The sequence below is a fragment of the Sphingomonas larreae genome, from assembly GCF_051400595.1.
Classification (GTDB): Bacteria; Pseudomonadota; Alphaproteobacteria; order Sphingomonadales; family Sphingomonadaceae; genus Sphingomonas.
In genome coordinates this window covers 1-57,671 of sequence record NZ_JBLFFI010000010.1, presented here as the reverse complement: position 1 = coordinate 57,671, position 57,671 = coordinate 1, and the positions used below count along the sequence as shown (strand labels likewise).

43 protein-coding genes (1 of these 43 running past the window's edge) are annotated in these 57,671 nt (G+C 70.0%); 21 read left to right on the top strand and 22 right to left on the bottom strand.

What is annotated here, in order from left to right:
* From xylB to ACMGDM_RS19875, 4 genes are all read right to left on the bottom strand, one after another.
* On the bottom strand, positions 1-247 hold the beginning of the coding sequence (gene xylB, locus ACMGDM_RS19890) for a xylulokinase (RefSeq protein WP_436805876.1). The gene continues 1,202 nt to the left of window position 1, outside the view; the window shows 247 of its 1,449 coding nt (coding positions 1-247); its start codon is at positions 245-247; its stop codon lies off the left edge, out of view.
* Between the two features lie 184 nt (positions 248-431).
* Positions 432-1,592 (bottom strand): glycoside hydrolase family 43 protein, encoded by a 1,161-nt coding sequence (locus ACMGDM_RS19885; protein ID WP_436805875.1) that lies wholly within the window; start codon positions 1,590-1,592, stop codon positions 432-434.
* A gap of 229 nt (positions 1,593-1,821) precedes the next feature.
* Positions 1,822-3,189 carry an FAD/NAD(P)-binding protein gene (locus ACMGDM_RS19880; protein ID WP_436805874.1) on the bottom strand — a complete coding sequence of 456 codons (1,368 nt, stop codon included), beginning with the start codon at positions 3,187-3,189 and terminating at the stop codon, positions 1,822-1,824.
* On the bottom strand, positions 3,186-4,274 hold the full coding sequence (locus ACMGDM_RS19875; RefSeq protein ID WP_436805873.1) for a Gfo/Idh/MocA family protein: 1,089 nt from the start codon (positions 4,272-4,274) through the stop codon (positions 3,186-3,188). The genes ACMGDM_RS19880 and ACMGDM_RS19875 overlap by 4 nt, the downstream gene beginning before the upstream one ends.
* A gap of 30 nt (positions 4,275-4,304) precedes the next feature.
* On the opposite strand from ACMGDM_RS19875, the gene ACMGDM_RS19870 reads away from it, so the two are divergent.
* The 12 genes from ACMGDM_RS19870 to ACMGDM_RS19815 all read left to right on the top strand — a co-directional run bounded on the left by ACMGDM_RS19870 (position 4,305) and on the right by ACMGDM_RS19815 (position 18,293).
* A complete protein-coding gene (locus ACMGDM_RS19870; RefSeq protein ID WP_436805872.1) occupies positions 4,305-5,201 on the top strand; it encodes an aldo/keto reductase in 897 nt (298 codons plus the stop codon).
* On the top strand, positions 5,198-6,262 hold the full coding sequence (locus ACMGDM_RS19865) for an LLM class flavin-dependent oxidoreductase (protein WP_436805871.1): 1,065 nt from the start codon (positions 5,198-5,200) through the stop codon (positions 6,260-6,262). The genes ACMGDM_RS19870 and ACMGDM_RS19865 overlap by 4 nt, the downstream gene beginning before the upstream one ends.
* A 199-nt stretch (positions 6,263-6,461) precedes the next feature.
* Positions 6,462-7,697, top strand: coding sequence for an MFS transporter (locus tag ACMGDM_RS19860; RefSeq protein ID WP_436805870.1), 1,236 nt, complete (start codon positions 6,462-6,464; stop codon positions 7,695-7,697).
* A gap of 198 nt (positions 7,698-7,895) precedes the next feature.
* On the top strand, positions 7,896-8,762 hold the full coding sequence (locus tag ACMGDM_RS19855; RefSeq protein WP_436805869.1) for a TorF family putative porin: 867 nt from the start codon (positions 7,896-7,898) through the stop codon (positions 8,760-8,762).
* A 110-nt stretch (positions 8,763-8,872) separates the two neighbouring features.
* Positions 8,873-8,962, top strand: coding sequence for a K(+)-transporting ATPase subunit F (kdpF, locus tag ACMGDM_RS19850; protein ID WP_132911068.1), 90 nt, complete (start codon positions 8,873-8,875; stop codon positions 8,960-8,962).
* A 13-nt stretch (positions 8,963-8,975) separates the two neighbouring features.
* The gene (kdpA, locus tag ACMGDM_RS19845; protein WP_436805868.1) at positions 8,976-10,679 is read left to right on the top strand and encodes a potassium-transporting ATPase subunit KdpA; all 1,704 of its coding nucleotides are present in this window, start codon (positions 8,976-8,978) and stop codon (positions 10,677-10,679) included.
* Between the two features lie 13 nt (positions 10,680-10,692).
* Positions 10,693-12,726 (top strand): potassium-transporting ATPase subunit KdpB, encoded by a 2,034-nt coding sequence (gene kdpB, locus ACMGDM_RS19840; RefSeq protein WP_436805867.1) that lies wholly within the window; start codon positions 10,693-10,695, stop codon positions 12,724-12,726.
* A gap of 11 nt (positions 12,727-12,737) precedes the next feature.
* Complete coding sequence (kdpC, locus tag ACMGDM_RS19835) at positions 12,738-13,337, top strand: potassium-transporting ATPase subunit KdpC (RefSeq protein ID WP_436805866.1); 600 nt, start codon at positions 12,738-12,740, stop codon at positions 13,335-13,337.
* Positions 13,337-16,015 (top strand): DUF4118 domain-containing protein, encoded by a 2,679-nt coding sequence (locus ACMGDM_RS19830; protein ID WP_436805865.1) that lies wholly within the window; start codon positions 13,337-13,339, stop codon positions 16,013-16,015. Before kdpC ends, ACMGDM_RS19830 begins: the two co-directional genes overlap by 1 nt.
* A 1-nt stretch (position 16,016) precedes the next feature.
* Complete coding sequence (locus ACMGDM_RS19825) at positions 16,017-16,703, top strand: response regulator (RefSeq protein ID WP_436805864.1); 687 nt, start codon at positions 16,017-16,019, stop codon at positions 16,701-16,703.
* A gap of 124 nt (positions 16,704-16,827) precedes the next feature.
* Positions 16,828-17,241, top strand: a complete 414-nt coding sequence (locus tag ACMGDM_RS19820; protein ID WP_436805863.1) for an acyl-CoA thioesterase — start codon at positions 16,828-16,830, stop codon at positions 17,239-17,241.
* Positions 17,242-17,294: 53 nt separating this feature from the next.
* The gene (locus ACMGDM_RS19815; RefSeq protein WP_436805862.1) at positions 17,295-18,293 is read left to right on the top strand and encodes a sugar kinase; all 999 of its coding nucleotides are present in this window, start codon (positions 17,295-17,297) and stop codon (positions 18,291-18,293) included.
* A 258-nt stretch (positions 18,294-18,551) separates the two neighbouring features.
* Here the strand turns inward: ACMGDM_RS19815 and ACMGDM_RS19810 are convergent, their stop codons facing one another.
* Positions 18,552-19,139, bottom strand: a complete 588-nt coding sequence (locus ACMGDM_RS19810; RefSeq protein ID WP_436805861.1) for an alpha/beta hydrolase — start codon at positions 19,137-19,139, stop codon at positions 18,552-18,554.
* Between the two features lie 180 nt (positions 19,140-19,319).
* On the opposite strand from ACMGDM_RS19810, the gene ACMGDM_RS19805 reads away from it, so the two are divergent.
* The 3 genes from ACMGDM_RS19805 to ACMGDM_RS19795 all read left to right on the top strand — a co-directional run bounded on the left by ACMGDM_RS19805 (position 19,320) and on the right by ACMGDM_RS19795 (position 24,332).
* Positions 19,320-20,456, top strand: a complete 1,137-nt coding sequence (locus ACMGDM_RS19805) for a thiolase family protein (protein ID WP_436805860.1) — start codon at positions 19,320-19,322, stop codon at positions 20,454-20,456.
* A 1-nt stretch (position 20,457) separates the two neighbouring features.
* Positions 20,458-22,785, top strand: a complete 2,328-nt coding sequence (locus tag ACMGDM_RS19800; protein WP_436805859.1) for a 3-hydroxyacyl-CoA dehydrogenase/enoyl-CoA hydratase family protein — start codon at positions 20,458-20,460, stop codon at positions 22,783-22,785.
* 245 nt (positions 22,786-23,030) lie between these two features.
* Positions 23,031-24,332: an OmpP1/FadL family transporter gene (locus ACMGDM_RS19795; protein ID WP_436805858.1), complete on the top strand. Its 1,302-nt coding sequence runs from the start codon at positions 23,031-23,033 to the stop codon at positions 24,330-24,332.
* A gap of 333 nt (positions 24,333-24,665) precedes the next feature.
* On the opposite strand, the gene ACMGDM_RS19790 is transcribed toward ACMGDM_RS19795, so the two are convergent.
* Positions 24,666-27,911, bottom strand: coding sequence for a helicase-related protein (locus ACMGDM_RS19790; RefSeq protein ID WP_436805857.1), 3,246 nt, complete (start codon positions 27,909-27,911; stop codon positions 24,666-24,668).
* Positions 27,912-28,004: 93 nt separating this feature from the next.
* On the opposite strand from ACMGDM_RS19790, the gene ACMGDM_RS19785 reads away from it, so the two are divergent.
* Together ACMGDM_RS19785 and ACMGDM_RS19780 are read left to right on the top strand one after the other, a co-directional pair.
* The gene (locus tag ACMGDM_RS19785) at positions 28,005-28,406 is read left to right on the top strand and encodes a hypothetical protein (RefSeq protein WP_436805856.1); all 402 of its coding nucleotides are present in this window, start codon (positions 28,005-28,007) and stop codon (positions 28,404-28,406) included.
* A 133-nt stretch (positions 28,407-28,539) separates the two neighbouring features.
* Positions 28,540-29,367, top strand: coding sequence for a glycosyltransferase family 32 protein (locus ACMGDM_RS19780; protein ID WP_436805855.1), 828 nt, complete (start codon positions 28,540-28,542; stop codon positions 29,365-29,367).
* A gap of 26 nt (positions 29,368-29,393) precedes the next feature.
* Here ACMGDM_RS19780 and ACMGDM_RS19775 read toward each other — a convergent pair whose 3' ends face one another.
* Complete coding sequence (locus ACMGDM_RS19775; RefSeq protein ID WP_436805854.1) at positions 29,394-30,182, bottom strand: DeoR/GlpR family DNA-binding transcription regulator; 789 nt, start codon at positions 30,180-30,182, stop codon at positions 29,394-29,396.
* Complete coding sequence (locus ACMGDM_RS19770) at positions 30,179-31,711, bottom strand: glycerol-3-phosphate dehydrogenase (protein WP_436805853.1); 1,533 nt, start codon at positions 31,709-31,711, stop codon at positions 30,179-30,181. The genes ACMGDM_RS19775 and ACMGDM_RS19770 overlap by 4 nt, the downstream gene beginning before the upstream one ends.
* A 108-nt stretch (positions 31,712-31,819) precedes the next feature.
* Here ACMGDM_RS19770 and ACMGDM_RS19765 point away from each other — a divergent pair, with 108 nt between their 5' ends.
* Together ACMGDM_RS19765 and glpK are read left to right on the top strand one after the other, a co-directional pair.
* Positions 31,820-32,623, top strand: coding sequence for an MIP/aquaporin family protein (locus ACMGDM_RS19765; protein ID WP_436805852.1), 804 nt, complete (start codon positions 31,820-31,822; stop codon positions 32,621-32,623).
* A gap of 11 nt (positions 32,624-32,634) precedes the next feature.
* Positions 32,635-34,146, top strand: a complete 1,512-nt coding sequence (glpK, locus tag ACMGDM_RS19760; protein ID WP_436805851.1) for a glycerol kinase GlpK — start codon at positions 32,635-32,637, stop codon at positions 34,144-34,146.
* A gap of 161 nt (positions 34,147-34,307) precedes the next feature.
* Here glpK and ACMGDM_RS19755 read toward each other — a convergent pair whose 3' ends face one another.
* Both ACMGDM_RS19755 and ACMGDM_RS19750 read right to left on the bottom strand, forming a co-directional pair.
* Entirely contained in the window at positions 34,308-35,321 is a 1,014-nt protein-coding gene (locus ACMGDM_RS19755; protein WP_436805850.1) for an inorganic phosphate transporter, read from the bottom strand.
* Between the two features lie 9 nt (positions 35,322-35,330).
* Positions 35,331-35,975, bottom strand: coding sequence for a DUF47 domain-containing protein (locus ACMGDM_RS19750; protein ID WP_436805849.1), 645 nt, complete (start codon positions 35,973-35,975; stop codon positions 35,331-35,333).
* A 227-nt stretch (positions 35,976-36,202) separates the two neighbouring features.
* Here ACMGDM_RS19750 and ACMGDM_RS19745 point away from each other — a divergent pair, with 227 nt between their 5' ends.
* Positions 36,203-36,724 carry a ferritin-like domain-containing protein gene (locus ACMGDM_RS19745; protein ID WP_436805848.1) on the top strand — a complete coding sequence of 174 codons (522 nt, stop codon included), beginning with the start codon at positions 36,203-36,205 and terminating at the stop codon, positions 36,722-36,724.
* Between the two features lie 413 nt (positions 36,725-37,137).
* Here ACMGDM_RS19745 and treY read toward each other — a convergent pair whose 3' ends face one another.
* The 8 genes from treY to ACMGDM_RS19705 form a co-directional block, all read right to left on the bottom strand.
* Positions 37,138-39,468 carry a malto-oligosyltrehalose synthase gene (treY, locus tag ACMGDM_RS19740; protein WP_436805847.1) on the bottom strand — a complete coding sequence of 777 codons (2,331 nt, stop codon included), beginning with the start codon at positions 39,466-39,468 and terminating at the stop codon, positions 37,138-37,140.
* Positions 39,465-41,351 (bottom strand): 4-alpha-glucanotransferase, encoded by a 1,887-nt coding sequence (malQ, locus tag ACMGDM_RS19735; protein ID WP_436805846.1) that lies wholly within the window; start codon positions 41,349-41,351, stop codon positions 39,465-39,467. The genes treY and malQ overlap by 4 nt, the downstream gene beginning before the upstream one ends.
* Before the next feature lie 325 nt (positions 41,352-41,676).
* Positions 41,677-43,365: a malto-oligosyltrehalose trehalohydrolase gene (gene treZ, locus ACMGDM_RS19730; RefSeq protein ID WP_436805845.1), complete on the bottom strand. Its 1,689-nt coding sequence runs from the start codon at positions 43,363-43,365 to the stop codon at positions 41,677-41,679.
* Entirely contained in the window at positions 43,362-45,512 is a 2,151-nt protein-coding gene (gene glgX / locus ACMGDM_RS19725; RefSeq protein ID WP_436805844.1) for a glycogen debranching protein GlgX, read from the bottom strand. Before glgX ends, treZ begins: the two co-directional genes overlap by 4 nt.
* Positions 45,513-45,551: 39 nt before the next feature.
* The gene (locus ACMGDM_RS19720; RefSeq protein WP_436805843.1) at positions 45,552-45,956 is read right to left on the bottom strand and encodes a DUF2934 domain-containing protein; all 405 of its coding nucleotides are present in this window, start codon (positions 45,954-45,956) and stop codon (positions 45,552-45,554) included.
* Positions 45,957-46,194: 238 nt separating this feature from the next.
* Positions 46,195-47,253 (bottom strand): NAD(P)-dependent alcohol dehydrogenase, encoded by a 1,059-nt coding sequence (locus ACMGDM_RS19715; RefSeq protein WP_436805842.1) that lies wholly within the window; start codon positions 47,251-47,253, stop codon positions 46,195-46,197.
* A 130-nt stretch (positions 47,254-47,383) separates the two neighbouring features.
* Positions 47,384-48,289 carry a LysR family transcriptional regulator gene (locus ACMGDM_RS19710; RefSeq protein ID WP_436805841.1) on the bottom strand — a complete coding sequence of 302 codons (906 nt, stop codon included), beginning with the start codon at positions 48,287-48,289 and terminating at the stop codon, positions 47,384-47,386.
* 56 nt (positions 48,290-48,345) lie between these two features.
* Positions 48,346-49,545 carry an MFS transporter gene (locus ACMGDM_RS19705; RefSeq protein WP_436805840.1) on the bottom strand — a complete coding sequence of 400 codons (1,200 nt, stop codon included), beginning with the start codon at positions 49,543-49,545 and terminating at the stop codon, positions 48,346-48,348.
* Between the two features lie 122 nt (positions 49,546-49,667).
* On the opposite strand from ACMGDM_RS19705, the gene ACMGDM_RS19700 reads away from it, so the two are divergent.
* On the top strand, positions 49,668-50,720 hold the full coding sequence (locus tag ACMGDM_RS19700) for a LacI family DNA-binding transcriptional regulator (protein WP_436805839.1): 1,053 nt from the start codon (positions 49,668-49,670) through the stop codon (positions 50,718-50,720).
* A gap of 140 nt (positions 50,721-50,860) precedes the next feature.
* Here ACMGDM_RS19700 and ACMGDM_RS19695 read toward each other — a convergent pair whose 3' ends face one another.
* From ACMGDM_RS19695 to ACMGDM_RS19680, 4 genes are all read right to left on the bottom strand, one after another.
* Positions 50,861-52,804, bottom strand: coding sequence for a putative bifunctional diguanylate cyclase/phosphodiesterase (locus ACMGDM_RS19695; RefSeq protein WP_436805838.1), 1,944 nt, complete (start codon positions 52,802-52,804; stop codon positions 50,861-50,863).
* Between the two features lie 68 nt (positions 52,805-52,872).
* Positions 52,873-55,236 carry a DUF3772 domain-containing protein gene (locus ACMGDM_RS19690; protein ID WP_436805837.1) on the bottom strand — a complete coding sequence of 788 codons (2,364 nt, stop codon included), beginning with the start codon at positions 55,234-55,236 and terminating at the stop codon, positions 52,873-52,875.
* Between the two features lie 217 nt (positions 55,237-55,453).
* Positions 55,454-56,320 (bottom strand): manganese catalase family protein, encoded by an 867-nt coding sequence (locus ACMGDM_RS19685; protein WP_436805836.1) that lies wholly within the window; start codon positions 56,318-56,320, stop codon positions 55,454-55,456.
* A gap of 154 nt (positions 56,321-56,474) precedes the next feature.
* A complete protein-coding gene (locus ACMGDM_RS19680) occupies positions 56,475-57,332 on the bottom strand; it encodes a glucose 1-dehydrogenase (protein ID WP_436805835.1) in 858 nt (285 codons plus the stop codon).
* Positions 57,333-57,671 lie beyond the last annotated feature (339 nt).

Genomic DNA, 57,671 nt, shown 5'->3' with positions numbered 1-57,671 from the left:
CGAGCAGCGTCGCGCCGTGCATCTGGCCGGCGAGCCCGATGCCGCGCACCGAGCGGCGCACCTCGGCAGGCAGCGCGCGCACTGCCGCCTCAGTCGCCTGCCACCACGCCTCGGGATCCTGCTCGGACCAGAGCGGGTGCGGGCGCTGCACGGTGAGCGCTGCGGTGCCCTGGGCGACGATCGCGCCCGCGGGGTCGATGACCACCGCCTTCACGCCCGAGGTGCCGATGTCGATGCCGAGGAACATGGTCAGGATCTCGTCTGGATAAGCGTGGCGTGTCGTAGTGGATATTCGGGCGCACGCTCCCCCTCCGTCACCCCGGCCGTGTTCCGGGGTCCACCGTGCCACAACTTCCACGCTCGTGGCGCATGCGGACGGGGGGATCCCGGAACACGTCCGGGATGACGGCAGGAGAGCGTCGAGTCGTCGATCACTTCACAAACGGGTCGATCGTCGGGATCGTGCCGTCCGGGTTGAACTTCAATTCGGTCATCTTCACGTTGCGCAGGTGGTTCTTCCCCGACAGCTGGGTGTCGGCGTAGAACAGCCACCATTTGCCCTTCCACTCGACGATCGAGTGGTGCGTGGTCCAGCCCTGCACCGGCTTGAGGATGTGACCCTTGTAGGTGAACGGCCCATACGGCGTCTTGCCGATGGCGTAGTTCAGGAAGTGCGTGTCGCCGCTCGAGTAGGTGTAATAATATTGGCCGCCGCGCTTGAAGACCCAAGACGCCTCGAAGAAGCGCTTCTCATGGTCGCCGCCGAGCACGGGCTTGCCCTTCTCATCGAGGATTACCGCGTCGCGCGGCGTCTCGGTGAAGCTCTTCATATCGGCGTTGAGCTTGGCGACCTTGCCTGAGAGCGCAGGCTGATCGTCCTGCTTGAGGTCGGTATCGCTGCCGTTTGGATCGTACTTGCCGTCCTTCCAGCGCTGGAGCTGGCCGCCCCAGATGCCGCCGAAATACATGTACGAGGTGCCGTCGGCGTCGGTGAATACCGCCGGATCCATCGAGTAGCTGCCCTTGATCGCCTCGGGCTCGGCCTTGAACGGGCCCATCGGATTGTTCGAGGTGGCGACCCCGATGCGGAAGGCGCCTAGGCCGTTACGGTCCTTCGTGCGGTCGCGCGCGGGGAAATAGAGGTAATAGGTGCCGTTCTTATAGGCCGCGTCCGGCGCCCACATCTGCTGCGAGGCCCAGGGCACGTCCTTCACGTCGAGCGCGACCGGGCCGACCGTCACCTTGCCGCCGGGTTCGTCGAGCCGGAGCACGCGATAGTCGCGCATCGCATATTGATTGCCGAGATCGTCGTCCTTGGTCTCGGTCGGGATGTCATGGCTCGGATAGACGTACAGCTTGCCGTCAGGCCAGACGTGCGCCGACGGGTCGGCGGTGTAGAGGTCGCGCACCAGCGGCTGCGACAGGTATGACCGGCCGTCGGGCGCGCGCTCCTGGTTCCAGCCGGCGCTCTCGGCGCTCGCGTTGTTGCTCGCGGCAGCGGAGCTGCTCTCCTGCGACGAGCAGGCGATCAGCGGCAGCGACGCTAGCGTGGCGAGCAGCAGCGGGCGGGCACTGGATCGGGGGTGGCGCATACGGCTATCTCCTCTCATGGCGGCGGGTCTTTGCCCGTGTTGTTGCGTGAGTTAGCGCTACCATTCAGCCAACGCAACTGGTTTGATCGATAGGCTATTCGGGCGAAGTGGCGCAATCCGGGAACAACGACAGATCCCGTTGCAGCCGTCAAATTGGACGCATGATGGGGCAGAGGACGACTGGAGCAGGCGGGCCCCCGGCCTCACCGCGTCTTGGCCGTCCTAGCTCTTATAGTCCCTCGCCGCCGACCCATTGCGCGTTCGCGAGGCGGCGTGCGAGCGTCCAGTTCTGCTGCCGGATGTCGGGCACCGCCACCACCTCCCACAGCTCGCCGCGCGTCATCGGGCCGATGCAATAGAGTCGCTCGTTGATCCCGCCGTCAGCGGCGACGACGCGCGACTGGCGATCGACGTCGAGCCCGATCCGCAGCTCGTCAGGGCGGATCATGCCCGCCGCCAGTAATTGGCGGATCAGCGGCTCGCGCGAGCGCGGCAGATCGCCTTGCGGACCGGTGCAGTTGACGATCCGCGCCGCGCGCGTCGTCGTCACCGCCTCGCCGCCGCGCGCGCGCCAGCTGAGCAGCGCCTGCTGCCCATCCGCTACTGCGCCGATCAGTTTGCCAGCGGCGAACCATAGGCGACCGGCGTCGACCAGCGCGTCGATTCGTCCCGCGACCGCAGGGGCGAGACGATGGCGGTGGACGTCCCAATAGGGTCGCACATGGCGCAGGAAGCGTGCGCGCGTCGTCGCGTCGGCGCTGCCCCACATCATCTGGGTCACGGGGCGCAGCTCATCGACCGCGGCGCGCCAGCCGATCGCCGCCGCGCGGTCGCGCACCGCACGGACGAGTGCGGAGAGTGTCGCGGCGGGCCGCTCGTTCAGTCCGGCGCGCGGCGCGCCATCGGCGTGTCGGCGCGGCACCAGCCCGCGCCGCGACAGCGCGAGGATACGGCCGCGGAACCCGGAAGAGTCGAGTAGCAGCGCGGCATCGATCGCGGTCAGCCCGGTGCCGACCAGCACCACTTCGTCCTCGTCCGTCAGCCCTTCGGCGATGTCGCCCGCCCAGGGATCGGCGCGGTAGCAGCCATCTGGCAGCGCCGCGGCGTCGAGCCCGGGCGGACTGTGCGGCGGGAGATTGCCAAGCGCGAGCACCGCGACATCGGCCTCGACGCGCGCGCCGTCTGCAAGCGTCAGCGCGAAACCGTCTGTGCCGCAGTCGAGCGCGCAGACCTCCCCCGTGACAAGGCGGAGCCGCTGCGGGTGCGCCGCCGCGGCCTCTTCGAGCATCGCGCGGAGATACTGGCCATAGACCTTGCGCGGCACGAAGGTGGTGCGGTCACCCAGTCCCTCGCGCTCGAGCCAGCGGACGAAATGGTCGGGATCGTCGGGCAGCGCGCTCATGTTGCCGGCGCGGACGTTGAGCAGATGCTCGTCATGCGCCGCGCTATAGGCGACGCCGCGCCCGACCTGCGCGGGGCGGCGCTCGATCAGCGTGGCGCGCGGGCCGTCGTGGCGGACGAGGTTGATCGCGAGCAGCGTCCCCGAGAAGCCGCCGCCCACGATCGCGACATGGTCGCCCGGCTGGACGAGGCTCACAGCTCCAGCTCCCTCATCTCGACCACGCGGTGCTCGCGCGCGCTGATCTCGGCGGCGACCCCGATCAAGACCGCGCGCAGCCCGTCCTCCGCGCTCACCTGTACCGGCGCCTCGCCGCGCACCGCGGCGGCGAAGGCGAGATGCTGGTAATAGGTCGCGCCCTCATGGCTGCCGGCAGCGTGCGCGACGGGGTCGATCGTGACGGTAGAGCGCTCCACCGTTTTCGCATCGCCGAAGCCGGTGCGCGGCGAGAACACCAGCTCGCCCGGCGGGATCAGCACGTCGAGCCGCGCGGCGTCGCCGGTAGCGCTCATCTCCTCCTGGTGCTCGGCGCCATCGGCGAACATGCAGAGGTCGAGCATGGCGCGCACGCCGTTGCTGAAATCGACCGTGGTGAAGCTGTTGTCGATGATGTCGGGCCGCTCGCCGCCGTAGCGCTCGTCGAGGTGGTTGACGTCCATCGCGCCCGAGCAGTGAACGCGCACCGGCTCGGCGCCGGTGATCACGCGCATCAGGTCGAAGAAGTGGCAGCATTTTTCCACCATCGTGCCGCCGGTGTTGCGCGCGAAGCGGTTCCAGTCGCCGACCTTCTCAAGAAAGGGGAAGCGGTGCTCGCGGATCGACAGCATGCGCAGCGCGCCGACGCGCCCGGCGTGGACCTGTTCGATGAAGGCAGCGGCGGGCGGCATGAAGCGATATTCCATCCCGGTCCAGAACGGCGCCGCGCGCGCGGCGGCGCGATCGACGATCCAGCGCGCGTCGTCGAGCGTGGTGGCGAGCGGCTTCTCGCACAGGATCGCGGCGTCGGTGGCGAACAGCGGCTCCAGCACGGCGCGGTGGGTGTGGTTGGGCGAGGCGATCACGACCGCGTCGACCTGCGCGTCGCGCGCCAGTGCCTCGGCCGAGTCATAAGCGGTCGCGCCCGCCGCGGCCTCGCCGAGCGCGTCGCGCGCCCAGCCGAGCGAGGTCGGCACCGGATCCGCGATGGCGACGACTCGCGCGCCCGGCACCAGCGCGATGTTGCGGAGGTGCTCGACCCCCATCATGCCCGTGCCGACCAACCCGTACCTGATCTCGGCTACCATCACGCCCGCCCCTGTGCCATGCCGTCGCGGATGACGACGCTGCGCCTATCGAACCAACCGCGCCCGCTCGGCAAGAGCGGGCTGACCGTCTCACCGCTCGCCTGGGGCATGTGGCGCCTCGCCGGCGACGACACCGCGCCGGTGCGCGCGCTGATCGACGCCGCGCTCGATGCGGGGATTACGCTGTTCGACACCGCCGACATCTACGGCGCCGACGTGCCCGCGGGCTTCGGCTCGGCCGAGGAACTGTTCGGCCGCGCGCTCGCCGAGGACAGCGCGCTCCGCGACCGCATGGTGATCGCGACCAAGGGCGGCATCCGGCCCGGCATCCCCTATAATTCGAGTGCCGCCTATCTCACCGACGCGCTCGACGATTCGCTGCGCCGGCTCGGCATCGAGGTGATCGACCTCTACCAGGTCCACCGCCGCGACTTCCTCACTCACCCGCAGGAAGTCGCCGCCGCGCTCACGCGCATGGTGGAGAGCGGCAAGGTGCGCGCGCTCGGCGTTTCCAACCATTCGGTGCACGAGCTCGAGGCGCTCCAGTCCTTCCTCGCGCAGCCGCTGGCGAGCACGCAGCCGGAGTTCTCACCGCTGCGCGCCGCGCCGCTGTTCGACGGCGTGCTCGACCAGGCGATGCGGCTCGACCTCGCGGTGCTCGCTTGGTCGCCGCTCGGCGGCGGGCGGCTGGCCGACCCGTCGCACCCGGCGGCGCGGCTGCTCGCGGAGCAGGGCGCTGCATTCGGGGTCGATGCGGCCACCACGGCGCTGTCGTGGGTGATGGCGCATCCGGCACGCGTGATCCCGATCATCGGCTCGCAGAACCCGGCGCGCGTGCGCGCCGCGGTCGACGCGTTCAAGGTCGAATGGACGCGCGCGCGCTGGTACGCCGTGCTCGAGGCCGGCACCGGGGAGACACTGCCATGACGCGCGCACCCTGCGAGGTGAGCTGGTTCTCGGCGCTGTGCGACGACGATTATGAGTTTCTCGGCGTGCCCGACGAGCGGCTGCGCTCGTCGTGGGAGCATTGCCGCGACATCGCGCTCCAGGTGGAGAGCGGCGGGTTCGACAATATTCTGCTGCCCTCGGGCTACACGCTCGGGATCGACACCACCGCCTTTGCCGCCGGCATCGCGCCGCTGCTGCGCCGGCTGTGGCTGCTGATGGCGGTGCGCGTCGGCGAGAGCTGGCCGCCGCAGCTCGCGCGCCAGATCGCGACGATCGACCGGATGCTCGGCGGGCGGCTGACCGTCAACATCATCTCGAGCGACCTGCCCGGCGAGACGCTGGAGAGCGCGCCGCGCTATCGCCGCACCGTCGAGGCGATGCACATCCTGCGCACGCTGCTCGACGGCAAGTCGCTCGATCACCAGGGCGAGTTCTGGCAGCTGACGCTCGATCCGCCTGGCATCACCACCACGCTGGGACGCTGCCCGTCGCTTTATTTCGGCGGCCTGTCGGAGGCGGCACGCGATGCCGCGGCCGAACAGGCGGACGTCTACCTGATGTGGCCGGATACGATCGAGGGCGTGCGCGGCATCGTCGCCGACCTGCGCGCGCGCGCGGCGGCGAGGGGGCGGACGCTGCGCTTCGGCTATCGCGTCCATGTCGTGGTGCGCGAGAGCGAGGCGGAAGCGCGCGCGGCCGCGGACCGGCTGCTGTCGCGGCTCGACGATGCCACCGGCGCCGCGATCCGCGCGCGCTCGCTCGACTCGCAATCCGCTGGAGTGCGCCGCCAGGCCGAGCTGCGCGAGGGCAGCGACGACGGCTATGCCGAGGCCAATCTGTGGACCGGGATCGGGCGCGCCCGCTCGGGCTGCGGCGCGGCGATCGTCGGCGATCCCGATCAGGTGCTCGCCAAGCTGGAGGCCTATCGCGCCGAGGGGATCGATGCCTTCATCCTCTCGGGCTACCCGCACGCCGCCGAGGCCGACCTGTTCGCGCGCCACGTCTTGCCGCGGCTCGATCACGCCCCGCTGGCACGGTGAGGAAGGTGCGGCGGGCGCGCGAGGTGACACGGTCGCGGCGGACCTCATACCTTGGCGCTCATCTTCCCCTTCGTCATCCCGGACTTGTTCCGGAATCCACCGCGCAGCGCGCCCAACGATGGTGGGAAGCGCTGACGGGTAGGCCCCGCCACAAGTCCGGGGTGACGAGGAAGGTGCGGCTCACGTCGGCCTCAGCCGCTTGACCCGCGGCCTCGCCGACCTCGGCTCCGCCCGTCGCACGCTTCTGTTCGCGCTCGTGATCACCGCGGGTGTGCTCAACCTCGTCGACCGTCAGATCATCGCGGTGCTCAAGCCGCAGATCGCCGCGGATCTGAACTGGAGCGACGACGATTACGGCACGCTCGCCGCCTGGTTCCAGGCGGGCGCGGCGGGTGGCTTCCTCGTCACCGGCTGGATCGCGGACAAGCTCGGCGTGAAATGGGCCAACCCGGTCGGCGTCGCGGCGTGGAGCGTCGCGGCGCTGCTGCACGGCTGGGCCCGCACCACGGTCGAGTTCATCCTCGTCCGCGTCACGCTCGGCGCCACCGAGGCGATGGGGACGCCCACCGCCACCAAGACGGTCGCCGCGGTGCTGCCCGCCACCTGGCGCTCGACCGGCTTCGGCGTGAGCAACGCGGCGAGCAGTCTCGGCGCGATCCTGGCGCCGCTCGCGATCCCCGCGGCGGCACTGCTGCTGGGTTGGCGCGGCACCTTCGCCACGGCGGGGGTGATCGGGCTCGGCTGGGCTTTGGCATGGCTTGCCGCGACCCGCGGGGTGCGGCTCGACTCACCATCCTCGATCGCGGGCGCCGCGCCCGATCCGGTCGATTATGGCCCGATCCTGCGCGAGCGACGCACTTGGGCGGTGGCGGGTGCCAAACTGCTCTCCGACGCGACCTGGTGGCTGCTGTTGTTCTGGCTGCCCGACTTCTTCCATCGCCGGTTCGGACTGAGCGGGGTCGAGCTCGGTGTGCCGCTCGCACTGGCCTATGGCGGCGCCGCGCTCGGGTCGCTGCTCGGCGGCGGGGTGGCGACGCGGCTGCTCGCGCTCGGGCGTCGCCCAGACGCGGTGCGGCGCGGCGTGATGCTCGCTGCGGCTCTGTGCGTGGTGCCGGTGCCGCTGGCGCTGGCGACCGCGAGCTATTCCGCCGCGGTCGCGCTGATGGCGCTGGCGCTCGCGGGTCACCAGGCGTTCTCGACCAATCTGTTCGCGCTGATCGCCGATCTCGTGCCGCAGCAGAAGGTCGGGCGGGTGACCGCTTTCGGCTCGTTCAGCGGCAACGTCGGTGGCGTGATCATCTCGAAGGTGGCGGGTGTGGTGCTGGCCGCCGGGCTTGGCTACCTGCCCCTGCTGCTGTTCGCCGCGGTGTCGTACCTGCTGGCGCTCGGCTGGATCATCCTGCTGCTGCCGCGGTCGACCGTCACGCCCGCATGACTCGCTCCGACGTACCGCGATAGCGTCGCGCCAGCGCGTCGCACGTCCGCTCGTCGCCTGGCTGGGCGAAAAATTCGCAGCTATATGCCAGCTATACGGCATTCCGCGGAATCGCTCTCGTTTTGCTACGTTCGAGGGGCCTAATCGGCCGGCCTTGAAGGCACCGTCGCGTGACGGTGCCGCTTCAGGGAAGTCGACATGAGGTTCATCTACGCGGCCGGTATCGCCGCCGCGCTCATCCTGCCGTTTGCCGCGCAGGCCCAATCCGCCGCCGACGGCACGGATCCGGCGGCCACGTCCTCGGCGGTGACCGTCAGCGGGTCGGTGGCGATCGCCTCCGACTACCGCTTCCGCGGCGTGTCACAGTCCGACCGGCAGATGACGGTACAGGGCGGCATCACCGTCTCGCACGAGAGCGGCCTGTACGTCGGCACCTGGGCGTCGAACCTGGCGGGCTGGGGCACGTTCGGCGGCGCCAACATGGAGCTCGACCTGATCGGCGGCTACAAGGCTAGGCTGGCCGACAACGCCACGCTCGACGTCGGGCTGACCTGGTACCTGTACCCGGGCGGCGCCGACAAGACCGACTTTGCCGAGCCCTATGTCAAGCTGAGCGGCACCGCCGGCGCGGCGACGCTGACCGCCGGCGCGGCCTATGCGCCGAAGCAGCAGGCGATCGGGCGCTGGTACCGCACCGGCGCCGACGCGGCGGCGGGAGTCTACACCGACGCCGGCGCCAAGGACGACAACCTCTACCTGTGGGGTGATGGGGCGCTGGCGCTCGCGGGCACGCCGCTCACCGCCAGGGCGCATATCGGCCATAGCTGGGGGCAGGACGGGCTCGGCCCCAACGCCACCGCGGTGGCGCCGACCGGTTCCTATTGGGACTGGTCGCTCGGCGCGGACGCGACCTGGCGCAACCTGACCTTCGGCCTGAGCTACATCGACACCGACCTCTCGACCCGGTCGTCGGCCTATCTGCGGCCCAGCTTCAGCAAGGGCCAGGACGGCACCGGCAGCATCGCCGGCGGCACCGTGCTGGCCTCGCTGACCGCCGCTTTCTGACACGGGAGAGATGGAATGCAGGACCTGCTCTGGGTCGCGATCATGGTCGGGCTGGTGGCGCTGACGCTCGCCTATGTCCGCCTGTGCGACAACGCCTGAGGAGACGCGACATGACGCTCGACCTCTGGCTGGCCGCGCTCACCGCGCTCGGCCTCCTCGTCTACCTGGTGGCGGTGCTGCTCCGCCCCGAACGCTTCTGAAGGAGGCGGTCCGATGACCATGCAGGGCTGGTTCCTGATCCTCGCCTTCGTCGGCGTGCTGCTCGCGCTGACCAAGCCGGTCGGCCTGTGGCTGTTCGCTCTGTACGAGGGGCGGCGCACGCCGCTCCACCGCGTGCTCGGGCCGGTCGAGCGCGGGTTCTACGCGCTCGCCGGGGTCGACCCGGACGAGGAGCAGGGATGGCGCCGCTACGCGCTCCACATGCTGCTCTTCAACGTCGCGCTGATGCTGTTCACCTATGCCGTGCTGCGGCTGCAGGCGGTGCTGCCGCTCAACCCGCAAGGGCTGGGCGCGGTCGGCGAGCATCTGGCGTTCAACACCGCGATCAGCTTCACCACCAATACCAACTGGCAGAGCTACGCCGGCGAGAGCGCGATGTCGAACCTCAGCCAGATGCTGGGGCTGACGATCCACAATTTCCTGTCGGCGGCGACCGGCATCGCGCTCGCCTTCGCCTTGTTCCGCGGATTCGCGCGACGCGAGACCAAGACGATCGGCAATTTCTGGGCCGACGTCACCCGCATCACGCTCTACCTGCTGCTGCCGCTCTGCGTCGCGCTCGCGCTCTTCTACATCGCCAGCGGCGTGCCGCAGACGCTCGCCGGCGTCGTCGACGTGCAGACGCTGGAGGGCGCGCGTCAGTCGATCCTGCTCGGGCCGGTGGCCAGCCAGGAGGCGATCAAGATGCTCGGCACCAACGGTGGCGGCTTCTTCAACGCCAACTCGGCACATCCGTTCGAGAACCCGACCGCGCTGACCAACTTTGTGCAAATGCTGTCGATCTTTTTGCTCGGTGCCGGGCTGACCTGGACCTTCGGCAAGGCGGTGGGCAACACGCGGCAGGGCTGGGCGATCCTGGCCGCGATGATGATCCTGTTCCTCGCCGGCGTGAGTGTGACCTACGCCGCCGAGGCCGCGGGCAACCCGGTGCTGCACCAGCTCGGCGTCGCGGGCGGCAACATGGAGGGCAAGGAGGCGCGCCTCGGCATCGCCGCCTCGGCGCTGTTCTCGGTGATCACCACCGCGGCCTCGTGCGGCGCGGTCAACGCGATGCACGACAGCTTCACCGCGCTGGGCGGGATGATCCCGCTGTTCAACATGCAGCTCGGCGAGGTTGTCGTCGGGGGGGTGGGCGCGGGCATCTACGGCTTCCTGCTGTTCGCGATCCTGGCGGTGTTCGTCGCCGGGCTGATGGTCGGGCGCACGCCCGAATATGTCGGCAAGAAGATCGAGAGCCGCGAGGTGAAGCTCGCGGTGCTGACGATCGCGGTGCTGCCGCTCGTCATCCTCGGCCTCACCGCTCTGTCGTCGGTGCTGCAACAGGGCTTGGCGGGGCCGCTCAACAAGGGGCCGCACGGCTTCTCGGAGATCCTCTACGCCTTCACCAGCGCGGTAGCGAACAACGGCTCGGCCTTCGCCGGGCTGACCGCGAACACGCCCTATTACGACGGGCTGCTCGGTGTGGCGATGTGGATCGGGCGGTTCTTCATCATCGTGCCGATGCTCGCCATCGCGGGCAGCCTCGCCGCCAAGAAGTACACGCCGGAGAGCGCGGGCTCGTTCCCGACCACCGGCGGCCTGTGGGTCGGGCTGCTCGTCGGGATCATCCTGATCCTGGGCGGCCTCACCTTCCTGCCGAGCCTCGCGCTTGGTCCGATCGCCGATCATCTCGCGATGATTCGCGGCCAGCTGTTCTGAACCGGGGGCCAATATGACAAAGACCCAGACCAAGAGCCTGTTCACGGCCGACCTCGTCGTGCCCGCGATCACCGCGTCCTTCCTCAAGCTCAATCCGAAGGAGCTGATCCGCAACCCGGTCATGTTCGTGACCGCATGCGTGGCAACGCTGCTGACCGTCACGATCAACATCGGCGGCGACGGGTTGACGCTCGCGTTCAAGGCGCAGCTCGTCGTGTGGCTGTGGCTGACGGTGCTGTTCGGCACCTTCGCCGAGGCGCTGGCGGAGGGGCGCGGCAAGGCGCAGGCGGCGAGCCTGCGCGCCACCAAGGCCGAGCTCAGCGCCAAGCGGCTGAAGGGCGACGGGCGTGCGTACGACGAGGTGGCGGCGAGCCAGCTCCGCGTCGGCGATGTGGTGCTGGTCGAGACGGGCGACCTGATCCCCTCGGACGGCGACGTCGTATCCGGCGTCGCCTCGGTCAACGAGGCCGCGATCACGGGCGAGAGCGCGCCGGTGATCCGCGAGGCCGGCGGCGATCGCTCGGCGGTGACCGCGGGCACGCGCGTCATCTCCGACGAGATCCGCGTGCACGTGACGGTGGAGCCGGGCAAGGGCTTCCTCGACCGCATGATCGCGCTGGTCGAGGGCGCCGAGCGGCAGAAGACCCCCAATGAGGTGGCGCTCACCGTGCTGCTGGTCGGGCTGACGATCATCTTCCTGATCGCGGTGGCGACGATCCCGGGCTTCGCCGCCTACACCGGCGGCAGCATCCCGGTGGCGATCCTCGCCGCGCTGCTGATCACGCTGATCCCGACCACGATCGCGGCGCTGCTCTCCGCGATCGGTATCGCCGGTATGGACCGGCTGGTGCGCTTCAACGTGCTCGCTAAGTCGGGCCGCGCGGTCGAGGCGGCGGGCGACGTCGACGTGCTGCTGCTCGACAAGACCGGCACGATCACGATCGGCGACCGTCAGGCGAGCGAGTTCCGCAGCGTTGGCGGCGCCAGCGACGTCGAGCTGGCCGAGGCGGCGCTGCTGGCCAGCCTCGCCGACGAGACGCCGGAAGGCCGCTCGATCGTGGTGCTGGCGCGCGACACGTTCGGGCTGCAGCGGCCGATGCCCGCGGGCGCCGAGGTGATCCTCTTCACCGCGCAGACCCGCGTATCGGGTGTGCGCATCGGCGACACGCTGATTCAGAAAGGCGCGGTCGACTCGATCCTGCGCGCCAACGCGGGGGCGGGCGAGACCGCAGCGGCGACCGAGCTGCGGCGCATCACCGACGAGATCGCGCGTGCGGGCGGTACGCCGCTGGCGGTTGCGAAAGACGGTCGGCTGCTCGGGGCGATCTTCCTCAAGGACGTGGTCAAGGCGGGCATCCGCGAGCGCTTCGGCGAGCTTCGGGCGATGGGCATTCGCACCGTGATGATTACCGGCGACAACCCGCTCACCGCCGCGGCGATCGCCGCCGAGGCGGGGGTGGACGACTTCCTCGCGCAGGCAACGCCGGAGGACAAGCTGGCGCTCATTCGGGAGGAGCAGACCGGCGGCCGTTTGGTCGCAATGTGCGGCGACGGCACCAACGACGCGCCCGCGCTGGCGCAGGCCGACGTCGGCCTTGCGATGAACACCGGCACCCAGGCGGCGCGCGAGGCGGGCAACATGGTCGACCTCGACAGCGATCCGACCAAGCTGATCGAGGTGGTAGGGCTCGGCAAGCAATTGCTGATGACGCGCGGCGCGCTCACCACCTTCTCGGTGGCGAACGATGTGGCCAAATATTTCGCGATCATCCCGGCGATGTTCGTCGCGCTCTATCCAAGACTCGGCGTTCTCAACGTGATGGGGCTGGCGACGCCGCAATCGGCAATCCTCAGCGCGATCATCTTCAACGCGCTGATCATTCCGCTGCTGGTGCCGCTCGCGCTCAAGGGGGTGGCGTACCGGCCAATGGCGGCGGGTCCGCTGCTGGCGCGCAATCTCGCGGTCTACGGACTCGGCGGGCTGGTCGCGCCGTTCATCGGCATCAAGCTGATCGACCTCGTGGTCGGTGGCCTCGGTCTGGCGTAAGGAGACAATAGATGGGTAAGGATTTCTCTTCCGCGCTGCGACCAGCGATCGTCATGACGATCCTGTTCGCGCTCCTGCTCGGGATCGCATACCCGCTGGCGCTGACCGGGATCGGGCAGGTGATCTTCCCGGTCCAGGCCAATGGCAGCCTGGTGCGCGACGACCGCGACGCGGTGATCGGCTCCGCCGTGGTGGGGCAGGCCTTCACCACCGATCGCTACTTCCAGACGCGTCCGTCGGCCGCAGGCGAGGGCTACGACGGTCTGGCGTCGTCGGGTTCGAACCTCGGCCCGGCAAGCCAGACGCTCACGGACCGCGTAAGGACCGACATCGCCCGGCGCCGCACCGAGGGCGTGGCGGGTGCGCTCCCGGCCGATCTGGTGACGGCGAGCGGATCCGGTCTCGACCCTGACCTATCGCCCGCGAGCACGCTGGCGCAGGTACCGCGGATCGCGCGCGTTCGCGGTCTCGCGATCGAGAAGGTACGCCAGCTCGTGCTGACGCTGAAGGAACCGTCGTTGCTCGGCGAGGATCATGTCAACGTGCTGGCGCTAAACCGGGCGCTGGACGCAGTGTCCCGCGCCGCCCCGGCGAGCGCCCCGCCGCGCTGATGCCAGCAGGGGCGGGCGAGCGACCGGATCCGAATGCCCTCCTCCGCCAGGCGGCGGAGGAGGGTCGCGGCCGGCTCAAGATCTTCCTCGGCGCCGCGCCCGGCGTCGGCAAGACCTATGAGATGCTCGCCGAAGGCGCGGCCCGACGCCGCGACGGGGTCGACGTCGTCATCGGTGTGGTCGAGACCCACGGCCGGGTGGAGACCGAAGCGCTGACGCGAGGGCACGAGATCGTGCCGCGCCGAGAGGTGGCCTATGAGGGGCGCACGCTGCGTGAGATGGATCTTGACGCGATCCTGGCGCGCGCCCCGCGGCTGGTGCTGGTGGACGAGCTGGCACACACCAACGCCCCTGGCAGTCGCCACCCCAAACGCTATCAGGACGTCGAGGAGCTGCTCGCGGCAGGCATCGACGTCTATTCCACCGTCAACATCCAGCATGTGGAGAGCCTCAACGACATCGTCGCGAGCTTCACCCGCGTGCGCGTGCGCGAGACGGTGCCCGACAGCGTGCTTGAGCGCGCGGAGATCGAAGTCGTCGACATCCCGCCCGACGAGCTGATCGACCGCCTCAAGGCGGGGAAAGTCTACCTGCCGGAGGAAGCGTCGCGCGCGCTGGGCCACTTCTTTTCCAAGTCGAACCTGTCCGCGCTGCGCGAGCTGGCACTGCGTCGCGCGGCACAGGCGGTGGACGCGCGCATGCTCGAGGATGTGCGCGCGCTCGGCCTCGGCGGTACCTGGGCCGGGAGCGAGCGCATCGTCGTCGCGATCAACGAGCTGCCCGGCGCCGACCTGCTGGTGCGCGCGGGCAAGCGGGTGGCGGACGGGCTGCGCGGCCCCTGGACCGCGGTGTTCATCGAGACACCACGCGCCGCAGCCTTCACCGCGGAGCAGCAGCAGCGCGTCGCCGCCGCGATGACGCTGGCGACGCAGCTGGGCGGCGCAGTTGCCAGCGTGCCGGCGAGCGACGTGGTGGACGGCCTCCAGCGCTTCCTCGCGGACGCGCGCGCGACCCAGCTGGTGATGGGCAAGTCGCGGCGATCGCGCTGGTTCGAGCTGCGGCACGGCTCGGTGGTGGATCGCGTCATCCGCGACACGCCGGGCGTCACGGTGCACGTCCTGCCTGTGCCACCGCTACAGCCTTCCGCCCGCGGTCCGGCACGGGGTCGGCCGAGCTGGGGCACGCCCAGCGGTTATGGCGCGACGACGCTGCTTGTCGCGGCGGTGACCGCGGTAGCCAGTGCGCTGCAGCACGTGCTCGATCTCGGCAATGTCGCGCTGCTGTATCTCCTTCCGGTGATGGCAGCGGCCAGCCTTTTCGGCCTGCGCACCGGGCTTTACGCGGGGCTCGCCTCCACGCTCGCCTACAACTTCTTCTTCCTGCCGCCGGTCGGCACGCTGAGCATCAGCAATCCCGAGAATCTGATTTCGGTCGTGGTGCTGCTCGGTATCGCGATCGCCACCAGCCACCTGACCGCGCGGGTGCGCGCGCAGGCGGACCTCGCCGCAGCAAGCGCGCGCACCAACGCGATGCTCGCCGGCTTCCTGCATCGACTCGGCGGCGTCGGCGACACCGATGCGGCGGCGCAGATGATCTGCGACGATATCCATCGTCTGCTCGCGGTGCAGGTGATCGTGTTGATGCCGTCGCGGCTCGGCGGCACGCTCGACGTGATCGCGGCGAGCGACCCGAGCTACCGGCTCGAGGCGATGGATCAGGCCGCGGCGGCCTGGGCGCTCGACAACGGCGCGGTAACGGGGAAGGGCTCGGCCACGCTCGCCGTGTCGGAATGGCTGTTCCAGCCGCTTCGCGCGGGCGACCGCATCCTCGGGGTGCTCGGCGTCGCCAGCGAGCGCGTGGGCGCGCCCGTCCGCGCCGACCAGCTGCCGCTGCTGCGCAGCCTGCTCGATCAGTCCGCGCTCGTGCTCGAGCGCCTGCGCCTGCAGGGCGAGATGCGCGACGTCGAGGCGGTGCGTACGCGCGACCGGCTCCGCGCCGCGCTGCTCTCCTCGGTGAGCCACGACCTGCGCACGCCACTGACCGCGGTGATCGCCGCCGCGGCGCAGCTCCATCATGGCGCCACGCCCGAGCTGATTGGCACGATCGAGGGCGAGGCGGCGCGGCTCCATCGCTTCGTCGCCAACCTGCTCGACATGGCGCGGGTTGAGGCGGGTGCGCTGCGCCTCCGGCTCGAGCCGGTCGATCTCAGCGACGCGGTGACGGGCGCTGCGCACGACGCGCGCCGCGCGCTGGAAGGACATGCGGTGCGGCTCGACGTGCCGCCCGACCTGCCGCTGGTGCGGGCCGATCCGCAGCTGCTGCATCACTGCCTGCTCAACCTGCTCGACAATGCGGGGCGTTACGGTGATCCGGGCAGCGAGATCGTGATTGAAGGGCGCAACCGCTACGGCGAGATCCGCCTCGCGGTGCTCGATCACGGCCCTGGGCTACCGCCGGGACGGGAAGGGGAGGTGTTCGAAACCTTTCGCCGGCTGGAAGGATCTGATCGCGTCGCCAGCGGCACGGGGCTGGGGCTGGCGATCGTCAAGGCGTTTGCCGAGGCGATGGGAATGACCGTCGCCGCGACCAACCGCGCGGACGGTGCAGGCGCCGCGTTTGCGCTCGTCGTCCCGCCGGCGCTGCTCGTACGCGATCTACCGGCCGAGGATATGACCTGACATGCCTGCCACCGTGCTCATTGTCGACGACGAGGCCGCGATCCGGCGTCTGTTGCGCAACACCTTGCTCCGCGCCGAATACGAGGTGATCGAGGCAGAGGACGCTCGCGCCGCGCTGCGCGAGGCCGCCGCGCGCCATCCCGAGGCGGTGCTGCTCGACCTTGGCCTGCCTGACCGCGACGGGTTGAGCATCATCCCGTTGCTGCGCGCGTCCGGCGACGCGGTCCTGCTGGTGGTTTCGGCGCGCGACGCGGTGGACGAAAAGGTCACCGCGCTCGATCTCGGCGCCGACGATTACGTGACCAAGCCGTTCGACACCGAGGAGCTGCTCGCCCGGCTGCGGGTCGCGCTGCGGCATCGCGCCGGCGCCGAGACGATGCCGACGATCGTACGGCGCGGCGATCTCGCGATCGACCTCGATCTTCGCGCGGTCACGCGCGGGGGCGAGGACGTCCATCTCACGCGCAAGGAGCATGACGTGCTGGCGGTGCTGACGCGTCATCTCGGGCGGGTCGTGACCCACCAGCGCCTGCTCACCTCATGCTGGGGCGGGGAGGAAGAGCCGCGGGTCGAGTATCTTCGCATCGTCATCCGCAACTTGCGTCAGAAGCTCGAGGCGCCGCAGCCGGTCGGCAGCGTGATCTCGAACGAGCTGGGCGTCGGCTACCGCCTCAAGCCGGAGGCGTGACCGACCGAGCCGCTGCACAAACGGGCGCACTCTCCGTCCGAGACCGACCCGGATCGGTACGCCGCGACGTTGTGCCGCAGGCCGCGATCACTTAGGTTGTCACCTCGATACCGGAAGCCGACTCATGACCGCGCACGCGCACGAATATCCCGTCCATGTCGCGGACGAGGACATCGACTTCATGGGCCACGTCAACAACGCGGTCTATCTGAAGTGGGTGCAGGCCGCGGTGCTCGATTATTGGGAGCGCGTCGCACCGCCGGACGCGGTTGCGCAGCACCTGTGGGTCGCGCTCAAGCACGAGATCACCTATCGCCGCCCTACCTTCCTCGAAGACGGTATCGTGGCGGAGGTGATCGCGGAAAGGGCACAGGGCGCGCGCACCTTCTTCAGCACCTTGTTCAAGCGCGGCGAGGAGATCGTCGCAGAGGTGAGCAGCGTGTGGTGCTGCCTCGACGCCGCCACCCAGCGCCCCGCGCGGCTCGCCAAGGACGTGATCGCGCGGTTCGTCGCGGAGCCCGGCGTAGCGCGCGGTTGACGCCGTCGCCCCCAGCCGCGACAGACGGTCGCGACGAGGGAGAGGCGAGGGCGATGGGTAAGCTGCTGGCATTCGGCGAGGTGATGCTGCGGCTGTCGCCGCCGGGGCGCGAGCTGCTGCTACAGTCGCCGCGGCTCGACGTATGGGTCGCGGGCGCCGAGGCCAATGTCGTTACCCAACTCGCCTGCCTCGGGCATGACGTCGCCTTCGCCAGCCGCGTGCCCGACAATGATCTCGGCCACGCCGCGCTGCGCACGCTGCGCGGACACGGCGTCGACGTCAGCCGGGTGTCGCTTGGCGGGGAGCGGATCGGCCTCTATTTCGCGACCACCGGCGCCGGGTTGCGCGCGACCGAGGTGGTGTACGACCGCGCTCACTCCGCCTTCGCCGACGCGCCGGCGGACGCCTGGGACTGGGACGCCTTGCTCGACGGTGTCGACCGACTGCACCTGTCCGGCATCACCCCCGCGCTCGGTCCCGTGTCGGCCGAGCGCGCGATCGCGGCGGCGGAGGCGGCCGCGGCACGGGGCGTGGCGGTGTCGTTCGATGGCAATTGGCGCGGCAAGCTCTGGGCTCGGTGGGATGGCGACCCGCGCGCGATCCTCGGCCGGATCGTGCGGCACGCGGACCTGATGTTCGGCAATCACCGCGATATCGCGCTGCTGCTCGGGCGCGACGATCTCGCCGGCGACGCGCGCCGCGCCGCCGAGGCGGCGTTCGCGGCCTTCCCGACGCTGCAGACGATCGCTTCCACGTCGCGGCAGGTCGAGCACGTCGATCTCAACCGCTTGTCCGCGCGCATCGATACGCGCGCGGGTGCGGCGGAAAGCGAGGAAGTGGTGCTCGCCGGCATCGTCGACCGGATCGGTGGTGGCGACGCTTTCGCCGCGGGCGTGCTTCACGCGTTGCGACGAGGCGAAGGGCCGGAGGAGGCGGCGCGCAATGGTCTGGCGCTGGCGGCGCTCAAACATTCGCTGCCTGGAGACGCGGGCCTGTTTCGCGAAAGCGACCTAGAGGCGTTCCTGAGCGGTGAGTTGGACGTGCGCCGCTGAAAATGTGGCGACACCGATCGGCTTCGTAGCGCGGTTCCCCCGCGTGGGCGGCGCCCGATCGGGACGGCCGGCATGAGACTCACCCGCGTCCCCCAGCTCGGCCCCGGCCTTCACCGGGAACGGAACGGGTAACGCGTCCCGGAGCGACAGGAGCGGTGTCCAACCGTGCTCCCGTGCCCGCAGGCGCACCCCAGCTGCCTGCATCACCTTTAACACGCCACGTCGGTTGGTTCCCCACCTCGTAAGCGATCCTGCCTTCTACCGTCGCCCGATCAGCGCCTCGGCGCGTGCCACCTCATGCGCCGCCACCTGGCGGGTGACGCGCAGGAACAATCGCTGCGCCTGCTGCCACGCGCCTTGCTCGCCGCTCACCTGACGCACGCGCCGACCGGCGACGAGCTGGCTGCCCCATGCGTCCAGCGTCGCGCGGATCGCCGCCTCGTCGTGCTGCGGCTGGATCACCACGGAAGGGAAGGGCAGCGGCGTTCCGGGAGACGCGAACAGGCCGGGCTCGCCGCCCGCTCCCGCCTCCTCGCCGCGCGGCGCGAACAGCAGCGCCCCCGCGATCCGCGAGACGTAATCGGCTGGCGACAATCGGCCCCACCAGGCGCTCGCGGCGCAGCCGAGACCATCCGCGATCAGCAGCACCGGGCGCGGCGTCGCGCACACCGCCTGGTCCACGCGCGCCGCCCAGATCTTCCGCTCGGCCCGCGAGCGCACCGACAGGGGAAGCGCGCCGGGATCGTCCGCCGGCCAGCCGAACATTGTCTTCCAGGTCGGCACCGGACGCGCCGCGTCGTTGATGGCCAGTACGGCGAAGGGGCCCGAGTCGGCGATGGCGAACATGGTCGTCTCCTACGGGATCGGCAGCGGAGCCTAACCGGTCCGATCCGCCATGCGAGTGCAGATGCACTTGGGATCGCACGAGTTCTTCTTTCAACACGACGACCGGGCGGTTCCGCGCTTGAGCCCGCATTGACGTTGACGTAAGCGGCATCCAACAAAGTCGGACTCGAGAGGAATGAGATGAGCAACGTCGTGATCGCCGGCTATGCCCGGTCGCCCTTCCAGCTCGCGGGCAAGGGCGAGCTGGCCCGCGTCCGCCCCGACGATCTCGCCGCGCAGGTCATCCGCGGGCTGCTCGAGAAGACCAAGGTCGATCCCGCCGCGATCGAGGACATCATTCTCGGCTGCGCCTTCCCCGAGGGCGAGCAGGGGCTCAACGTCGCGCGGCTCGTCGGCCTGCTCGCCGACCTGCCGCTGTCGGTCGGCGGTATGACGGTGAACCGCTTCTGCGGCTCGTCGATGAGCGCGATCCACATCGCCATGGGTCAAATCCAGATCGGCGCGGGCGAGGCGTTCATCTGCGCCGGGCTCGAGTCGATGAGCCGCATCCCGATGGGCGGTTACAATCCGCTGCCCAGCCCCGAGCTCGCCGCCAAGAGCCCAGGCGCGTATATGGGGATGGGCCAGACCGCCGAGAACGTCGCGCAGCAATACCAGATCACCCGCGCCGAGCAGGAAGCGTTCGCGGTCAAGAGCCAGCAGAAGGCCGCCGCGGCGCGCGCCGAGGGTCGGCTGGCCGAGGAGATCGTGCCGATCCGCACCAAGAAGGGCGAGGTGACGCAGGATGGGATCATCCGTCCCGACACTACCGCCGAGGTGCTCGCCGGGCTCAAGCCCGCCTTCAGCGCCGACGGCTCGGTGACCGCGGGGACGTCCTCGCCGCTCACCGACGGCGCCAGCGCGGTGCTGGTCACCTCGGAGGCGTTCGCGGCGAAGCACGGGCTCAAGGTGTTGGCGCGGATCGTGTCCGTCGGCGTGGCGGGCTGCGCGCCCGAGACGATGGGGCTGGGGCCGATCGGCGCGTCAAGGAAGGCGCTGGAGCGCGCCGGCATTGCCGCTGGTGACCTCGACGTGGTCGAGATCAACGAGGCCTTTGCCAGCCAGGCGATCGCCTGCATCCGCGACCTCGGGCTCAAGGACGATACGATCAACCTCGACGGCGGCGCGATCGCGATCGGCCACCCGCTCGGCGCCACCGGCGCGCGCATCGTCGGCAAGGCGGCGGCTTTGCTCGAGCGCGAGGGCGGCCGCTACGCGCTGGCGACGCAATGTATCGGCGGCGGGCAGGGTATCGCCACGGTGCTGGAGCGCGCGTGACATGAGCGAGGCTGTGAAGAAGGTCTGCGTCATCGGCGCGGGCGTGATGGGCGCGGGCATCGCCGCGCAGGTCGCCAACGCGGGCGTGCCCGTGCTGCTGCTCGATATCGTGCCCAAGGATGCGACGGACCGCGACGCGGTCGCAAAGGGCGCGGTGGCGAAGATGCTCAAGACCGAGCCCGCGCCGTTCATGTCAGTCGCCGCGGCGCGGCTGGTCGAGACCGGCAACATCGAGGACCATCTCGATCGCGTCGCCGAGTGCGACTGGATCGTCGAGGCGATCGTCGAGCGGCTCGACATCAAGCAGGCGCTCTACGCCCGGCTCGAGCAGCTCAAGCGCCCCGGCACCGCGGTCTCGTCGAACACCTCGACCATCCCGCTTGGTCATCTGGTGGAGGAACGCTCGGAGCAGTTCCGGCGCGACTTCCTGATCACGCACTTCTTCAACCCGCCCCGCTACATGCGGCTGATCGAGATCGTCCGCGGCGTGGACACCGACGCAGCCGTGGCGGAGAAGGTCGAGGCCTTCGTCGACCGTTTCATGGGCAAGCGCATCGTCCGCGCCAAGGACACGCCCGGCTTCATCGCCAACCGCATCGGCACCTATTGGCTCGCGGTCGCGGTCAACGCCGCGCTCGACCAGGGGCTGACGGTCGAGGAGGCGGACCAGATTGGCGGGCGCCCGATGGGCGTGCCCAAGACCGGCATCTTCGGGCTGATCGATCTCGTCGGCATCGACCTGATGCCGCTGCTGGCGAAGAGCCTGTCGGCGACGCTGCCCGCGGGCGATCCCTATTTCTCCACGGTGCGCGCGCTGCCGCTGGTCGATCGCATGATCGCCGAGGGCTATACCGGTCGCAAGGGCAAGGGCGGCTTCTACCGGCTCGACAAGCGCCCCGACGGCAGCCGCGCCAAGCTGGCGATCGATCTCGCCAGCGGCGACTATCGGCCCGAACAGAAGCCAGCCGCGCTGCCGCCCGCGGCGGAGAAGGACCTCGCCGCGCTGGTCTCGGTGCCGGGCAAGGTCGGCAACTATGCCTGGACGATCCTCGGCAATGTGCTGAGTTACGCGGCGATGCTGGTCGGCGAGGCGGCCGACGACGTGGTCGCGATCGATGACGCGATGAAGCTCGGCTACAATTGGAAGTTCGGCCCGTTCGAGCTGATCGATCGGCTCGGGCCGGGCAAGCTCGCCGAGCGGCTGCGCGGCGAGGGCCGCGCCGTGCCGGGGATCCTCGATACCGCGGGCGAGCGGCCGTTCTATCGCGTCGAGGCCGGGGTGCGGCAGTATCTCGGCGTTGAGGGCGCGTACCACGACGTGTCGCGTGCGGAGGGCGTGCTGCTGCTCGAGGACGTCAAGCGCGCGTCAACGCCGGTCGCGACCAGCGCGTCGGCGGCGCTGTGGGACGTCGGCGACGGCGTCTTGTGCCTCGAGTTCACCGCCAAGATGAACGCGCTCGACGGCGAGGTCGCGGCGCTGATCGAGCAGGCCGTCGCGCTGGTGCCCGGCCGCTTCAAGGCGCTCGTGATCTACAACGAGGGCAGCAACTTCTCCGCAGGCGCCAATCTCGGGCTCGCGCTGTTCGCGGTGAAGGCGGGCGCCTGGGGCGAGGTGGAGAAGCTGGTCGCGGCCGGGCAGCGCGCGTTCAAGGCGCTGAAATACGCCTCGTTTCCGGTGGTGAGCGCGCCCTCCGGGCTGGCGCTGGGCGGCGGCTGCGAGGTGCTGCTCCACTCGGACGCGGTGCAGGCGCATGCCGAGAGCTATGTCGGGCTGGTCGAGTGCGGCGTCGGGCTGGTGCCGGGCTGGGGCGGGCACGGCGAGCTGCTCGACCGACTGGCCAAGCTACCGACGATGCCCAAGGGGCCGATGCCGGCGGTGATGAAGGCGTTTGAGCTGATCTCGACCGCGCAGGTCTCCAAGTCGGCGGCGCAGGCCAAGGAGATGGGCTTCCTTCGCGCGAGCGACGGCGTGACGATGAATCGTGACCGGCTGCTCGCCGACGCCAAGGCGCGCGCGCTGGCGCTGGTCGACGGCTATCAGCCGCCCGAGCCGCCGGTCTATCGTTTGCCGGGCGCGAGCGGGCGGGTCGGCATCGGCGGCGCGGTCGCCGACTTCCACCGCAAGGGCGCCGCTACCGACTATGACGTGGTGGTGGCGGGCCGGCTCGCCGAGGTGCTGACCGGTGGCGAGGCCGACCTCCTCGACACCGTTACCGAGGAGCAGATGCTGGCGCTGGAGCGCGCCGCCTTCCTGGAGAGCGCGCGCGACGAGCGCACCCATGCACGGGTGGAGGCGATGCTGATGACGGGCAAGCCGCTGCGGAATTAGGCCGCGGCGGGCTCTCTCCAGGCAGAGTCGCTGGCCTTCTCTCCGTCGTCCCGGACGTGTTCCGCGATACATTGCTCCGCGCGCGCGATCAGCGTGAGCTGCGCGGCGGGGCGCGGAACACGTTGGGGTCACGGTCAGGAGCGGGAGTCGTGAGGGGATGTCCGGACACTTTCCTCCACCGCGCGTTCAGCCCGTCTGACCGCACACAATGATCCCATAAAAAACCACAAGAGAGAGGTTCGCCCATGTCCCCGTCCAAGAAGCTGGCCCTGACCGTCACCGCCGCCGCGGGGGTGCTGTCGAGCGCCGGCGCCGCGCAGGCCCAAGCCTTCTATCTGCAGGAGCAGGCGGCGCGCGCCGCCGGCCGCGCCTTCTCGGGCGAGGCGGCGGACACCGGCGCGGCGTCCTTGTGGTGGAACCCCGCGGCGATCGGCGGGCAGGAGCGCGCGGAGGCGACCGTCAGCGCCTCGGTCATCCTGCCCAAGGGCAAGGTCGACAACAGCAACACGCTGATCCGTCGTCCGCGCGGCACGTTCGCGCCGGTCGGCGGGGACTCGTCCTCGGAGAACCCGATCAACAACGGCGTGCTGCCCTCGGGCGCCGTCGCCGTGCCGCTGACCGATCGCGTTGCGGTCGGCCTCGCTGTCACTTCGCCCTACAGCTTCACCACCGACTATAGCGGAGACAGCTGGGCACGCTACAGCGCCGACCGTACCTATCTGCGCACCTTCGACATCCAGCCGTCCGTCGGTGTCGCGGTGACCGACTGGCTGCGCGTCGGCGGCGCTGCCAATATCGAGCATGCCGAGGCGAGCCTCACCAACGCTTTGCCGAACCTGGCCGCGGCCTTGCCCGACGGCAGCCAGAAGCTCGCCGGCGGGGGCTGGGACGTGGGCTGGAGCGCTGGCTTCCAGATGCACAACGACTGGGCGACGGTCGGCGTCAGCTACAAGTCCGCGATCAAGCACAACCTCAAGGGCGACCTGACCGTCAGCGGTCTGCTCGGGCCGCTCGCGGCGAACAACCGCGAGATCAACGGGGTCGACGCGAGCTTCTACACGCCCGCGCAGGTGATCGTCGGCGGGCGCTTCCGCGTCACCCCGGCGCTGACGCTCAACGCGCAGACGATCCGCTACACCTGGGAAAAGTTCGACGCGATCCGCCTCGGCGCGCCGGTCAACGCCGCGCTGCCGGAGAATTACCGCAGCACGTGGAGCTATGCGGGTGGCATCGACTATGCGGCATCGCCGAGGCTGACGTTGCGCGGCGGCGTGCAGCGCGCGCTGACCCCGACGCGCGACGGCGAGCGCGACGCGCGCGTGCCCGACGCCAACCGCTGGAACTATGCGCTGGGCGCTTCTTTCGACGTGACGCCGAGCTTCACGCTCGACCTCGCGGGCAATTACGTCGACTTTGCCAATACCATGATCGACCGCACCACCGCGGCCTATGCCGGCACGGATGCGCAGACGCCGGTATTGGTCAACGGCACGCTGACCGATGCGCGCGCACTGGTGTTCTCGGCGGGCGGCCGCTTTCGGTTCTGAGGAGGAGGGGAGGGCAGATCCTGCGATGATCCAGCCCGCTCGTGCGGAGGCGGCACTGAGCTCGTCGAAGTGCAGTCTCGAAGCACCCTTCCGCTCGGGGCGATGGCGCTTTGGGCCGAGATTCCGACAGGCTCGGCCTGTCCTCAGCGCGAACGATGTGCTGCTTAGGTTCTGATCCATTGGTGGTGGATCAGCGGGAAGCTCCCGCGGACGCAGGAGCCCAGAGCCACTAGCGTCGCTCCTGCGGCCCTGGGCTTCGACGTTCGCCGGAGCACGGATCGATTGAGTTGGCCTAGGCTTTAGGCAGGGAAGAGCGGCGACAACGCCCCCCGTTCACTCCCCTGCCAGCTCCCGCAGCAGCGCTCCGGCACGCTCCAGCCGTTCATGCGGTGCGTCGATCCGCTCGCGGAGCAGCAGCCGACGCTCCTTCGCCTCTAGCCCGTGCGCCTCCGCGTCCACCTCCACCCCGGGCCGTGGCGTCAGCGCGATCGCCGCTGGTCCCGCCGCCACCGCCGCAATGCTCGCGGCGCGCGCGTCGACACGCAGTCGCGCCACCGCCAGCAGCGTCCGCGCCTCGTCCGGCAGCGCGCCGAAGCGATCCTCCATCTCTTCCTCAAGCGCGTCGAGAGCTTCACTGTCGTCGATCCGCGCCAGTCGCGCATAGATCGTCACGCGTATCTCCTCGTCGCGGATCCACGTCTCGGGTAGCCGACCGCCAACCTCGAGCTGGAGCTCCGGCGTCCAGCGCTCCACCTCCTCGCCGCGCGCGCGGCGCAGCGCGCCCTCGAGCAGTTGTTGATACAGATCGATCCCGATCAGCTTCATGTGGCCCGCCTGCGTGTCGCCGAGCAGATCGCCCGCGCCGCGCATGTCGAGATCGCGCGCGCTGATCGCGAAGCCGGCGCCGAGCCGGTCGAACGCCTCCAGCGTGCGCAGCCGCTTCAGGGTGCGGGGCGCGATCTCATGCTCGGGATCGGTAACGAGCAGGACGTGGCCGCGCCGCGTCCCGCGCCCCACCCGGCCGCGCAGCTGGTGGAGCTGCGACAGGCCGAACCGGTCGGCGCGCCAGATCACCATCGTGTTGGCACGCGGAACGTCCAGCCCGGCCTCGATGATATTGGTGGCGAGCAGCACGTCGCCGTCGCCGCCTGCGAAGCGCACCATTGCCTCGTCGATCTCGGCCGCGGGCATCTTGCCGTGCGCCTGCACCAGCGACAGCTCGGGGACGAGCCGTGCGAGCTTGTCGCCGATCCCCGCCATGTCCTCGATCCGCGGCACGACGACGAAGCTCTGCCCACCGCGCGCGCGCTCGCGTAGCAGCGCGGCGCGCAGCGTCTCGGAATCGAACACGCCCACCGCGGTCCGGATCGGCTGGCGCCGCGCCGGCGGGGTCGCGATGATCGAGAGCTGCTGCAGCCCGACCAGCGCGCTCTGCAGCGTGCGCGGGATCGGCGTCGCGCTAAGCGTCAGAACATGGCCGGCGGAAAGCGCGCGCAGCTTTTCCTTGTCCGCGGTGCCGAAGCGCTGCTCCTCGTCAACCACCACCAGCGCGAGGTCGGCATAGTCGACGCCCTTGCCCGCCACCGCGCCGGTCCCGACGACGATGTGGATCGATCCGTCCGCCAGTCCGGCCTTCACTCGCTTCTTCTCTGCCGCGCTGCTGAGCCGCGACAGGCCGGCGACCGCGATCCCGAGCGGCTCGAACCGGCGCGCGAAGCTCTCCTGATGCTGGCGGGCCAGCACCGTGGTGGGCGCCGCGATCGCGACCTGCTTGCCAGCGAGCGCGGCGATGGCGGCGGCGCGCAGCGCGACCTCGGTCTTGCCGTAGCCGACATCGCCGATGATCAGCCGGTCCATCGGCCGGCCGGAGGCGAGATCGTGGCGCACCGCCTCGATCGCGCGCGCCTGATCGGCGGTCTCGGTGAACGGGAAACCCGCGGCGAAGCGCTCATAGGCGGCGGGATCGGGCTCGAGCACCGGCGCCTCGCGCGCCTCGCGCTCGCGCGCCACCTCGGTAAGCTGGCGCGCGCTTTCGGCAATGGTCGCGTCGATCTCGCCACGGCGCTTCTGCCAGCTCGACCCGTCGAGCCGGTCGAGCGTCACCGCGTCGGCGTCAGCGCCGTAACGCCAGATGCGATCCGCCTCGGCAACCGGCACGAGCCGCACGCCATCGTCGGCATAGCCGAGCTTGATCGCGTCGCCGTCGTCCTCGCCGGGCAGGCGTTCGAGCCCGAGCACGACGCCGATGCCATGTTCTTCGTGGACGACGACGTCGCCGACCCGGATCTCACCGGTTTCGAACAGCGCCAGGTCGGCGGGCGCAGTGGCGAGGCTCTCGCGCTCGGCGCGGCTGCCAAGCAGATCCGCGGCGGCGACCGCGAGCACGCCGTCGCGGCGGAATCCGCGATCCGCGGACAGGACGAGCCCGAGAAGCGCGCCCTCCTCGGCGTCGATCACCGCGGGCCAGGAGTCGACCGACGTGACCTCGTCCTTGAGCGCCTTGGCGACACGGCGGCGAAGGAAGCGCAGGTCGCGCTCGCTGCCAAGCAGGGCGACGCGGTCGCCCGCCTCGCGTGCGGTGCGGGCGAGCTTGGCGAACGCGCGCAGCGGCGCCTTGCCCTCGACGAAACGCGGCGGCGGATCGCCCGCGCGTTCGACGCTGGCCTGATCGCGTGCATCGAGCGCGGCCTGCCAGGCAGCCTCGTCGATCACGTCGGCCAGCGTGCGCTGCGGAGAGCGTTTTGCCGTGTCCGCGGCGAGCGCGAGAAAACGCCGTCGCCGCTCCTCCGCCGCCTGGCCAATCACCACGAGTGCTTCGGGAAAGTGATCGAGCAGGGTAGTGGAGGCGGAGGTGCTGGCGTCCACCGGATCGTCGGCCTCCGCCTTTTTCCGTGACGTCGGGGCAGCGATCTCAGGCTCCGCGACGCGGCCCAGCTCGCGTTCGTCCAATTCCTCGGTGGTCCGCTGGTCGGCGGGATCGTAGCTGCGCAGGCCCACGATCGTGCCGTCTGCGACCTCGATCCGCAGCGGCTGCGGCGCATCGGCGGGAAAGACATCGAGCACCTGACCGCGCAACGCCACCTCGCCGGGCTCGTCAACACGCTCGTCGGCGACATAGCCGATTGCGAGCAGATCCTCGTAGAGCTTGGTCAAGTCGACCGCGGCACCGCGACGCACCGCGGGGGGCTCGGCCTCAAACGCCGCGGGCGGAGGATAGGCGCGCGCCAGCGCCTCGCCGGTGGTGACACAGGCGACACGCGGGCGCTCTGCCCCCTTTTTCGTCAGCAGGCGGAGCCGCCGCAGCGCGGAGACGCGTTGGCCGACATTGGCGGGCGACGCTGCGGCCCGCTCTCCCGGCAACGCGTCGCTGCCGGGGCAGAAGATCACGCATGCCGCGGGCATGGCGGCGGCGAGCGCATGAGTCAGCGCGAGACCTCGCGCCTCGTCGATCGCGGCGATGAACAGGTCGCGGGTGGCGAGCAATTCTGACAGCGCAGCGGCGCTCTCGGCGACGCCGAGCTGCGGCGTCGGCAACGGGTCGGTCAGCGCCGCCAGCGCCGCCGCCTCTTTCTTGGTCATTTGGTGTAAACCCCTGATGTCAGGGGGCGGAACGAGCCTGATGCGGCGGCGTTCCCGTGGCTGAGCGATGCCATCACAGAGCGGGCCGATGAAATGAAGTTTGCTGCGATCGCGGTGACCATGGCAGCGGCGCTGATCGCGTCCCTGCCAGCGTCAGCGAAACGCCTGTCCCCGGATGCCGAGCTCGCCGACCTGCTCAAAGGCCGCGTCGCGGAGCCGGCGGTGCGCTGCATCACCCCGACGACCAACGACTCGCAGCGGATCATTGCGGGCAAGGCCATCGTCTATGGCAACGGACGCCGTATCTGGGTCAACGTGCCGATTGGACGGCTCGACACGATGCGCTGGGACGATGTGCTCGTCACCGAGCGCTTCGGCGGGCAATTGTGCCGCAACGACCAGATCCGCGTGGTCGATCGCTTCTCGCGGGTGCCCCGACCGATCCTGCGACTTGGCGCCTTCGTGCCTTATGTGAAGACGCCCGAGCCGCGGTAACGCCAGCGCCGAAGGTGTGAAGGGGAGGCGCGAGGTTGCGCCGCCGCTACCGGTCGTGCGACGGCATCGGCCGACGGCATCAGCCGCCGCAGCGTCGCTAAGTGGCAGTGCAGCCCCGGGGCAGGAGATCAGCGTGCGCGAACGAGCGGCCTATTGGCAGACGACTCTTCCGGTCATCCGCGAACAGACCAGCATCGCGCCGGCGATCCACCAGATCTTCTTGCGTGGCGGATTGCCCGATGCGCTCGCAGCGAACGTGGCGGCGCTGGCCGCGAAGAACCCGGGCCACACGCACCGCCTGTACGATCTCATCGCAGGCGAGCGTTTCATCGCGGACCATTATGGCGACCAGGTGCTCGCCGTATTCCGACGGATCGACCCCGCTTATGGCGCGGCGCGGGCCGATCTGCTGCGCTACCTCATCGTCTACGCGCAGGGCGGCGCCTATATTGACGTGAAAAGCTATCTCGATGCGCCGCTCGCGACCGTGCTGCGCGACGATGATCGCTTCATCCTCAGCCATTGGGACAATGCCGCCGACGGTGAGTTCCCCGATTTCGGCCGACATGGCGAGCTCGGACCGGGGCGCGGGGAGCTGCAGCAATGGCATGTGATCGCTGCCGCGGGGCACCCCTTTTTGCGCGCGGTGATCGCGGCGGTGCTGGCGAACATCGAGGGCTATCGGCCGTGGCGGCAGGGCGTGGGGCGAAACGGCGTGCTGCGCACCACCGGACCGATCGCGTACACGCGTGCGATTATGCCGCTGCTCGCGCATCACCCGCACCGATTGCTCGGCTCGCCGGGCGAGATCGGGCTGCACTATAGCATCGCCGACACCTACGATCACGGCGCGGTGTTTCCGCGCCATTATTCGACGCTCACGACGCCGGTCGCGGCGCTGCCGGCCTGGGCGCATCCGCCGGCCTATGTCTACGGCTGGCTCAAGCAGCGGCGCGGCTGACCGGGTGCCGCGCCGCCGTCCTCGGCTCAACCCGCTTCGATCACCTGGACACGGTGCTCCACGCAGGCGGCGATCAGCTCGGCAGGCAGCGGCTGGTCGGTGACGAGATAGTCGACCAGGTCGAGCCGACCGACCCGGACGGGAGCGGCCCGTCCCACTTTGGAGGCGTCGATCACCAGGATCACCTGGCGCGCGTTGCGCGCGATCGTCTGGGTGACCTGCACCTCGTCCACCGCGAACTCGAGCAGGCTGCCGTCGAGATCGATCGCGGAGGCGCCGATCAGCGCGACATCCACCTTGAAGCCATCGATGAAGCGCATCGCCAGCGCGCCCACAACCGCGCGGTCGCCGCGGCGTACCTCGCCGCCCACCGCGACCAGCGAGATGCCGTCGTGCCCGTCGAGCAGATCGATCACGTTGAGGTTGTTCGAGATCACCAGCAGGTCGCGGTGCGCGACGAGTTGGCCGGCGACCGCCTCGGTGGTCGTGCCGATGTTGATGAACAAGGACGCACCGTTCGGGATCAGCGCGGCCGCCGCGGCGCCGATCGCCGCCTTCGCGCCGGTGGCGACACCGCGACGCGCGGTGTACGCCAGATTGTCGACGCCTGAGGTGACCACCGCGCCGCCATGGACGCGCGACAGCAGCGCACGGCGCGCCAGGACGTTCAGGTCGCGCCGGATCGTCTGCGGTGTGACGTCGAAGCGCGCGGCGAGATCGTCCACCGTCACCCGCCCGGCGCCGCGCGCGAGCGCGAGGATGCGGCGGTGACGCTCCACCGCCGGGTCGGCGCCCTCGGGCACATCCCCGCTCACGTCGTCGGCACGGCGCGGGCGAGATAGGCATCGACCCGCGTCGTGGTGTCGGCGGGCGCGTGCAGGCCGAGCTTGCTGCGACGATACAGCACGTCCTCCGCGCTGCGCGCCCATTCGCGCGCGACGAGATAATCGATCTCGCGCGCGGTGAGCCCCGCGCCGAAATCCTCACCGAGGTCCGCAGGCGCGCTGGCATCGCCGAGCAGCGCGTGCGCCGCGGTGCCATAGGCGCGCGCGAGCCGTCGCAGCAGCGCGGGGTCGAACCCGGGATAGGCGCGCACCAGCCCCGCGACGAGCGACTCGAAGCCGTCGACCGGAAAGTCCCCGCCGGGCAGCGTCGCGCCCGCGGTCCACGCGCCGCTCGCCTTGGGAAAGAAGCGCGCCAGCTCGGCCATCGCGTGCTCGGCGAGCTTGCGATAGGTCGTGATCTTGCCGCCGAAGATGCTGAGCATCGGTGCGTTCTCATTGGCGCCCGCGGGGCCGAGATCGAGATCGAGGACATAGTCGCGCGTCACCGCCGAGGCATCGGCGGCTTTGTCGTCATACAGCGGGCGGATGCCGGCATAGCTCCACGCGATCTGTTCGCGCGTGACTGGTCGCGCAAAATAGCGCGCGATCGTGTCAAGCAGATAGTCGGTCTCGTGCGGCGCGATCGTCGCGCGGCCGGGTGCACCCTCCCACGGCTCGTCGGTGGTGCCGACGAGGGTAAAATCCCGTTCATAGGGGATGGCGAACACGATGCGGCGATCGGCGTTCTGCAGCATGAAGGCATGTTCGCCCGCGTACAGGCGCGGCACCACGATATGGCTGCCCTTGACCAGCCGCACCCCGCGATCGTCGCGCGCGTGCGGGACGCGGCCGAGGATGTCCGCGACCCACGGCCCGGCCGCGTTGACCAGCGCGCGCGCGGTGACGGTCCGCGCGCCGCGCGCGTCCGCGATGGTGGCGCGCCAGCCGCCGCCGCTGCGCGCGGCGTCGACGAGACGGGTGCGGGTGCGGATATCGGCGCCACGATCGGCCGCATCGCGCGCGTTGAGCACGACCAGGCGGCTGTCCTCGACCCAGCAGTCGGAATAGACGAAGGCGCGCCCGCGCTGTCGCAGCCCGTCGCCACGCGGATCGTCGGTCAGCCGGATTGTCTCGGTCGCGGGCAGACGCTCGCGTCCGCCGAGATGGTCGTAGAGGAACAGCCCTGCGCGTACCATCCAGGCCGGGCGCGGCGAGTGGGTCTGCGGCAGCACGAAGCGCAGCGGCCAGATGATATGCGGCGCCATCGCCCACAACCGTTCGCGCTCGATCAGTGCCTCGCGCACCAGCCGCACCTCGCCGTACTCGAGATAGCGCAGCCCGCCGTGGATCAGCTTGGTCGAGGCCGAGGAGGTGTGGGCGGCGAGGTCGTCCTGCTCCACCAGCAGGACGCGCAGGCCCCGGCCGGCGGCGTCGCGCGCGATACCGGTGCCGTTGATCCCGCCGCCGACCACCAGCAGGTCGGTGTCGATGTCGTCGCGTGTCTCGCCCTCGCTCGTCATCTCGCGAATATGAGCCGCGCGCGCGACGACTTCAAACGAAGATGTTGACGTTCGTTCGAACCGGGCGGACACAGGCGATAAGGGCCACGACGGCTCAGGAGAGGATTTATGGCGGAGGAGGCGGCGCCCGCCGTCGGCACGCTGCGCGGCGAGCTGATTTCGGAGATGCTGGCGGTGACGATCATCATCACGCTCGGCAACTCGGCCGCGGCGATGATCACGCTGTACGACCCGAGCCCTTATGCCACCGCTTACTGGGGCGTGTGCATCGCCTGGGGACTGGCGGTGACGATCGCGATCTACGTCACCGGCGCGGTGTCGGGCACGCACGCCAACCCGGCGGTGACGCTGGCGCTGACGCTGTTCCGCGACTTTCCCCGCCGCAAGGTGCTGCCCTATGTCGTCGCACAGGTGCTCGGGGCGATGATCGGTGCCGCGTTGGTGTATCAGATGTTCGGCCCGGTCATCGACGCCTATAACGCCAGCCACGCACTCACCCGCGCGCAGGGCGGCGCCGCGGGGGTGTTCTTCACGGCGCCGGGGCTGCACATCACCGCAGTCCACGCTTTCTGGGACGAGGTGGTGCTCACCGCGATCCTGCTGCTCGGCATCTTCGCGATCACCGACGAGTTCAACACCTCGGCGCCGATGGCCAATGCCAGCGCGCTGATCATCGGCCTGCTGGTGGCGTGCATCGGCGCTTCGGCGGGCTATCTCGAGGGCTGGCCGATCAATCCGGCGCGCGACTTCGGGCCGCGCCTGTTCTGCTGGCTGCTCGGTTGGGGCGCGTCGGCGTTCCCGGGGCCGGATCATTATTGGTGGGTGCCGATCGCGGGCCCGCTGGTGGGTGGCGTGGTCGGCGCGGGCCTTTACCAGTTCCTGGTCAAACCGTACCTGCCACGGCGCCGCTGAGGAGAGGAAGCATGGCCGAGACCAAGACCCCCCAGACGCGAACCCACGTGCTGGCGATCGACCAGGGCACCACCTCGACCCGCGCGATCGTGTTCGATCGTGACGCACGCCCCGTCGCCACCGCGCAGACCGAGTTCGCGCAGCATTATCCCGAGGGTGGCTGGGTCGAGCACGACCCCGAGGACATCTGGCGCGACACGCTCCAGGTCGCACGCGACGCGATCGCGCAGAGCGGCGTCGGCGCAGACGGCGTCGCCGCGATCGGCATCACCAACCAGCGCGAGACGGTGGTGGTGTGGGACCGTGCGAGCGGCGAGCCGATCCACCGCGCGATCGTCTGGCAGGACCGCCGCACCGCCCGGCTCTGCGCCGAGCTCAAGGCAGCCGGGCACGAGCCCGCGGTGCGCGCCAAGACCGGGCTGCTGATCGACCCCTATTTCTCCGCCACCAAGCTCGCCTGGATCCTCGATCACGTCGAGGGCGCGCGCGAGCGGGCCGAGCGCGGCGAGCTGGCGTTTGGCACGATCGACAGCTTCCTGCTGTGGCGGCTGACCGGCGGGCAGGTCCATGCCACCGACGTCACCAACGCGGGCCGAACCCTGCTCTACGACATCCGCGCGCAGCGCTGGGACGAGGAGCTGTGCCGCCTGTTCGACGTCCCGATGGCGCTGCTTCCCGAGGTGCACGACAACAGCCGCATCTTCGGCCACACCGCCGAGGGATTGTTCGACGTGGCGATCCCGATCGCCGGGATCGCGGGCGACCAGCAGGCCGCGCTGATCGGCCAGGCCTGTTTCGACACCGGCATGGCCAAGTCGACCTATGGCACCGGCTGCTTCCTGTTGCTCAACACCGGCGCCGAGGCGATCGAGTCGGAGCACCGGCTGCTCACCACGCCGGCCTATCGCCTCGACGGCGCGATGACCTATGCGCTGGAGGGCTCGATCTTCGTCGCGGGCGCGGCGGTGAAGTGGCTGCGCGACGGCATCGGCGTGATCACTCATTCCCGCGAGACCAACGACATGGCCACGCAGGTGCCGGACAGCCACGGCGTCTACATGGTCCCCGCGTTCGTCGGCCTCGGCGCGCCGCACTGGGACCCGGACGCGCGCGGTGCCATCTTCGGGCTGACGCTCGGCGCCACCCAGGCGCATCTCGCGCGTGCCGCGCTAGAGGCGGTGGGCTATCAGACGATGGACCTCACCGCGGCGATGATTGCCGACGGCGGCGCCGCGCCGGCGACGATCCGGGTCGATGGCGGCATGGCGGCGAACGACTGGCTGTGCCAGTTCCTCGCCGACCTGCTTGAGGTAGCCGTGGAGCGGCCGGTGCATCTCGAGACCACCGCGCTGGGCGCCGCTTTCCTGGCCGGGCTGGCGACGGGCGTGTGGGTCGACCTCGACGCGGTCCGTGCCACCTGGGCGCGGCGCGACTGTTTCGAGCCGCATATGGCCGCGGCCGACCGCGAGCGGCTGGTGGCGGGCTGGAAGATCGCGGTGGCGAAGACGCTGACTACGGGGTGAAGGGGCGCCGACGCCTCCTTCCGCCCTCAAGCGTCATCCTGAACTCTTGTCAGGATCCACCGTCCCGCGGACGCCTCCGTCGCTGAGTACGCCGCACCGTGGACCCTGAAACGAGTTCGGGATGACGGCAGCGAAGGGCCAGACGCTTGCCCCCCACCCCCTCAGAACAGCAGCGTCAGCGAGTAGACCAGCGCGCCCACAGCGGCCGAGGCGGGGATGGTGATCACCCAGGCGACCACCACGTTCTTGGCCACGCCCCAGCGCACCGCCGAGGCGCGCCGTGCGACGCCCGCGCCGATGATCGAGCCCGTGATCGTGTGCGTCGTCGACACCGGGATCCCCAGCGTCGACGCGCCGAACAGCACGATCGAGCCCGCCAGCGAGGCGCTGAACCCCTGGTGCTGCGACAGCCGCGTGATGCGCGAGCCCATCGTCTCGATGATCCGCCAGCCACCGGTCATCGTGCCGAGCCCGATCGCGACATAGCAGCTGATCGCGACCCAGTGCGGCACCTCGAACGGGCCCGTCAGATAGCCGGTCGAGTAGAGCAGGACGGTGATGATCCCCATCGTTTTCTGCGCGTCGTTGAGCCCGTGGCTGAGCGAATAGGCTGCGGATGACACCAGGTGCAGCACGCGGAACGATCGCTCCGCCTGATTGGCGGTGCGGCGCCGCAGCGCCCAGCTCGACAGCAGCATGACGAGCATCGCCAGGAACATCCCGATCGTCGGCGAGAGTACGATCGCGATCAGCGTCTTGTTGAGCCCGGCCCATTTCACCCCGGTCAGCCCGGCATGCGCCACGCCCGCGCCGATCAGCCCGCCCACCAGCGCGTGGCTGCTCGACGAGGGGATGCCCTTCAGCCAGGTGATGACGTTCCACGTCATCGCCCCGCCGAGCGCGCCGAAGATCACCGCCGGCGTCACCACCTCCTGCGCGATCAGCCCCTTGCCGATCGTCTCGGCGACGGCGTGGAGGCTCGGCACCGCCAGCGTCAGGAAATAGGCGGCGAAGTTGAAGAAGGCGGCGAACACCACCGCCTGCACCGGCGAGAGCAGCCGCGTCGCCACCACGGTGGCGATCGAGTTCGCGGCGTCGTGCAGCCCGTTCAGATAATCGAACGCCAGCGCGACCAGGATGAGGCCGACCAGCAGCGGAAAGGCGAGCTCGTGCATGGCCGCGGCTCAGGCGTGATCGATGACGATGCCATCGATCTCGTCGGCGACGTCCTCGAAGGCGTCGAGCACGCGCTCGAGATGCTTGTACAGCTCGCGCTCCACCACGAAGCGCAGCGTGTCGGTGCGGCCAAATTCGCCGAGCGAGCGCTTCAGCCCGGCGGCGTGCATCTCGTCGGCGCGGCCCTCGATGCGGATGAGCTGCTCGGTGAAGTCGTGCAGCTTCTGCCCGTTGCGGCTGACGTCGCGCAGCAGCGGCATGGCCGCCACCGCGAGCTCGGCGGCCTCCACCGCGGCCGCGGCCATCTCGCGCATCTCGGGCGCGAACTCGCGCACCTCATAGAGATCGATCGCGGCCGCGGCGGCTTGCATCTCGTCGACCGTGTCGTCGAGCGCGCCGATCAGCGTTGCGATCGCGCTGCGATCGAACGGCGTGAGGAAGGTCGAGCGCACCGTCTTGAGCACGTCGCGGGTGATGTCATCGGCGCGATGCTCGTGCGCGGCGATCTCCGCGATCATCGCCACGGCGTCGCCGTCACCGCCGACGAGCCTCGCCAGCGCGCGGGCGCCGGCCAGATCCGTCGCGGCATGTGCCTCGAACATTTCGAAGAAATTGCCCGTCCTCGGCAGAAGACGCTGGAACCAAGCGAACATCGAACTCCCATCCCCACCCGAAGGTGCTTGCATCCCGGTAGCCCGAAGCACGAGTTGCGCGCGGCGCCAAGCGAAACCGAGCGGCGCCATGGCCGACACATGTGACACTTGAGTTGCAGCGACCTGCGCCGACCCGTCCCCAAAACCGATAACCTGCATCAAACGACTTGTTTTTAAAGGAACATCTCGCCCCGCTCCAGCTTGATCGGAGGAGCAAGGAGAGACGCATGGCAAGCTATCCCAATGACGTGGTGCAGTCGCTGTTCGTGACCGGTCTGAAGAACGCGCACGGTGTCGAGCATCAGGCGCTGGCGCTGATCGACCGCCAGCTCGATCATCTCGCCAATTATCCCGAGGTGGCCGAGCAGCTGCGGCGCCACCGTGGCGAGACCGAGCAGCAGATCGAGCGGCTGGAGGAGATCCTCGCCAGCTTCGGCGAGACCCATTCGGTGCTGAAGGACGCGGCCCTGTCGTTCACCGGCAACATGGCCGCGCTGGCGCACGTGTTCGCGCCGGACGAGATCCTGAAGAACAGCTTCGCCAACTACGCCTTCGAAAATTTCGAGGCGGCGAGCTACAAGTCGCTGCTGACGCTGGCGGATGCCGGCGGGTTCCAGCAGCCGGTGTCGCTGCTCCAGACCTCGCTCGATGAGGAGCTGGCGATGGCAGCCTGGGTTGACGCCAACAACCCGGCGATCACGCTCAAGTATCTCGAGCGGCGCGCCGCGGGCGAAACCGCCAGCCACTGAGTCCAACATTCCTCAACATTCGCGCGGTGTCGCGGTGTTCGGCTAAGCGACGGTAGCAACGGTGTTATCGTCGCCTGGGCCGGCACCGCGGCAGGCGCGAATGTTGTGAATGTTGAGACGCCGGCGCGCTTCGCGCGAACGCTGAGACGCGCGCGGACATATGGAGTGCAGGCGTTGCCGGTCGAGCGTGGAACCGGCGACGATGAGACAGAGCCGGCCGGAGCGTGACAGGTGAGGGCGGTGTAGGACACTCCGGATCCTCCGCGGTACGGGGAGGAGAGCCGCCGACAAGCCGGTGGCGGCGGAGGCTCCTCCCGCAGCGCGGCGCTCGCGGCGGCGCCCCCCCCCCATCAGCCTAAGCTGCCCCGCTCCCCGTGCCGGGGAGGAATCAGTGCTTCACTGCAACTCGTGCCTCACACCATCACGAAGAACGCCGGCCCTGCCGCGAACAGTTCGTCCGCGGCGGCCACCTCGCCCGAGGCGAAGCGCACCTGCGTGTCGCCCCATTCGCGCATGCCGTGGAGCGCCACCGCGCAGCGCAGCGTCCGCCCGTCGCCGCGGCGCTCGAACGCCAGCAGGTGCGCCGCGCCAGCGCCGCTCACCGCCGCGGCGGCATAATCACCCTCGCGGAACAGCGCCGGGTGCGCGCGGCGCAGCGCGAGCAGGTCCGCGATCAGCCGCAGCTTGCGCGATCCTGCGCCCTGCGCGAGCAGCGCCGCCCGTGCGGCATAGTCGACCGGACGGCGGTTGTCGGGATCGACCAGCGAGAGATCCGCCAGCTCGGTGCCCTGGTAGAGATCGGGGACGCCCGGCAGCGTGTAGCGCAGCAGCACCTGCACGAGCGTATTCGCCTCCGCCACGGGGCGTAGCTCGTCGACCAGCGTCTCGATCGCGGCAATGAAGGTGTCGTCCGCCAGCCAGCGGTCGAGCAGCGCGTCCGCGGCGTCCTCGTAGATCGCGTCGGGCGCCTCCCACGACGAGCGCAGCTTGGCCTCGCGCAACGCCTTCTGCTGCCACGCCTTGACGCGACTGGCGAAATCATCGTCCGCGCCATCGTCGGGCCAGGCGCCGACGAGCGTCTGGAGCAGCATATAGGCGTCGGCCGGGTCGACCAGATCGTCCTCCGCCACCCAGCGCAGCGCGAATGCCTGCCACGCCTTCGCGCGCGCGCTTACCGCTGCCAGCCGCGCACGCACGTCCTCGCCGCGCTTGTGGTCGTGCGTCGCAGTGGTGAGCATCGCCTGCGGCACGGCGCGGGCGCGCTCCGCCATGACGTCGTGGAAGGCGGCGGGAGACAGCGCGAACGTTTCCGCGTCGAAGCCGACGTCGTTGCGCGAAAGCAGCCGGCCATAGCGATAGAAAGCGGTGTCCTCGACCGCCTTGGCGGCGATCGGCGCGGAGAGCTGCTGAAAGCGGCGGACCGCCTCGCGCGCGCGGGCGGCGTCGCCGGGGCCGTTGCCGGCGAGCCATGACAGCAGCAGATCGGTGATCGGCGCTTCGCCCGGTGGGATCAGCTCGGCGACTCGCGCGCGCACCGTCGCGCGCACCGCCGCATCCGCCGCGGGCGCGTCCGTGCCGTTGCCGTAGGTGCGGTAAACCGGAAAGACCCAGAGCAGCCGCTCGATCGCGCGGCGCAGCGCCGCCGCCGTGATGCCGTCACCGCCCGGCGCGGTCACGGCAAGCGCGGCAAAGGCGGCGACGCACGCGTCGAGCTGGCCCGCGAACTGCCATGACAGCAGGTCCTGGCGCGCCTCGAACTCCTCCGGTTCGAAGGTGGCGCTGCGCCCGCTGACGTCCTCCCACAAGGCGCCGAGCGGCTCCGCGGCTGCGGCGTCGTGGAGCAGGGCATTGACCTGTTCCATGAAGTCATAGCCGCTGGTGCCGTCGATCGCCCAATTCTCCGGCTGCGGTTCGCCCGCACCGAGGATCTTCTCGACGATGATCCACGCCGCGGCGCCGAGCCGCGCGCGCAGCTGGCGACAATAGCCGATCGGATCGGTGAGCCCGTCGACATGATCGACGCGGACGCCGTCGATCAGCCCCTCGTCGTGAAGGCGGAAATAGAGCGCGTGGGTCGCCTCGAACACCGCCGGGTCCTCCGCGCGGACGCCGGCGAGCTCGTTGATGGTGAAGAAGCGCCGCCAATTGAGCTGGTCGTTGGCGGTCCGCCAATAAGCGAGCCGGTAGTGCTGGCGCTCGAGCAGCCGCGCGAGCGGAGTCGCGCCCGCGTCGGCCTGGTCCTCGTCGCGGATCGGGAAGCGGTGCTCGCCATAGGCGACCACCTCCCAGCGACCGCCATCGCGTTCCACCGCAATGTCGCCCTTGGCCAGCGCCTCGGACAGCGGCGCGCCAAGCACCGGAAGCACGACGCGCTCGCGCCAGTCGATATCGAAGACGCGCGCATGCGGGCTGTCGGCGCCGCGCGCCAGCACGTCGCGCCACCATGCGTTATGCCCGCCCGCGACGCCCATATGATTGGGGACGATGTCGATGATCACGCCCATGTCGCGCGGGCGCAGCGCCGCGACGAGGGCGCGGAACGCATCCTCGCCGCCCAGCTCGGGATTGATCCGCGTCGGGTCGGTGACGTCATAGCCGTGGGTCGAGCCCGGCGTCGCCACGGTGATCGGCGAGGCATAGACGTGGCTGACGCCGAGCGCGTCGAGGTACGGCACCAGCGCCTCCGCATCGGCGAAGGTGAAGTCCTTGTGGAACTGGAAGCGGTAGGTGGCGCGTGGGGTCATCCGTGTCTCTCGGCGGTGAGCAGGCCGGTGCGGCGCGCGACGTCGCGCTGCGCGAGCAACTGCTCGGTGGGGGCGGGAAGGCGACGGCGCCAGTTCGGATGCTCGTCGACCGTCCCGGGCAAATTGGGCTGTTCCTCCTCGCCGAGCAGGTCCTCGACCGGTACGATCGCGAGCGGCGCCGGCGCGGCGGCGACATGCGCGAGCACGCGGTCGAGCGGCGGCTGCGCGGGGGGCGCGCCGTCCTCTCCCATCGCCTGCCACAATGCCGCGCGTTCCTCGCCGCGCTGTGCCTTGTCCTCCGCCGCGCTGGCGTGGCGCGAGCGGCGGCCGAGCCGCCATGCCCAGTCGATGTCGCGACCCTTCCACCAGCCCGCCACCGTGGGCGTGTCGTGCGTGCCGGTCATCGCCACCGCCATCTCGTCCCAGCCGGCGGGATTGGTGAAGTTGCCGTCGCTGTCGCGCTCGAACGGCAGCACGCGCATGCCGAGCATGCAGCGCCGCGCGAGTTCGTCACGGAAGCCGGGCGGGACGGTGCCGAGGTCCTCGGCGATCACCAGCGCGCCGGCGCGGTGCGCCTCGATCGCGACGATGCGGCGAAGATGATCGCCGGGCATCGTGAGATAGGCACCGCGGTCGGCGCTCTCGCCCGTGGGAATGACCCAGAGCCGCTGGAGCCCGAGCGCATGGTCGATGCGGATGCCGCCGGCGTGTGCCAGCGTCGCGCGCAGCGTCTCGATAAAGGGGCGGAAACCGGTGCGCTCGAGTGCGAAGGGGTCGAGCGCGGTGATGCCCCAGTTCTGCCCGTCCGGGCCGAGCGGGTCGGGCGGAGCGCCCACGGTGAGCCCGGTGAGCAGCTCGTCACGCGCGCCCCAGGCGTGGCTGCCGCCGCCGTCCATGCCGACGGCGAGGTCGGCGATCAGCCCGATGCGCATCCGCTCGCGCGCGGCGCGCTGCGCGCTGGCGAGGCCGAGATCGGCAAGCCATTGGAGGAAGGCGTAAAAGGCGACGTCGTCGGCCTGTTCGGCGGCGAAGCGGATCACCGCGTCCGAGCTGGGATCCTGATAGTCGCTCGGCCAGTCCTGCCAGCCGTGTCCGCCAAGGCGCGCGTGCAGCGCGTCGAAGCGCGCGTGCGCCTCGAGCGCGGCGCCGCGCTGGCGGCGGAAGGCGAGCGCGGCCGAGCGCGCCGCCTCGCTGGCGAGCGCATAGGCGCCGCGCAGCTGTGCAAGCCGCTCGCGCGCGGCGCTCTCCCACTCGATCAGCGCAGGCGCGGGGGCAGGCGGCAACGGTACGCCGATGAGGCCGGGATCGGCGAGCAGCACGTTGTGGAAGAGCCGGGTCGACGGCGAATACGGGCTGAAGCGGCTCGGGTCGGCGGGGAAGAGCGCGTGCGTCGGGCTGATCGCCAGCGCGTGCGCGCCGGCGCGCCCGAACGCGCTCGCCGCCTCCGCCAGCGCGCCGGCGTCGCCGAACGCACGCTGCTCGCGCGACTGGAGCGCGGGGATCTGCACCGCGGCGCCCCAGCTGCGCGGCGGCGGCTCGGGGCAGCGCCGCGGCGCGATCGCGAGTGTGTACGCGCGCTGGCCGACGAGCAGGCGATGGTAGCCGGGGCGATCGATCGGCGGGAGCCTCCCGCTGGCGTCGCGCTTCGGGGCGGCGCGACCGCCGTCCTCGAAGTGGAGTTCGACCGCCCCGGTGGCGTCGGCGGGAAGGTCGATTGCGGCGCCCGCATCGGCGGAGAGGAAGGGCGTCTCAGCGGGGGTCGGATCGAGCCGGTCGACGATCGCGGCGAGCACGTCGTCGGGCACGCACTGGGCGTTGCCGTCGGCATCCTCCCAGTCGCGGACAAGGCCGGCGGCTTCGGCTCTGGCGGTGAGGTCGGTCATGCGAGGGTGCCCGACGAGCGAGGCGGAAGGGCGGCTACGGGCGAGAGCACCCCGCTCCACACCCTCCCGTCATCCCGGACTTGGTCCGGGATCCACCGTGCCGCGTATTCAGGGGCTGGTGCGTAGGCGGATGGCTGGATCCCGGAACAAGTCCGGGATGACGGAGAAGGGGAGCGCCGCGACGATGACGAAGCGGCCACATCGCACCTTTCTGTCATGCCGGGCTCGACCCGGCCTCCATCGCGCCGCGAACGCCGCCGGCATTTTGTATGCGCCGCCATGGACCCCGGCGCGAGGCCGGGGTGACGAGGGGAGAGGCCCATCCTCACGCCCCCACCCAGGCGACGAAGCGCTCGCCCTCGCGCCACAGCACGCGCTCGGGTGTCGGCAGCGGCGCGGGCGCGTCGCCGAGGTCAAGCGCGAGCGCCAATAGGGTGCCGTCGCCGAGCCGCCAGCTCGCTTCCACCGCCCACGGCCCGGTCGCCCGTGCGCCGAGCGAGACCGCGCCCTCCAGCCCGGGCACGATCCGCTCCGCCCGCAGCGCGAGCAGGTCGGCATAGAGCGCGCGCCACGCCGCCGCGTGCGGCCCCGGCTCGGGGCGCGAGCGCTCGAACGTGGTCGCCGCATTGGGATCGGGGATGCGCGCGCGCGCCGTCTCGTCGGCGAAGGCGTCGAACTTGGCGAACTCCTTGCGCCGGCCCTCGCGCACCGCGTCGGCCAGCTCGTCGTGAAAGTCGGTGAAGAACAGGAACGGCGTCTCGCTTCCCTCCGCGTCGCCCATGAACAGCAGCGGCACCTGCGGGCACAGCAGCAGCAGCGCGGCGGCGGCGCGCAGCTTGTCGGGCGAGGTCAGCAGCGTCAGCCGCTCGCCCATCGCGCGGTTGCCGATCTGGTCGTGGTTCTGGAGGAAGGCGACAAAGCGCGTCGGCGGCAGCCCCTTGCTCGGCGTGCCGCGCGGCTTGCCGTCGTGGTTGGGCGAGGGATCGCCTTGATAGATGAAGCCCTCCGCCAGGCAGCGCGCCAGCCGCTCGGCGGGGCGATCGGCGAAGTCGCCGTAATAAGCGCTCGTCTCGCCGGTGAGCAGCACGTGGAGGACGTTGTGAAAATCGTCGTTCCACTGCGCGTCATAGCCGCCGTCGTGGAGCCGCGCGGCGTCGTTGCGCTCGTTCTCGAGCACGAGATGGACGTGGCGGCCCGGCAGCGTGGCGCGCAGCTCGGCCGCCATGGCGTCGAGGAAATCGTCGTCGGCGATGGCGTGGACGGCGTCGAAGCGCAGTCCGTCGACGCGATAGTCGCGCAGCCACATCAGCGCATTGTCGACGAAATACTGGGCCACCGGCGGCGCCGACACGTTCACCGCGCCGCCCCAGGGGGTGTGGACGGCCTCGTCGAAGAAGCTCTTGGCGTAGACCCCGAGATAATTCCCGTCCGGGCCGAAGTGGTTGTACACCACGTCGACGAAGACGCTCAGTCCGAGCCCGTGCGCGGCGTCGACCAGGGTGCGCAGCTCGTCAGGCGTGCCATAGGCCTCGTGCAGCGCATAGGGCAGCACACCGTCATAACCCCAGCCGCGCTCGCCGCCATAGGCGCCGAGCGGCATCAGCTCGATCGCGGTGGCGCCGCTCGCAGTGATGTCGGCAAGCCGCCCGGTCACGCCAGCAAAGCCGCCGAGCGCGCCGGCGTGAAGCTCGACGATCACCATCTCGTGCCACGGCCGCCCGCGCCATTGCGGGTGCTGCCAGTCGAAGCAGGTGTCGGTGACGACGCTCCAGCCGTGCACCCCGCCGTCCTGCCGGCGCGACGCCGGATCGGGCACCGCCTGGTCGCCGACGCGGAAGCGGTAGCGCGCGCCCGCGCCGACCGCGCTCTCGACCGCGAACCAGCCGTCCTCCCCCGGCGTCATCGCCACGGGCGCGCCGTCGGCGAGCTCGAGCGTCACTGCCGCGGCGTCGGGCGCCCACAGGCGAAAGCGCGTGCCGCCGCCCTCGATCGACTCGGGACCCCAGGCCATCATGACGGAAACGCGCTCCGCCACGTCAGCAGCACCGCACCCTGCGGCGCCACCTCGTAGCTATCGGCAATCTCGAGCTCGCCCTGCTCGGGCTTGGCGCTGTCGAGCAGCACCACGCGTTGCGTCTGCGGCGCGGGCAACTGGAACGTGATCGGATCGGCGCCCGCGTTGAGCAGCAGTGAGACCGCCTCGACCTCGCCATCCTCGGTACGCGTCGCTCGGCGCATCATCAGAGCGCGGCCTTCGGGATTGTCCCAATCCTCCGGCATCATGCACTCGCCCCGCTCGTTCCACCACTCGACGTCATTGATGCCCTCGCCGGGTGAGTCCTGGCCGTAGAGGAAAGCCGCGGCGCGCAGCACGGGATAGCGCCGGCGCAGCTCGGTGAGCCGTGCGGTGAACTCGATCTGGCGCTGGCCGTCCTCGCTCGCGGCGGCCTCCCAGTCGAGCCAGCTGATCGCATTGTCCTGGCAATAGGCATTGTTGTTGCCCTGCTGCGTGCGCCCGAACTCGTCGCCGGCGACCAGCATTGGCGTGCCGAGCGAGGCGAGCAGGGTGGTCAGCATCGAGCGCATCACGCGGCCGCGCGCGTCGTTGATCGAGGGATCGTCGGTCGGCCCCTCGGCGCCCCAGTTGCGCGAGTAATTCTCCGAATGACCGTCGCGATTGTCCTCGCCATTGGCCTCGTTGTGGCGGCCCTCGTACATCACCGTGTCGGCCAGCGTATAGCCATCGTGCGCGGAAAGGAGGTTGACCGTGGCCCAGGGGCGCCGCGCGCGGCGGTCGAACAGATCGCCCGAGCCCGACAGCCGCGCTGCGAGGTCGCCGCGCTGTGACGGATCGCCGCGCCAGTATTTGCGCACGGTGTCGCGGTATTTGTCGTTCCACTCGGCGAAGCCGGGCGGGAAGTTGCCGAGCTGGTAGCCGCCGGGGCCGACATCCCATGGCTCGGCGATCAGCTTGAGGCGGCCGAGCACCGGATCCTGCCGCAGCACGTCGAAGAAGGCCGCGCCCGGGTCGAAGCCATAATCCTCGCGCCCGAGCGTGAGGCCAAGGTCGAAGCGGAAGCCGTCGATCCCGAAGCTGGTCGCCCAGTAGCGCAGCGAGTCGGCGACCATCTGGATCACGCGCGCCTTGCTCATGTTGAGCGTGTTGCCGGTGCCGGTGTCGTTGATGGTGTAGCGCGGATTGTCCTGCACCAGCCGATAATAGCTGGCGTTGTCGAGCCCGCGCCACGACAGGGTCGGGCCGCGCTCGGACCCCTCGCAGGTGTGGTTGTAGACAACGTCGAGGATCACCTCGATCCCGGCCTTGTGGAGCCGATGCACCGCGCGACGCAGCTCGTCCTGATGGTCCGACGCCATGTACGACTGCTCCGGCGCGAAGAAGCCGAGCGAATTATAGCCCCAGTAATTGCGCAGCCCCTTCTCCTGGAGGAAGCGGTCCTGGGTGAAGCTGTGGATCGGCAGCAGCTCGATCGCGGTGACGCCGATCCGCTGCAGGTGCTTGATCACCGCGGGATGACCGAGCGCGGCATAGGTGCCCCGCTCCCGCGCGGGGACCAGCTCCATCAGCTTGGTCAGCCCCTTGACGTGCGCCTCGTAGATCACCGTCTCGGACCAGGGCGTATTGGGCCGCTGATCGCGCGACCAGTCCCAGTGATCGTCGACCACCATCGCCTTGGGCATGGCGGGGGCGCTGTCACGCTTGTCGAACGACAGGTCCTCGCGGCGATGGCCGATGCGATAGCCGTGGAGCGCGTCGGTCCATTTGATCTGCCCCTGGATGCGGCGCGCATAGGGGTCGAGCAGCAGCTTGTTGGGATTGAAGCGGTGGCCTTCCTCGGGCGCGTAGCGACCGTGCGCACGATAACCGTAGACCAGACCCGGCCCGGCGTCGGGAAGATAGCCGTGCCACACCTCGTCGGTGCACTCGGGCAGGTGGATGCGCTTGAGCTCGCGCTTGCCCGCGGGATCGAAGACGCACAGCTCGATGGCGTCGGCGTTGGCGGAAAACACGGCGAAATTGACGCCGAGGCCGTCAAACGTGGCGCCGAGCGGGTACGGCGATCCCGGCTGGAGCCGGTCCGGCAGGTCTTGCAACTTGGTGCTCCCGACAGGAGAGGGGCCGCGCAGGCGCGCGGCGATCATCGTCTTAGATCTCGCGCCGGGGAAGACCCGCGGCGCGCGTCAGGCGCGCTTGGTACGCGGTCCCGGCCGCTTCGGCGCCGCGCTGGCGTCGGTCGCCTTGGTGTCGGCGCCCACCGTCTTGGGACGGCGACCGCGCGGCGCCTTGCTGGCGGCATTGGTGTCGCCGCTGCTCGGCGCGCTGCCCGAAGGGATGGTGGTGGCCGGAGAGTCGGCGGGCTCGTTGGCGAGCGGCTTGGTCAGCTCGGCGCCGGTCGTCTCATCCCCGGAGGTTACCGCGGGCGTATCGCTGCCGTCCTGCGGCTCGGGCGTGGTGTCGGGCTGTTCGCCGGCAAACTCGCTCTCGGCCTGCTGCCAATGCGTGTCGTGCTTGCCGTGCGGCTCGCCCTCGTCCTGCCACAGCCGATAAGCCCGCTCGCGGATCCGTCCCTCGCGATCGTCCGACATGCCCGTTCCCTTTTTTGCCCGGTTTTCCGCGGCTGTAACTCTCGAGGCGCGGGATCGTCGCAAGCGGGCGGAGAAAATCGTTGCGGGGGATGAGCAATCCTCCCCGGCGCAGAGGGGGACCATGCGCAGCATGGTAGAGGGGGCGCTCCGCGAGCGATGCGCTGTGGGGAGAGCCCCCTCCACCACGACGCTTCGCGTCGCGGTGCCCCTCCCCGCCATGCGGGGAGGATTTAGCTCCTTACGCCTCCGCCAGCGTCGCGTTGTCGATCACGAAGCGGTACTTCACGTCGCTACGCTGCATCCGATCATAGGCTTCGTCGATCTGCTGGATGCGGATCATCTCGATGTCGGCGGTCACCCCTTTCTCGGCGCAGAAGTCGAGCATCTCCTGCGTCTCGGCGATGCCGCCGATCAGCGAGCCCGCGATCGCGCGGCGGCCGAAGACCAGCGTGCCGACGCTGGGCGAGGGGTGGGGGTGCTCGGGCACGCCGACCAGCACCAGCGTGCCGTCGCGCTTGAGCAGCGCAGTGAAGGCATCGAGGTCGTGGCTCGCCGCAACGGTGTTGAGGATCATGTCGAAGCTGCCGGCATGCGCCGCCATCTCCTCGCTGTTGCGCGAGTTGATCACCTCATCAGCGCCGAGCGCGGTCGCGGCGTCGCGCTTCGACTCGGAGGTGGTGAAGGCGACGACGTGCGCGCCCATCGCATGCGCGATCTTGACACCCATATGGCCCAGCCCGCCGATGCCGACCACGCCGACCTTCTTGCCCGGACCGACGTTCCAGTGGCGCAGCGGCGAATAGGTGGTGATGCCGGCGCACAGCAGCGGCGCCACGGCGGCGAGCTGCTCCTCCGGATGGCTGATCTTCAGCACGAACTTGTCCGAGACGGTGATCGCCGCCGAATAGCCGCCGAGCGTGTGGCCGGGTGCGTCCGCGGTGGGGCCGTTGTAGGTGCCGACGAAGCCGCCCCCGGTGCAATATTGCTCCAGCCCCTCGTCGCACGAGGCGCAATGCTGGCAGCTGTCGACCATGCAGCCGACCCCGACCGTGTCGCCCACCTTGAAGCGGGTGACCTCGCCGCCAACCGCGGTGACATGGCCGACGATCTCGTGACCGGGCACGCAGGGGTATAGCGTGCCGGCCCATTCGCCGCGAACCTGGTGAAGGTCGGAGTGGCAGACGCCGCAATAAGCGATCGCAATCTGGACGTCATGCGCCCCCGGCTCGCGGCGGGTGATATCCATCGGCTCGAGCGGCTTGTCGCTCGCCGTGGCGCCATAGGCTTTGGTGGCCATGATTGTTCCCCTTGGTAGACACAGGCGCACCGCCGGGCGCGCAGCTCCCAGATAGGCGCAGCGAGGGGCAGGCGCAGCGCGGCCGGCCTCAACGCAGCGGTGAGAACATCTCAGTGTCAGGCCAGGTCGCTTACCCCAGGGGCCGTCTCTCGCGGATATGGTCGGCGAGCAGTCGCAGCGCGGTCGGCACCTGGCGGCGGCTCGAATAATACAGATGGTAGCCGCCACCGATCGCGGCCCAGGGCTCGAGCACCAGCCGCAGCGTGCCGGCGGCAAGCGCTTCGGCGAACACCGGCTCCGGGCCGTACATCAGTCCGGTGCCGTCGAGCGCGAGCGAGAGCGCCACGTCGGTGTCGTCGACCGTGACCGCGCCCGGCACGTCGAGCGCGAACTCGTCGTCGCCGCTGCCGAACTCCCAATGATAGATGCGGCCTGCGCCCTGGCGCAGTCGGATGCAGCGATGCCGCGCAAGGTCATGCGGCCGCTCGGGTTCGCCGTGGCGATCGAGATAGGCCGGCGCGGCGGCGACGACCCAGCGGAGGTCGCGCGACAGCCGCAGCGCGATCATGTCCTCGGGCACGGTGCCGCCGTAACGGATTCCCGCGTCGAACCCCTCGCCGACGACGTCGACCAGCCGGTTGCTCGCGACGACGTCGACCTCGATGTCGGGATAGCGTTCGACGAACGACGGCAGCACCGGCGCGAGCAGCCGGCGCGCGGCGTCGACCGCGACGTTGAGCCGGATCCGTCCGGTGGGGGTGTCGCGGAATCGGTTGAGTCCCTCTATCGCGACGCCGATCGCGTCGAGCGGCGCGCTGATCGAGTCGCGCAACTGCTCCCCTGCGGCGGTGAGCGTGACGCTGCGATTGGTGCGGTGGAGCAGCCTTACCCCGAGCCGCGCCTCCAGCGCCTTCATCGAGTGGCTGAGCGCGGAGGCGGTGACGCGCAGCTCGATGGCCGCACGCGCGAAGCTGAGATGCCGCGCAATGGCGAGGAAGTAACCGAGATCGGGCAGGTCGCCGCGGCCGTTGGACATGGCGATGCTGTGCGCGGTCGCGCCGCCGCTGGCAACCGGGTGGCCGCGGCGAGGGCTCAGCGGCGGGCGCGCACCAGCGTCACCGCGGCGGTGCCCAGCGCCGTCAGCCCGGCGAGCACCAAGAGGAGCAGGGCAAAGTCCTGTGGTGTCGCCAGCGTCCAAGTCATCAGCGGCCCGATCAGTGCGGGAAGCGTATTGGTCAGGTTGAGCAGCCCGAGGTCACGCCCGCGCCAGCGCGGATCCGGCAGCAACTGGAGCGCGAAGGCCGAATGCAGTGCGAGGAATACCGCCGAGCCCACCGAATAGGTGGCGAAGCCGACCGCCGCCGATGTTGTGTCGCCGGCGAGCGCCATCGCGACCAGACCGGCCACCGCGACGATCCCGGCGCCGACCAGAAAGGGCTGCCGTCGTCCGACCCGGTCGGACCAGCGACCGACCAGCAGCGCCAGCGGCAACGGGATGACGTAGCAGATCGTCAGCAGCGTACCGACCTGGCGTGCGAGCAGGAGCGGGCGCTCGCCCGGGGCGACGCTCTCGAACACGTAAAGCAGGTAGAGCGACAGCGCCGCGTTGGCGAGCTGCATCAGCAGCCGCGCGGCGGCCGCGATCAGCAGGTCGCGCCGCGGCAGGCGCGGCGCGTGTGCGAGCGCCGGCGGAGACGAGGCGGCGGCGCCGCGGAGCAGCAGCAGCGGCAGCAGCGCGAGCGCGACCACCAGCGGGATCAGCGCCAGCCGGGTGGCGTCCGCGATCGTCTCGTCAGACACGAGCAGCGCCGACACGAAGGCGGCCGCGGGGTTGCCGAGCGCGAGCAGTCCGGCAGCTAGCCCCTTGCGCTCGTCGGCGATCTCGTCCGCCATGATCGGCAGCAGCGGCGCGAGCACCGCGTTGATCGCGAGCTGGAAGGCCATGATGGCCAACACGATCGCGGTCGCGCTCTGCGCCGCCGCCACCAGCGCGTAGCTGGCGATGGTGGCGACAAGCCCGCCCGCGATCCAGCGCCGCCTCCCCCCGCCGCGCGCGAGCGAGCGGTCGCTCAGCCAGCCGAACAGCACATTGCCCGCGCTCGCCGCGATAGCGCCGAGGATCGCGGCGAGGCTGAGCAGCGGGATACGCGCCGCCCCCGCCACCGCATGGATCTTGAGCGGCAGCAACAGCGTGAGCAGCGGGAGGTAGCCGATCACGCCGCCGGCATAAGCGAGCGCGAAGGCGAGCAGGAAGACGGTCGGTCGGGCGGGGCGGGAGTGAGCTAGGGGCATGAGCGCGCGCATGATAGGGCCGCGGCGGGGCGATGCCAGCGGCGGCGCGATGATGATGGCGAGCGTGCGCGTGCTTGGCTATGGCGGTGGTAGACGCCGATGCGTTTGGGGGAGGGGCAGACATGGCACGGCGACGCCAGGCGGTGACGATCAAGCATGTCGCGGCAGACGCGGGGGTCTCGCTGCAGACCGTCAGCCGCGTGATCAACAACGAGCCCAACGTGCGCCCGGCGATGGCGGAGCGGGTGCGCGAGGCGATCACCCGGCTCGGCTATGTGCCTTCGCTGGCGGCACAGCGCATGGGCGGGTCGCGCAGCTATCTGATCCTTGCGCTCAACGACCGCGACCGCACCATCGCCGACTGGTGCGCCCGGCAGGGCACCGACTGGGTCGACCAGATGCTGCTCGGCGGCATGCTGACCTGCGCGCGCCACGGTTACCGTATGCTGCTCGAGCTGGTCGACACGCACAGCGACCGGATCGAGCGCGAGCTGGCCGCGACGATCGCGGCGCTCCAGCCCGACGGCGTGATCCTCACCCCGCCGCACTCGGACAATCCGCTGATCGCCGAACTGCTCGATCGCCACGACATCGCCTTCGCGCGGATCGGTGCGCAGAACGGCGGCACCGGGCTCGCGCTGTCGATGGCGGACGAAGCGAGCGCGCGGCGCGCCACCGAGCATCTGCTCGGGCTCGGGCATCGCCGCATCGGCTTCATCGCCGGGCCGGCGGACTATGCGGTGAGCGCGCAGCGCACCGATGGCTGGCGCGCGGCGATGACGGCGGCGGGCGCGTCGGACGGCGGCCTGATCGCGCTCGGCGACTTCGGCTTCCAGAGCGGGGTGGCGGCGGCGCTCGACCTGCTCGACGCCGCAGTGCCGCCCACCGCGATCCTCGCCAGCAGCGACCAGATGGCGCTCGGCGCGCTCGCGGCGGCGCGCGACCGCGGCCTGGTCGTGCCCGACGATCTGTCGGTCGTGGGATTCGACGACACGCCGATCGCGCGCTTTTCGCACCCGCCGCTCACCGCGATGGAGCAGCCGATCGCGGCGGTGACCGCGCGCGCGGTCGAGCTGATCATCGCGCAGCTCAACGGACGCTCGCGCCCCGCGGCGCCGGTGGTGATCGCGGGCGATCTGAAGGTGCGCGCCTCGACCGCGCCGCCGCGGGGGTGAGGAGCAGGGCTGGGGCGTTGTGGCCACCCGTTACGCCGGTTTCTGCTGTAGCGGCGCCATATGTCGAGTGGGCTGCCTGCGCGTCGTAGGTGCGGGCTCGCGGAGGACCGAGGAAAGGCAGAAGCGTTTTGCCGCGCCGTTCAGGCCGCCTCGCGCCGCCGATCCCACTCGTGCAGCAGCACCGCCGCGGCCTCGGGCTCGACCGGCGGCGAGAACAGATAGCCCTGCGCGAAGTCGCACCCGATCCGCAGCAGCGCCTCCCGCTGCGCCTCGGTCTCGACCCCCTCGGCGACGCAGTCCAGCGCGAGCGACCGGCACATCGCCACGACCGCCGCCACCACCGCCCAGCCGCGCGCCGCCTCGACGTCGGCGAGGAAGCTGCGGTCGATCTTGACCTTGTCGAGCGGGAGCTGGTGCAGGTTGCTGAGGCTCGAATAGCCCGTGCCGAAATCGTCGAGCGCCACCTTGATGCCGCGCGCACGCAGCTGCGCCAGCGCACGGGCCGCGGCGGGCGGGTCGCGCATCACCGCGGTCTCGGTCACTTCGATCCAGATCCGCTCGGGCGCGATGCCCGAGGCGGCGATCTCGCGCTCGATGCTGACCATCGTCGCGGGAGAGTGGAGGTCGCGCGCCGACAGATTGAACGACAGTGCCAGCTCGGCCGGGAGCGCGCGGGCCGCGGCGAGTCCCTTGCGGAACACCGCCAAGGTGATGTCGTGGATCAGCAGCGAGCGCTCCGCGATGGCGATGAACTCGGCCGGCGGCACCTCGCCGACCAGCGGGCCGTGCCAGCGCGCGAGCCACTCCACCGCGGTGATCGTGCCGGTCGCCGCGGCGACGATCGGCTGCGCCACCACGCGCAGCTCGTCCTCGAGCGCGCTGGCCTGGAGCGCGGCCTCGATCGCGCGATCGGTACGGATCGCGCGCGCCATGTCGGGGGTGAAGACGCAGGTGCCGCCGCCATTGATCCGCTTGGCGTAATAGAGTGCATAATCCGCGCAATCGAACAGCTCGTTGGCGCTCTCGCTATCGTCCGACAGCATGAGCCCGAGCGAACCGCCGACCGCCACGCGCAGCTCGCCGACGCTGAACGGCGCGGCGATGCTCTGGCAGAGCCACTGGGCGGCGGTGACCGCCTCGTCGCGCGCGCCTACCGTCAGCAACCCGAACTCGTCGCCCCCAAGCCGGTAGATCGTGGTCGACAATCCCGCGATCGCGCGCATCCGACGTGCCAGTTCGACCAGCAGCAGATCGCCCACATGGTGGCCGTACGTGTCGTTGACCGGCTTGAAGCGGTCGAGGTCGAGCAGCCCGACCGCGAAGGTGGCGCCATCGTCGGACGCGGCGAGCAGGTCGAGATCGTGGTGGAACTGGCGGCGGTTGGGGAGCCCGGTGAGACTGTCGGTGCGCGCCAGCCGCCCGTTCTCCGCGTTGAGCCGCACCAGCTCGGCATGCTGATGCTCGAGCGCGGCGCGCGCCGCGACCTGGCCGCGGAAATAATCGAAGCTGTTGAACAGCACGCGGAGCAGCACCGTGACGACCAGCGCGACGTTGATCGCGATCACCGCAAACATCATCTCGTCGTTCGTTAGGCAAGCGGCGACGAATGGCGGCACCACCATGATCGCCACCAACAGCGCCGCCTGCGGCAGCGACATGAGGCAGAACAGGCAGCCCATCACCGTGGTGGAGAGATAGACCGCGGCATGGGTCTGCTGGGCCGGGCCGCCGTAGCGCATCAGCATCAGCGACCACATCATATAGGCGGTCGCGATCGGGCCGGCGGCCGCGGTGATCGTGCGCAGCTGCCGCCGCGCCAGCGCAGGCGAGGGCGTCGCCCGTCGCCGCGCCGCGCCGATCCATCGCAGCAAACGTGTGAGCGTGATCAGGAACAGGATCGCGGGCACGGTGACGGTCAGCACCGCCGGCGCGCTGTGGCGGTGCGTCGCTGCCACTGCCAGCGAATTGATCAGCAGCAGTCCGTAGAGCAGCGGCACCTGGCGGTAGAGGTTCGTTGCCTGCGCGATCGCCAACCGAGGATCGTCCCCGATCCCGGCGTACCAACGGTACAGCCGCCTCACCATCCCACGTCCCCTTTCGCGCTCGAGCGCGACCCCGGGCGCGATCATACGGCGCAGGAGCTTTCAAGACACTAACCTGGAGGCTGTCGTTCGTTCCCGTTGGGCGGTGGCGCGACCAGTTCCAGCCGCTGTGGCACGGTGCCGAGCTCGATCGACTCGGCGCGGAACCGGCGCAGCAGCACGGTGAAGATCGCGCTGCGTGCGCCGTAGGCCGCGCGCGGCGACGCGACATGCGCGAAACAGTTGAAGAAGATCCGCCCGTCCGTGATCGAATCGATGAAGATCGCCGGGGCGGGATCGTCGAGGATCGCGGTCTCGTCGGCGAACGCCTGCGCGACGATCGCGCGCACCGCGTCGGCATCGCTGCCCAGCGGCACCGAAAATTGGATCTGGATGCGGCCGAGCGGATTGGCGAGAGTCTTGTTGAGCACCGACTTGGTGATCAGCTCCGAGTTGGGGACGATCAGCGTGCTGTGGTCCGCCAGCGCGATCTCGGTCGAGCGCACACTGATGCGCTTGACGTCGCCCTCATCGGTGCCGACGCGGATCCAGTCGCCGATCTTGATCGGCCGCTCCGCCAGCAGGATCAGGCCGGACACGAAGTTCGAGGTGATCGCCTGCAAGCCGAAACCGATACCGACCGACAGGGCGGAGAGCAGCAACGCGATCCGCTCCACGCCGATGCCGAGCGACGCCAGCGCCCAGATCACCGCGAGCGCGACGCCGACATAGCGCGCGACGAGGCTGACCGAGTTGCGCCCCGACCCGTCAAGATCGGTGGCGGGCAGGTAGCGCTGCTCGAGCCAGCGCATGAAGGCGCGCACCAGCGCCAGCCCGATGAGCAGCACCACCACGCCGCGCAGGATCGCGCCCGGCGAAATCGCGATGCCGCCGATCTGGACGCCCTGCGCCAGCGTGCCGAGCCGGGTGAGCAGCGCGCCGATGCCGTTGCCGCCGTTGAACGGCGAGAACAGCAGCCCGAACGCGGTAAGCCCGAGCAGCACGCGCAGCACGCCCGAGGCGAGGACGCCGAACTGTTCGATCAGCGCACCGCGAACGCCGAGCCCGCGTGAGAGCGTCCGCCCGAAGCCCGCGTCGCGCGCGAACACCGTGGTGGCGACGTCATCGATCGCCGCCATCAGGAGGAAGGTGGCGCTGCCGAGCACCAGACCCCAGGCGACGATCTGCACCGCGAAGCGCGCCAGACCGAGATAGCCGAGCAGCAGCGCGATCGTGGCTACCAGGACGACGATCCACGCGACCAGCGCGGCGGCGCCCAGCCCGGCGCGCGCCGGCGCCTCCGCGTCCTCGTCACGGGTGGCGCGCAGGCGGCCGAGCGCCACCAGCGCCGCGGCGAGCAGCGCGAGGTGGATCAGCGCCTCGATCGCCTGGGTCGCGCTCAACGCCGCGGCGCTGGCGCCCACTGCCGCGTTGAAGCTCTCCACCATGATCGCGAAGAAGGCGACCGCGGCGAGCAGCCAGCTGAACGGCCGCAGCCGGTGCGAGACGTCATCGGCGATCGGCGCGACGCGCCAGCTCGGCTGGTTGCGCATCAGCAGCGCGCCGGTGACCGCGGCGGTGAAGCCGGCGAAGGTGGCGGCGACGGTGAAGGCGTCGACCAGCGGGCTCCACGCCGCCGGCACCAGCCCGGACCAGCGCAGCCCCTGGGTTAGCGCGAAGCTGGCGAGCAGCGGGGTCAGCGTCCCCACCAGCACGCGCCAGATCGCGTTGCCGGAGCGGCGCACGCGGTGCCCGGGCGCGTCGTCGATCAGGAAGCGCAGCCCGACCCGCTGCGCCGCCGCGCGTGCCGGCCCCATGATCGTCAGCGCGAGCAGCAAGCCGAGCAGCGCGGGCCAGGGCAAGGTGCCACGCCAGCCCGCGGCGAGCTGGTGGCTGCCCTGCGCGACGAAGCTGCTGATGCGGCGCAGGTCGCGCGGCGCCGACTGGAGCACCGCGCTCCAGAAGGCGGGCGAGAGCGGGGAGGGGACGTGCGCCGCGATCGTCTGGCTGAACTGCTCCGCCTCGCTCTGGTTGATCTCGTCGACGAGCTGCTGCGCCTCCACCGCGATCAACCGCCCGCGCTTGCTGTTCGAGTCGATCGCGGTGCGCTGACGCGCGAGCCGGGCGCGCTGCGCCGCGAGGTCGGGCGCCTCGCTGGCGCTGGCGGGACCGAGTTGCGCGGCGCGCGCATCGATCAATGCGAGCTGATCGGCGAGCTGGTCGGCAGCGGCGGCGGCGTCCTCGCGCGCGGCGTTGACCCGGTCGCGCAGCGCGTCGCGCGTCTCGCGGTCGAGCGACTGGTTGAGTGCACCGTCGACGGCGTGGACCTCACGCTCGGCCTTGATCAGCCGCGCCGTGGCGGTGGTAATCGGATCGGCCTGCGCCAGCGCGGCGGCAGGGACGAGCCATAGCGTCAGCGCCAGCAGCGAGAGCATGGCCGCGCGGGCACAGTCGGACAGCGAGCACCGTATCATCGCTCGGCCGTTAGCAGAGCAGGCCGGCGTGCGGCCAGCCGCGTGGCCGGTGAGCGGCGCCGAGGGCGTGCGTACGGATGCGCCGCGACGGGTGCGACGCCGCCGCAAAGTGAAACGGGACCGGCCGAAGCCGATCCCGTCTCCCTCATCGCAGTCAAGCGAGGACGCGCGCCGCGGGTCAGACCGCGCTGGTGCCGACCTGCTCCTTCTGCGCCATGCCGTCCGGCCGCGCCGCGCCGAGATCGGGTTCGCCGCCCATCGGCTCGTTGCGGAACACGGTGAACTCGCCGCGCCCGTCGATCGACGGCCCGCTGGTCCAGCGTCCCTCGGGGTAGGTGCCGTCGAGCGAGGTCACGAAGAAGTCGTAATTGTGCTCCTGATCCTCCTGCTCCTGAGGGAAGGAATTGGGGATGGGCAACTGGGTAGCGGCGCCGCCCAGCTCCTCGATCACCGCAAGCCATTGCTCCTGGTGCATCGTGTCGCGCGCGATCATGAAGTGGAGCATCTTCTTCATGCCCTCGTCATGCGCGGCATTGTACAGCCGCGTCGCGAGCACGCGACCGGTGCTCTCCGCGGCGACGTTGCAATACATGTCGGCGGCGACGTTGCCGCTGGCATAGATGTGGCTCATGTTGAACGGGACGCCGTCCGAGTCCACCGGCATCGCGGCAAGGCCGGTGGAGAGCAGGTTCTTGTGGATCAGCCCCTCGATGACGTGGCGCGGGCGCTCGCCGCCCATCACCGCGCCGACGATCCCGTCCGCCGCGCCTTCTTCCTGCAAGCTGGCCGGCGCCTTGTCGAGGTTGAGCGCCACGGCGGTGGCGAGCATTTCGATATGGCCGATCTCCTCGGTCGCGGTGTGGAGCAGCATGTCGCGATATTTCGGGTTGGGCGCGCGGTTGCCCCAGGCCTGGAAGAAATATTGCATGCAGACGCGGATCTCGCCTTCGACGCCGCCGATCGCCTGCTGGAGCATCCGCGCGAACGCCGGATCGGGCTTGGTGACCTGCACCGGATATTGCAGCCGCTTGTCGTGATAATACATCGCTCGTCCTCGTTTCGATGAACCCGCCCCGATCCATCGCCAACGGCTCAGCGCAACGGAAGTTTACTAGCTTGGATTAGTAAAGCGACCATTTTGCAGCAACTTGGGTCAAGTTTGACGCGCCCGGCAGGAGGTCGCCGAACGCGTCTCCTTCTCACAGGAAGGGGCGGCCGCCCGTTACCGCGATGGTGGCGCCCAGCACGTAGCTCGCCTCGTCGCTGGCGAGGAACACATAAGCGGGGGCGAGTTCGGCGGGTTGCGCGGCGCGCCCGATCGGCGTGTTCTCGCCGAAGCTCGTCACCTTCTCCGGCGGCATCGTCGAGGGGATCAGCGGAGTCCACACCGGTCCCGGTGCGACCGCATTGACGCGGATGCGGCGCTTGGCGAGCATCTGGCCCAGCCCGGCGGTAAAATTGTGGATCGCGCCCTTGGTGGTGGCGTAAGCGAGCAGCTGCTCGCTCGGCTGGTCGGCATTGATCGAGGTGGTGTTGATGATCGACGATCCCTCGCGCATATGCGGCACCGCCGCCTTGGACAGATAGAACATCGCGTGGATGTTGGTGGCGAAGGTGAGCTGCCACTCCTCGTCGGTTATGTCTTCCAGCGCCGCGAAGGTGGCCTGGTGTGCTGCATTGTTGACGAGCACGTCGAGCCGGCCGAACGCCTCCACCGCGCGCTCGATCACCGCCCGGGCATGCGCCGGATCGCTGATGTCGCCGGGCACGAGCAATGCGGTGCGCCCGGCCTCCTCCACCAGCCGCTGGGTCTCGCGGGCGTCCTCGTCTTCGTTGAGATAGGAGATCAGCACGTCGGCGCCCTCTCGCGCGAAGGCGAGCGCCACCGCACGGCCGATCCCGCTGTCACCCCCGGTGACGATGGTTTTCTTGTCGGTGAGCCGGCCGTGGCCGACATAGCTGTGCTCGCCGTGATCGGGGCGCGGGCTCATCGCCTCTGTGGTGCCGGGCATCGACTGTTGCTGTTCGGGGTAGGGCGGTGTGGGATAGTTGGTCATGGCGGGGATCTCCATTCTTGGTCGGGTTTCCAACCGATCAGGTCAGGCGCCACGTTCCGATGACTGACGTGAATCAGCCAGTATTCCCGCGGGATGACGCGCGCGACGAAGTGAAACCGATCCGCCAAAAAACTGTCATCGAATCGCTTGACCGGTGCGAGAGTGGTCCATATATGCCGCTTCACCGGACGGGGGGTGCTGCTGAGGCGGTGCTTCTGGGTCGGTCGCCAGATAGGATGGACACTGTTCTCCCCGATTGGAAGATGGGGGAGGGTGTGGTGTCCGGTTTCTTCGTCGGCGGCTCTTTGACATTGTAGGTTAAGATGAAGGGACATGTGG

Coding starts and splice junctions, on each gene's coding strand:
- ACMGDM_RS19885 (WP_436805875.1), bottom strand. CDS start 1,592: ATGCGCCACCCCCGATCCAGTGCCCGCCCGCTGCTGCTCGCCACGCTA.
- treY (WP_436805847.1), bottom strand. CDS start 39,468: ATGACCCCACGCGCCACCTACCGCTTCCAGTTCCACAAGGACTTCACC.
- treZ (WP_436805845.1), bottom strand. CDS start 43,365: ATGATGGCCTGGGGTCCCGAGTCGATCGAGGGCGGCGGCACGCGCTTT.
- kdpB (WP_436805867.1), top strand. CDS start 10,693: ATGACAAAGACCCAGACCAAGAGCCTGTTCACGGCCGACCTCGTCGTG.
- ACMGDM_RS19710 (WP_436805841.1), bottom strand. CDS start 48,289: ATGTCCAACGGCCGCGGCGACCTGCCCGATCTCGGTTACTTCCTCGCC.
- ACMGDM_RS19695 (WP_436805838.1), bottom strand. CDS start 52,804: ATGGTGAGGCGGCTGTACCGTTGGTACGCCGGGATCGGGGACGATCCT.
- ACMGDM_RS19870 (WP_436805872.1), top strand. CDS start 4,305: ATGACGACGCTGCGCCTATCGAACCAACCGCGCCCGCTCGGCAAGAGC.
- ACMGDM_RS19830 (WP_436805865.1), top strand. CDS start 13,337: ATGCCAGCAGGGGCGGGCGAGCGACCGGATCCGAATGCCCTCCTCCGC.
- ACMGDM_RS19820 (WP_436805863.1), top strand. CDS start 16,828: ATGACCGCGCACGCGCACGAATATCCCGTCCATGTCGCGGACGAGGAC.
- ACMGDM_RS19865 (WP_436805871.1), top strand. CDS start 5,198: ATGACGCGCGCACCCTGCGAGGTGAGCTGGTTCTCGGCGCTGTGCGAC.
- ACMGDM_RS19795 (WP_436805858.1), top strand. CDS start 23,031: ATGTCCCCGTCCAAGAAGCTGGCCCTGACCGTCACCGCCGCCGCGGGG.
- ACMGDM_RS19705 (WP_436805840.1), bottom strand. CDS start 49,545: ATGCCCCTAGCTCACTCCCGCCCCGCCCGACCGACCGTCTTCCTGCTC.
- ACMGDM_RS19685 (WP_436805836.1), bottom strand. CDS start 56,320: ATGTATTATCACGACAAGCGGCTGCAATATCCGGTGCAGGTCACCAAG.
- ACMGDM_RS19800 (WP_436805859.1), top strand. CDS start 20,458: ATGAGCGAGGCTGTGAAGAAGGTCTGCGTCATCGGCGCGGGCGTGATG.
- ACMGDM_RS19810 (WP_436805861.1), bottom strand. CDS start 19,139: ATGTTCGCCATCGCCGACTCGGGCCCCTTCGCCGTACTGGCCATCAAC.
- ACMGDM_RS19720 (WP_436805843.1), bottom strand. CDS start 45,956: ATGTCGGACGATCGCGAGGGACGGATCCGCGAGCGGGCTTATCGGCTG.
- ACMGDM_RS19680 (WP_436805835.1), bottom strand. CDS start 57,332: ATGACCAACTATCCCACACCGCCCTACCCCGAACAGCAACAGTCGATG.
- ACMGDM_RS19825 (WP_436805864.1), top strand. CDS start 16,017: ATGCCTGCCACCGTGCTCATTGTCGACGACGAGGCCGCGATCCGGCGT.
- ACMGDM_RS19755 (WP_436805850.1), bottom strand. CDS start 35,321: ATGCACGAGCTCGCCTTTCCGCTGCTGGTCGGCCTCATCCTGGTCGCG.
- kdpC (WP_436805866.1), top strand. CDS start 12,738: ATGGGTAAGGATTTCTCTTCCGCGCTGCGACCAGCGATCGTCATGACG.
- ACMGDM_RS19815 (WP_436805862.1), top strand. CDS start 17,295: ATGGGTAAGCTGCTGGCATTCGGCGAGGTGATGCTGCGGCTGTCGCCG.
- ACMGDM_RS19770 (WP_436805853.1), bottom strand. CDS start 31,711: ATGACGAGCGAGGGCGAGACACGCGACGACATCGACACCGACCTGCTG.
- ACMGDM_RS19700 (WP_436805839.1), top strand. CDS start 49,668: ATGGCACGGCGACGCCAGGCGGTGACGATCAAGCATGTCGCGGCAGAC.
- ACMGDM_RS19790 (WP_436805857.1), bottom strand. CDS start 27,911: ATGACCAAGAAAGAGGCGGCGGCGCTGGCGGCGCTGACCGACCCGTTG.
- kdpA (WP_436805868.1), top strand. CDS start 8,976: ATGACCATGCAGGGCTGGTTCCTGATCCTCGCCTTCGTCGGCGTGCTG.
- glgX (WP_436805844.1), bottom strand. CDS start 45,512: ATGATCGCCGCGCGCCTGCGCGGCCCCTCTCCTGTCGGGAGCACCAAG.
- ACMGDM_RS19875 (WP_436805873.1), bottom strand. CDS start 4,274: ATGGTAGCCGAGATCAGGTACGGGTTGGTCGGCACGGGCATGATGGGG.
- ACMGDM_RS19690 (WP_436805837.1), bottom strand. CDS start 55,236: ATGCTCTCGCTGCTGGCGCTGACGCTATGGCTCGTCCCTGCCGCCGCG.
- ACMGDM_RS19855 (WP_436805869.1), top strand. CDS start 7,896: ATGAGGTTCATCTACGCGGCCGGTATCGCCGCCGCGCTCATCCTGCCG.
- ACMGDM_RS19745 (WP_436805848.1), top strand. CDS start 36,203: ATGGCAAGCTATCCCAATGACGTGGTGCAGTCGCTGTTCGTGACCGGT.
- ACMGDM_RS19765 (WP_436805852.1), top strand. CDS start 31,820: ATGGCGGAGGAGGCGGCGCCCGCCGTCGGCACGCTGCGCGGCGAGCTG.
- ACMGDM_RS19805 (WP_436805860.1), top strand. CDS start 19,320: ATGAGCAACGTCGTGATCGCCGGCTATGCCCGGTCGCCCTTCCAGCTC.
- ACMGDM_RS19785 (WP_436805856.1), top strand. CDS start 28,005: ATGAAGTTTGCTGCGATCGCGGTGACCATGGCAGCGGCGCTGATCGCG.
- ACMGDM_RS19715 (WP_436805842.1), bottom strand. CDS start 47,253: ATGGCCACCAAAGCCTATGGCGCCACGGCGAGCGACAAGCCGCTCGAG.
- malQ (WP_436805846.1), bottom strand. CDS start 41,351: ATGACCGACCTCACCGCCAGAGCCGAAGCCGCCGGCCTTGTCCGCGAC.
- kdpF (WP_132911068.1), top strand. CDS start 8,873: ATGACGCTCGACCTCTGGCTGGCCGCGCTCACCGCGCTCGGCCTCCTC.
- glpK (WP_436805851.1), top strand. CDS start 32,635: ATGGCCGAGACCAAGACCCCCCAGACGCGAACCCACGTGCTGGCGATC.
- ACMGDM_RS19750 (WP_436805849.1), bottom strand. CDS start 35,975: ATGTTCGCTTGGTTCCAGCGTCTTCTGCCGAGGACGGGCAATTTCTTC.